This window comes from Pseudomonas sp. 24 E 13 (genome assembly GCF_900004715.1).
GTDB classification, from domain to species: domain Bacteria; phylum Pseudomonadota; class Gammaproteobacteria; order Pseudomonadales; family Pseudomonadaceae; genus Aquipseudomonas; species Aquipseudomonas orientalis_A.
This window is the reverse complement of the sequence record NZ_CVTO01000140.1, coordinates 1-57,671: the sequence shown is the minus strand read 5'-3', so window position 1 is coordinate 57,671 and position 57,671 is coordinate 1. Positions and strand designations below refer to the sequence as shown.

47 protein-coding genes are annotated in these 57,671 nt (G+C 61.3%); 18 read left to right on the top strand and 29 right to left on the bottom strand.

Annotated features, from left to right (window positions below; all coding sequences use genetic code 11):
• Positions 1-69 precede the first annotated feature (69 nt).
• Genes BFP90_RS18895 through BFP90_RS18885 form a run of 3 tightly spaced genes read right to left on the bottom strand, consistent with a single transcriptional unit; the run spans position 70 to position 1,833 of the window.
• A complete protein-coding gene (locus BFP90_RS18895; protein WP_065897696.1) occupies positions 70-741 on the bottom strand; it encodes a GNAT family N-acetyltransferase in 672 nt (223 codons plus the stop codon).
• A gap of 10 nt (positions 742-751) precedes the next feature.
• Entirely contained in the window at positions 752-1,198 is a 447-nt protein-coding gene (locus tag BFP90_RS18890) for a GNAT family N-acetyltransferase (RefSeq protein ID WP_065883826.1), read from the bottom strand.
• Positions 1,195-1,833 carry an FMN-binding negative transcriptional regulator gene (locus tag BFP90_RS18885; RefSeq protein WP_065897695.1) on the bottom strand — a complete coding sequence of 213 codons (639 nt, stop codon included), beginning with the start codon at positions 1,831-1,833 and terminating at the stop codon, positions 1,195-1,197. Before BFP90_RS18885 ends, BFP90_RS18890 begins: the two co-directional genes overlap by 4 nt.
• 88 nt (positions 1,834-1,921) lie before the next feature.
• Between BFP90_RS18885 and BFP90_RS18880 the strand changes: the two genes are divergently transcribed.
• Positions 1,922-3,460: a MocR-like pyridoxine biosynthesis transcription factor PdxR gene (locus tag BFP90_RS18880; protein ID WP_065897694.1), complete on the top strand. Its 1,539-nt coding sequence runs from the start codon at positions 1,922-1,924 to the stop codon at positions 3,458-3,460.
• A gap of 7 nt (positions 3,461-3,467) precedes the next feature.
• On the opposite strand, the gene BFP90_RS18875 is transcribed toward BFP90_RS18880, so the two are convergent.
• The 7 genes from BFP90_RS18875 to aspA all read right to left on the bottom strand — a co-directional run bounded on the left by BFP90_RS18875 (position 3,468) and on the right by aspA (position 15,832).
• Positions 3,468-8,093: a dermonecrotic toxin domain-containing protein gene (locus BFP90_RS18875; protein WP_065897693.1), complete on the bottom strand. Its 4,626-nt coding sequence runs from the start codon at positions 8,091-8,093 to the stop codon at positions 3,468-3,470.
• A 126-nt stretch (positions 8,094-8,219) separates the two neighbouring features.
• Positions 8,220-9,311: a polyamine ABC transporter substrate-binding protein gene (locus BFP90_RS18870; RefSeq protein ID WP_065897692.1), complete on the bottom strand. Its 1,092-nt coding sequence runs from the start codon at positions 9,309-9,311 to the stop codon at positions 8,220-8,222.
• Complete coding sequence (locus BFP90_RS18865) at positions 9,308-10,342, bottom strand: histone deacetylase family protein (RefSeq protein WP_065897691.1); 1,035 nt, start codon at positions 10,340-10,342, stop codon at positions 9,308-9,310. The genes BFP90_RS18870 and BFP90_RS18865 overlap by 4 nt, the downstream gene beginning before the upstream one ends.
• 132 nt (positions 10,343-10,474) lie before the next feature.
• The gene (locus BFP90_RS18860; RefSeq protein WP_065897690.1) at positions 10,475-11,467 is read right to left on the bottom strand and encodes an AraC family transcriptional regulator; all 993 of its coding nucleotides are present in this window, start codon (positions 11,465-11,467) and stop codon (positions 10,475-10,477) included.
• A 50-nt stretch (positions 11,468-11,517) separates the two neighbouring features.
• A complete protein-coding gene (locus tag BFP90_RS18855) occupies positions 11,518-12,495 on the bottom strand; it encodes an asparaginase (protein ID WP_065897689.1) in 978 nt (325 codons plus the stop codon).
• A 76-nt stretch (positions 12,496-12,571) separates the two neighbouring features.
• Positions 12,572-14,017, bottom strand: coding sequence for an alanine/glycine:cation symporter family protein (locus tag BFP90_RS18850; protein ID WP_065897688.1), 1,446 nt, complete (start codon positions 14,015-14,017; stop codon positions 12,572-12,574).
• Between the two features lie 390 nt (positions 14,018-14,407).
• Positions 14,408-15,832, bottom strand: a complete 1,425-nt coding sequence (gene aspA, locus BFP90_RS18845) for an aspartate ammonia-lyase (RefSeq protein ID WP_065883807.1) — start codon at positions 15,830-15,832, stop codon at positions 14,408-14,410.
• Between the two features lie 183 nt (positions 15,833-16,015).
• Here aspA and BFP90_RS18840 point away from each other — a divergent pair, with 183 nt between their 5' ends.
• From BFP90_RS18840 to BFP90_RS18820, 5 genes are all read left to right on the top strand, one after another.
• On the top strand, positions 16,016-16,924 hold the full coding sequence (locus BFP90_RS18840; protein ID WP_065883805.1) for a LysR substrate-binding domain-containing protein: 909 nt from the start codon (positions 16,016-16,018) through the stop codon (positions 16,922-16,924).
• 369 nt (positions 16,925-17,293) lie between these two features.
• A complete protein-coding gene (gene purE / locus BFP90_RS18835) occupies positions 17,294-17,785 on the top strand; it encodes a 5-(carboxyamino)imidazole ribonucleotide mutase (protein ID WP_003195648.1) in 492 nt (163 codons plus the stop codon).
• 12 nt (positions 17,786-17,797) lie between these two features.
• Positions 17,798-18,883, top strand: coding sequence for a 5-(carboxyamino)imidazole ribonucleotide synthase (locus BFP90_RS18830; protein WP_065897687.1), 1,086 nt, complete (start codon positions 17,798-17,800; stop codon positions 18,881-18,883).
• 105 nt (positions 18,884-18,988) lie between these two features.
• A complete protein-coding gene (locus BFP90_RS18825; RefSeq protein ID WP_065883801.1) occupies positions 18,989-19,234 on the top strand; it encodes a GlsB/YeaQ/YmgE family stress response membrane protein in 246 nt (81 codons plus the stop codon).
• Between the two features lie 77 nt (positions 19,235-19,311).
• Entirely contained in the window at positions 19,312-19,848 is a 537-nt protein-coding gene (locus tag BFP90_RS18820; RefSeq protein WP_065893023.1) for a DUF3299 domain-containing protein, read from the top strand.
• Positions 19,849-19,906: 58 nt separating this feature from the next.
• On the opposite strand, the gene BFP90_RS18815 is transcribed toward BFP90_RS18820, so the two are convergent.
• On the bottom strand, positions 19,907-20,806 hold the full coding sequence (locus BFP90_RS18815) for a D-hexose-6-phosphate mutarotase (RefSeq protein WP_065893024.1): 900 nt from the start codon (positions 20,804-20,806) through the stop codon (positions 19,907-19,909).
• A gap of 65 nt (positions 20,807-20,871) precedes the next feature.
• Entirely contained in the window at positions 20,872-21,276 is a 405-nt protein-coding gene (locus tag BFP90_RS18810; protein ID WP_003176975.1) for an acyl-CoA thioesterase, read from the bottom strand.
• A 403-nt stretch (positions 21,277-21,679) separates the two neighbouring features.
• Here BFP90_RS18810 and BFP90_RS18805 point away from each other — a divergent pair, with 403 nt between their 5' ends.
• The 7 genes from BFP90_RS18805 to BFP90_RS18775 all read left to right on the top strand — a co-directional run bounded on the left by BFP90_RS18805 (position 21,680) and on the right by BFP90_RS18775 (position 31,328).
• Positions 21,680-22,969, top strand: coding sequence for an MFS transporter (locus BFP90_RS18805; protein WP_065893025.1), 1,290 nt, complete (start codon positions 21,680-21,682; stop codon positions 22,967-22,969).
• A 258-nt stretch (positions 22,970-23,227) separates the two neighbouring features.
• On the top strand, positions 23,228-24,214 hold the full coding sequence (locus tag BFP90_RS18800) for a phosphate ABC transporter substrate-binding protein PstS (protein ID WP_065883793.1): 987 nt from the start codon (positions 23,228-23,230) through the stop codon (positions 24,212-24,214).
• A 484-nt stretch (positions 24,215-24,698) separates the two neighbouring features.
• Entirely contained in the window at positions 24,699-26,732 is a 2,034-nt protein-coding gene (locus BFP90_RS18795) for an ABC transporter permease subunit (RefSeq protein WP_176718054.1), read from the top strand.
• A gap of 15 nt (positions 26,733-26,747) precedes the next feature.
• Positions 26,748-28,418: a phosphate ABC transporter permease PstA gene (gene pstA / locus BFP90_RS18790; protein WP_065893027.1), complete on the top strand. Its 1,671-nt coding sequence runs from the start codon at positions 26,748-26,750 to the stop codon at positions 28,416-28,418.
• Positions 28,419-28,594: 176 nt separating this feature from the next.
• Positions 28,595-29,428, top strand: coding sequence for a phosphate ABC transporter ATP-binding protein PstB (gene pstB / locus BFP90_RS18785; protein ID WP_065883786.1), 834 nt, complete (start codon positions 28,595-28,597; stop codon positions 29,426-29,428).
• A gap of 70 nt (positions 29,429-29,498) precedes the next feature.
• Positions 29,499-30,260 (top strand): phosphate signaling complex protein PhoU, encoded by a 762-nt coding sequence (phoU, locus tag BFP90_RS18780; RefSeq protein ID WP_057726096.1) that lies wholly within the window; start codon positions 29,499-29,501, stop codon positions 30,258-30,260.
• Positions 30,261-30,425: 165 nt separating this feature from the next.
• Positions 30,426-31,328: a response regulator gene (locus BFP90_RS18775; RefSeq protein ID WP_065893028.1), complete on the top strand. Its 903-nt coding sequence runs from the start codon at positions 30,426-30,428 to the stop codon at positions 31,326-31,328.
• A 58-nt stretch (positions 31,329-31,386) separates the two neighbouring features.
• Here BFP90_RS18775 and BFP90_RS18770 read toward each other — a convergent pair whose 3' ends face one another.
• From BFP90_RS18770 to phoB, 3 genes are all read right to left on the bottom strand, one after another.
• Positions 31,387-32,727, bottom strand: coding sequence for a hemolysin family protein (locus tag BFP90_RS18770; RefSeq protein WP_065893029.1), 1,341 nt, complete (start codon positions 32,725-32,727; stop codon positions 31,387-31,389).
• Between the two features lie 267 nt (positions 32,728-32,994).
• A complete protein-coding gene (gene phoR / locus BFP90_RS18765; protein ID WP_237140443.1) occupies positions 32,995-34,281 on the bottom strand; it encodes a phosphate regulon sensor histidine kinase PhoR in 1,287 nt (428 codons plus the stop codon).
• A gap of 94 nt (positions 34,282-34,375) precedes the next feature.
• Positions 34,376-35,065, bottom strand: a complete 690-nt coding sequence (phoB, locus tag BFP90_RS18760; protein ID WP_003195617.1) for a phosphate regulon transcriptional regulator PhoB — start codon at positions 35,063-35,065, stop codon at positions 34,376-34,378.
• Between the two features lie 156 nt (positions 35,066-35,221).
• Between phoB and BFP90_RS18755 the strand changes: the two genes are divergently transcribed.
• Positions 35,222-35,599, top strand: a complete 378-nt coding sequence (locus BFP90_RS18755; RefSeq protein ID WP_065883778.1) for a COG4315 family predicted lipoprotein — start codon at positions 35,222-35,224, stop codon at positions 35,597-35,599.
• Between the two features lie 119 nt (positions 35,600-35,718).
• Here the strand turns inward: BFP90_RS18755 and ubiA are convergent, their stop codons facing one another.
• Both ubiA and BFP90_RS18745 read right to left on the bottom strand, forming a co-directional pair.
• Positions 35,719-36,609, bottom strand: a complete 891-nt coding sequence (gene ubiA, locus BFP90_RS18750) for a 4-hydroxybenzoate octaprenyltransferase (protein ID WP_065883776.1) — start codon at positions 36,607-36,609, stop codon at positions 35,719-35,721.
• Positions 36,609-37,172: a chorismate--pyruvate lyase family protein gene (locus BFP90_RS18745; RefSeq protein ID WP_065892302.1), complete on the bottom strand. Its 564-nt coding sequence runs from the start codon at positions 37,170-37,172 to the stop codon at positions 36,609-36,611. Before BFP90_RS18745 ends, ubiA begins: the two co-directional genes overlap by 1 nt.
• 194 nt (positions 37,173-37,366) lie before the next feature.
• Here BFP90_RS18745 and BFP90_RS18740 point away from each other — a divergent pair, with 194 nt between their 5' ends.
• The 3 genes from BFP90_RS18740 (at position 37,367) to BFP90_RS18730 (ending at position 39,185) form a co-directional block, all read left to right on the top strand.
• Positions 37,367-37,534: a rubredoxin gene (locus BFP90_RS18740; protein WP_017476746.1), complete on the top strand. Its 168-nt coding sequence runs from the start codon at positions 37,367-37,369 to the stop codon at positions 37,532-37,534.
• Positions 37,535-37,570: 36 nt separating this feature from the next.
• A complete protein-coding gene (locus tag BFP90_RS18735) occupies positions 37,571-38,719 on the top strand; it encodes an NAD(P)/FAD-dependent oxidoreductase (protein WP_065897685.1) in 1,149 nt (382 codons plus the stop codon).
• A 190-nt stretch (positions 38,720-38,909) separates the two neighbouring features.
• Complete coding sequence (locus BFP90_RS18730) at positions 38,910-39,185, top strand: HU family DNA-binding protein (protein WP_003213368.1); 276 nt, start codon at positions 38,910-38,912, stop codon at positions 39,183-39,185.
• Between the two features lie 90 nt (positions 39,186-39,275).
• Here the strand turns inward: BFP90_RS18730 and BFP90_RS18725 are convergent, their stop codons facing one another.
• The 12 genes from BFP90_RS18725 to tssA form a co-directional block, all read right to left on the bottom strand.
• Positions 39,276-39,938: a hypothetical protein gene (locus tag BFP90_RS18725; RefSeq protein ID WP_065897684.1), complete on the bottom strand. Its 663-nt coding sequence runs from the start codon at positions 39,936-39,938 to the stop codon at positions 39,276-39,278.
• Positions 39,939-39,946: 8 nt separating this feature from the next.
• Positions 39,947-44,389, bottom strand: a complete 4,443-nt coding sequence (locus tag BFP90_RS18720) for an RHS repeat-associated core domain-containing protein (RefSeq protein WP_083203274.1) — start codon at positions 44,387-44,389, stop codon at positions 39,947-39,949.
• 12 nt (positions 44,390-44,401) lie between these two features.
• Positions 44,402-44,836: a DcrB-related protein gene (locus BFP90_RS18715; protein ID WP_065892305.1), complete on the bottom strand. Its 435-nt coding sequence runs from the start codon at positions 44,834-44,836 to the stop codon at positions 44,402-44,404.
• A 15-nt stretch (positions 44,837-44,851) separates the two neighbouring features.
• Entirely contained in the window at positions 44,852-46,792 is a 1,941-nt protein-coding gene (locus BFP90_RS18710; RefSeq protein WP_065892306.1) for a type VI secretion system Vgr family protein, read from the bottom strand.
• Positions 46,793-46,944: 152 nt separating this feature from the next.
• Positions 46,945-49,596: a type VI secretion system ATPase TssH gene (tssH, locus tag BFP90_RS18705; protein WP_065897683.1), complete on the bottom strand. Its 2,652-nt coding sequence runs from the start codon at positions 49,594-49,596 to the stop codon at positions 46,945-46,947.
• Positions 49,589-50,632: a type VI secretion system baseplate subunit TssG gene (gene tssG / locus BFP90_RS18700; protein ID WP_065892308.1), complete on the bottom strand. Its 1,044-nt coding sequence runs from the start codon at positions 50,630-50,632 to the stop codon at positions 49,589-49,591. Before tssG ends, tssH begins: the two co-directional genes overlap by 8 nt.
• Positions 50,596-52,455 (bottom strand): type VI secretion system baseplate subunit TssF, encoded by a 1,860-nt coding sequence (gene tssF / locus BFP90_RS18695; protein ID WP_065897682.1) that lies wholly within the window; start codon positions 52,453-52,455, stop codon positions 50,596-50,598. The genes tssG and tssF overlap by 37 nt, the downstream gene beginning before the upstream one ends.
• Positions 52,452-52,967, bottom strand: a complete 516-nt coding sequence (gene tssE, locus BFP90_RS18690; protein ID WP_042945974.1) for a type VI secretion system baseplate subunit TssE — start codon at positions 52,965-52,967, stop codon at positions 52,452-52,454. The genes tssF and tssE overlap by 4 nt, the downstream gene beginning before the upstream one ends.
• 78 nt (positions 52,968-53,045) lie before the next feature.
• Positions 53,046-53,534: an Hcp family type VI secretion system effector gene (locus BFP90_RS18685; RefSeq protein WP_017735732.1), complete on the bottom strand. Its 489-nt coding sequence runs from the start codon at positions 53,532-53,534 to the stop codon at positions 53,046-53,048.
• 157 nt (positions 53,535-53,691) lie between these two features.
• Entirely contained in the window at positions 53,692-55,188 is a 1,497-nt protein-coding gene (gene tssC / locus BFP90_RS18680) for a type VI secretion system contractile sheath large subunit (RefSeq protein WP_065883759.1), read from the bottom strand.
• Positions 55,189-55,190: 2 nt separating this feature from the next.
• Entirely contained in the window at positions 55,191-55,697 is a 507-nt protein-coding gene (gene tssB / locus BFP90_RS18675; RefSeq protein WP_003195557.1) for a type VI secretion system contractile sheath small subunit, read from the bottom strand.
• A gap of 54 nt (positions 55,698-55,751) precedes the next feature.
• Entirely contained in the window at positions 55,752-56,771 is a 1,020-nt protein-coding gene (tssA, locus tag BFP90_RS18670) for a type VI secretion system protein TssA (RefSeq protein WP_065897681.1), read from the bottom strand.
• A gap of 392 nt (positions 56,772-57,163) precedes the next feature.
• Here tssA and tagH point away from each other — a divergent pair.
• Positions 57,164-57,671 (top strand): type VI secretion system-associated FHA domain protein TagH (gene tagH / locus BFP90_RS18665; protein ID WP_141688986.1); only part of this gene is annotated, 508 nt, incomplete at its 3' end.

Genomic DNA, 57,671 nt, shown 5'->3' with positions numbered 1-57,671 from the left:
ATCCTGGTCGGCCAGAGGCCGCCATCGGGGGCAAGCCCCCTCCCACATGTTTTGTGTTGCGAGTGAGGTTCAGGTTCGGCATTCGGCCAGTGTTCTGATCTGACCGGAACCGGCCTGGTTCTCCTCCGACAACCACGCCTCAAACCCCGCGCCAATCTTCGGCCATTCCGAATCCAGCATCGAATACCACGCCGTATCCCGGTTCTGCCCCTTGACCACCATATGCTGGCGGAACACGCCTTCAAAACTGAACCCCAGGCGCTCGGCTGCATACCTGGAGCGCGCATTGCCGTTGTTGCACTTCCATTCCAGGCGGCGGTAGCCCTGCTCGAACGCGTACTTGGCCAGCAGGTACACCGCTTCGGTACTTTTTGGCGAGCGCTGCATCGGTGCGCCAAAGGTGACGTGGCCGATTTCAATACGCCCGTGAGCGGGGACGATGGACATCAGGCTGAGGATGCCCTGGACCTGGCCGCTTGCGCGGTCGACCACGCTGAAGAAATACGGGTCGCTGCTGGCGGCATGGTTGTTCAGCCAGGCATCGAAGGCGCTGCGCTCGGGAAAAGGGCCGTAGGGCAAAAAGTCCCACAACGTCGGGTCGGCACCGGGGCCCTCGAGGGCTTGCCACAGTTGTTCGGCGTGACGCGCCGGGTCGAGCTTTTCCAGGCGAATGAAGCGCCCTTCAAGCAGTTGCGCGGCAGGCGCGGGGGCGCCTTTCCAGTCGGCGGGGGAAGTGACCATGCTGCGCTCCTTAAAGACCTTTGCGAAATTGGATGAAACCTGGGCGTTCAGCGATGCGTTCGTACAGTTGAATCGCGGTGGCGTTGGTCTCGTGGGTCAACCAGTGCACCTTGCAGCAGCCATCGGCCTTGGCGGTGGCGTAGACGAATTCGATCAGCTTGCGGCCCACGCCAGTGCCACGTTGGGCTGGGTCCACCAGCAAGTCCTGCAGGTAGCAGGAGTTCTCGATGCTCCAGTTGGAACGATGGTAGATGAAGTTGACCATGCCCACTGCCTTGCCGTCCTGCCAGGCGAGTGCCGAATGAGTCGGCTCGCGGGCGTCGATCAGGCGTTGCCAGGTGCTTTGGCTGACGGCGTCCGGCAGTTCGGTGTTGTAGAACTTCAAATACGCCTGCCACAACGGGAGCCAGGCGGTGTGGTCGGCGGCGGTGACTTGGCGAATGTCGATCTGGCTCATTGTGCAACTCCTTGGGGAATAAAGCGGGCGAGGGCCTGGTCACGCACATCGGTACTGGCGGCCAGGCCTTCGCGCACGCCGGCCACGTCGGCCGCGCTGCGGTTCTGGCTGAGCTTGCGCTTGCCGATCACGCGTTCGATGGGCAGGGCGAAGCCGACGATGGCCTTGAGCATGCCGTCAATGTAGTCCGCCGGTGCGTCACTGACCGCCCAGGGTTGGGCGCGGCCACTTTCATGGCGCTCGGTGAGGGCGCTGACCACCTTGAGCAATCGCTCGGCGTCGTTGAACACCTGCGCCTTGCCATAGGCGTGCACGGCCATGTAGTTCCAGGTCGGCACCACTTTGCCGTGTTCGGCTTTGGCCGGGTAAAACGCCGGACTGACATAGGCGTCGGCCCCCGCGAAGATCACCAGCGCCTCATGGCCATTTTGCAGCTCGCGCCATTGCGGGTTGGCCTTGGCCAAGTGCCCGTAAAGCGTGCCGTTGGGACCTTCATCGGGGTTGAGCAGCAGTGGCAGGTGGCTGGCTTGCAGGCCGTTTTCTCCCACGGTCACCAACTGCGCCAGACGGGTGTGCTGGATCAGTTGCTGGAGTTGGGGCAAATCATCGATGGCAAAGGCGCGGGGGGTGTACATGGGAAATTTTCCTTGGCGAATGCCTGCATCCTAGGCAGGCTATTGGTTCGTTGTAAGAGCCATCTAGCGCTATTTTCATAGGTCCAATATGCCGTCCATCGCGCCGCCTTTATCCTTCAACCCTGCCGGTATTGAACTGGACCGCCGCCAGGGCCTGACGCGCCAACTCTATGAGGCCCTGCGCCAGCGCGTGCTGGATGGACGCTTGGTCAGTGGTACACGTTTACCCGCTACCCGAGATTTGGCGACAGCATTGTCGATTTCCCGAAACAGCGTCGTGCGCGCCTACGATCAGCTGTACGCGGAAGGGTTTATCGAAAGTCGGGTGGGAGATGGCACCTATGTCGCCCAATTGCCGATGCCGAAAAAACTATCCACACAAGTATCCACAGGGTTTTCAACAGGCTTATCCCCAGGGTTATCCACAAAATGGGCGGATTTACCGGAACATCTTGACGATGAAGTTATCCACAGCACGGGCTTGGTGCGGGTAAAAAATCATCACTTGCCTCAACCGCCTTCAGGTCCACCTCGTGCTTTTCGCGTGGGCGTGCCGGCCTTCGACCTGTTCCCGTTTGAAGTGTGGGCCAAGCTCAACGGGGCGTTCTGGCGCAAACCCGACCTGGAACAGCTGTGTTATGGCGACCCGGCAGGTGACAGCCGCCTGCGTGGCTTGATTGCCGCGTACCTGCGCAGCTCACGGGGTATGCAGTGCACGGCTGAACAAATTGTGATCACCAGTGGTGCACAGCAGGCAATCAGCCTTTGTGCACAGCTGCTGGTTGAGCCGGGTGATGGGGTGGCGGTGGAAAATCCGGGTTACCGTGCGGCCGGCCATGCATTCGCCCTGGCCGGTGGGCAATTGCAGGGCGTGCCGGTAGACAGCGAGGGCCTGGATTGCCAGGTGCTCAACGCTCTGCATGACTGCCGTGTGGCCTATGTCACACCTTCCCATCAATATCCGTTGGGGGTGGTGATGAGCCTGGCCCGGCGTCTGGAGTTGCTGGCCTGGGCCGAGCGTACGGGTGGCTGGATCGTCGAGGATGACTACGACGGAGAGTACCGCTACAGCGGTGCGCCGCTGTCGCCCCTGGCGGCGCTGGATCGCAGTGGCCGCGTGTTATACGTCGGCACGTTCGGCAAAGTGGCGTTCCCCGCGTTGCGCCTGGGCTATCTGGTGTTGCCTGCGGCCCTTGTGCAAGCGTTTACCCGGCGGCGCGCCGTGGACATGCGCCATTCCGAAGTCAGCACCCAGGCGGTGATGGCAGAGTTCATGGCGGCGGGACACTTCCAACGCCACATTCGCCGAATGCGTCGCGCTGCATTGAACCGACGCAACGCCTTGCTGGCCGGTTGGCCCGATGGGTTGCCCGGCGTCGGCGCCTTGCCCAGCGTTGCTGCCGGGCTGCACTTGACCGTGCGAGTGGACAGCCTGGCCCGCGAGCAGGCGTTGCTCGCGCAGGCTCGTGCGGTAGAGGTTGAGATCACCGGTTTAAGTAGCTATTGGCTGGCTGGCACAAGCCCACCAGCGGACCAGCACGCAGGCCTGTTGATGGGGTTTGCCGCCGTGCCCGAGGCGGCCATCGCGCAGGCGCTGGCACGTTTGCGCGAGGTTTGGCAGGCATAAAAGGCGATCAGCTGTCGAAGAACAGCGACTTGGCCAGTTGATCACCGATGCTGCTGCGGTGGATTTCTATCATTTCCCAGTCACTGGGGCCGGTGCGTTGACGAGCGCCACCGAGCCGCTGTTGTTCGCGCGTCTTGAGGTGGGCCTTGTCGAATCTCTCAAGAGCGGCGCCTTTCGTTGCGTAGTGAAAGTGCGCGTACCACAGCACGGCGTTGGTCTCTTTATCACGGACTTCGTACTCGTCCAGATAGCCCTTTGGGGGCCCTTTGACGGCACGACGGCTGAAGGTTCTGGTGATCCTGGTCAGCCCTTGGTTATGCAGCCATTCCACCCGCGCCGCAGTGGGCGGCTGGTGTTTGATCATCTCGATGTAGGTTTTTCTACCCAGGTGATAAAGCCGCTGTGCTGCGTCGTTGAGGTTGCGTTTGGTCGAAGCGGCGGAAGTATGGTCGCTTTCGGTGAGATTGCGCCGGGTCAGCGCTTGCTCGATGTCGTTTGACGCACCCTCCAGTTGTTTGGCGTAGGCCTCGTACATATCCTGGATATCCTGCGGCGCGTGCCAGGGTTTACGCGAGAAGCCCTGGTATTTACGGGTTTCAGCCTGCTCGGCATTCAACAGCGTTTGTCCGGTGTTGATGCTGGTATCCAGGTCCAGCGTGGCAGGCACTGGCGATGCAGAGGTGACCTTTTGCCGCTTGACCCAGACGCCTGGGGTTTTTTCATGAAACGTAGCAAGCACCTTGCCTGTCACGGACGTCCTCACATCGACCAGGGTACTGTCGGACTCACGGGGTTGAGCTATTAACACGCCGTCGTAGCGTGTCTTGATTATCTTGCGTCGTGGCGTGTGCGAGGTCTTTGAGCTGCCGGGCTTGGGTTCCAGGGCTTTTTTCTCGCGCAGCAGTTGCGCCAGGTCGTGAATGGCGCGCTGGCTGAATCCGCCGATCTGCTGGCGAAAACCCTGCAGGCGGGTTTTCAGCAGATACTGCGGATGGTCGGCGTGTAGCTCCAGCAGACGTTGATCTGCACTGGAAAATTGCTCAACCAGGCTGTTGAGCACATCAATGCGCTCATCCAGCGACGTGTCGCTGCCCCGTCTCACAACTTCAGTGAAACTCTCGACGTTAAGTTCGGTTGTGTCGACGCACTGGTTCATCTGCTCTCGCAGCGTGGCGGGGATCTGGCTTTGCTCTTCATCGATACACAGGTAGCGACCCAAGCCGATCTCCAGGGATTTGAGCTCGGCGAGGGTGAGCGGTGGCAATTCGCTCAGGGCTTTTTGAATGACCGCTGCACCTTCATCCCCCAGCACTTTGAGATCGCTGAAACGGTCGTTGATGAACTCCAGGCGCTTGATGATTGCCAGGTTCAACGTGGACAGGGTTTGCGCGCTTTGCGCCTGGTTTTTATAGTCAATGTCCACCTCGGCATCGAGGATTGGGAACGACGATTCCAGGGCCTGCTTATAGCTCACCAGTTGTTGTTCCATGACTACCTGAGTCAGTTGTATTTGCTGCTTCAGGTATTCACTCATGTTGCCCTGATAGGCGGGCACGGCATCGATGATGCTCAAGGATTTCAGCTGACTGATCGCCTCATCGTACGCCGTCAGCCGGTTGTCGACTTTACCTATGAACGCTGTACGCAGCAGGTCCGTGGAAGGGCCAGGGGCGGCGTCCAGTTCGGGTTTTGACTCAAGCGCGTCCAGCTGTTGCCTGGCGGCGACCGCATCAAAGGCGTTGAGCTGGGTCATGAGTGCCGTAATGCGCTCAGGCTGATTGACCTTGACCGCACGCTGACGGTTGCGAAGGCCGCCGCCGCGCAGTCGCAAGCGGATGTCGACAAACCACTGGCCCGCCAGATTGCCGATCAGCGGCGGGCCCGTACGCAAGGGTGCCTGCGGGTCAATGATGATGACACTGTCGTTGTCATCCACCCTGACTTCGAACCAGCGCGCACCAACCGGTGCATACCATTTGTCGGCAAGTGGATACAGATTCAAGTGGCGCCCGCGCGTTTTGTTTTGCGCGCCAAGCTTGTCGGGTTTGGCGACGTTGAAACTGTCGAGTGTCCTGGCCAGGCCCAAGCGGCTATGACCCAGGGCCCCCAGGATGTGTACGGCGCCTTGATGCTTGGCGGGCAGTTGGTTGTCGGGAATATCTGCTTGTTGCACGGCGGTGTATGTTTTTTCGGCAACAGGTGGTTTACCGGCGGTGTCGATCATTGTCGACTCGGATTCAGTTTCGATCTTCGGCGCACCGAACTGTCCCGGCGGGCGGGGATGGCGTAGGGCGATGTGCAGGGTCAGAGCCATGCCCAGGTTGAGGAATACATCCACTAATGCGGTCCATGAGGCGTGTTGATCCTCCTTGTTTACCGCTTCCTCGGTGGCTTGCAGGTCGTCCATGATTTGCCAGATCCAGGCGGCAATTCCGACGGTGCGGCCTATGAATGGCAGGGCCGCGTTGAATATTTGCCAGCCGGTGTGGCGAAACGTCGCCCAGCGTTTCTGTACATTGGACACCGACTGACGGGCCGCCAGTTCGATCATGGCGGTGGCATTGGCCTTGAACAGCGTTGCAAGGGCGTCATTGCCCACTTCTTCATCGGCCAGGGTCACGGGGCCGCTCATGTAGAGCAGGGTGAGGGGCTCGACGAGGGCGCGCACCACCGTCCAGGGCGAGGGCAACGTGTCGGGAAACACGTATTGGGCGTAGTTGAAGCTCTGCGCCTGCGGCAGCCAGGCCAGCACCGATTCGCGCAAGGGGCGCTCATGTTTGATCGCGTACAACAGGTTTTGCCGTGCCGGGTATTGCATCAGCACCGGTTCCAGCAACGGGCGATAAAGCAGGCACGGGCCGGCGCTGGCGTCCCTTGGACCGATCACGAACATATTGGCGACCACGTCGCGCTCATGGCCGGGGCGCAAGGTGGGCACGAAGGCCAGGGCGCGGATAACAATGGGCTGCCCGTCTACGTGGCGGTCGTGTTCACCGGTGTGCATCACGGCGGCAACGTAGCGGTAGCCGAGCTCATCAATTGCGCCCTGCCTGCGGATTTTCATTTGCAGGGCCAGCAGCGGCAGTTGCAGGCGTAGATGGCTGGTATAGAGCTGTTGGCGGTGACTGGATTGCACCGGTTCATCGAGCAGTTTCTGTTTGATCAGCGCGGGGTAGTGTTCGCCGATATCAATGTCTTCGATCAGGTCTTTCAGATAGCTGAAGGTCAGCCAGTTGGGGACACCATCGTCATTGTCGCCGTAGCGCACCGTGATATTGCCGGTGGGCAGGCCGGTGAGGTTGTCCAGCGCCAGATCGATCAGGCCGCGACGGGTGATGTCCACGCTGCCCGGCACGATGAACGTGCCCCATACCACCGGGCTTTCGATCACCACCTCGATTTTGTCCAGGTTCAGGCGCGCACCGTCTTTATGCGACTGGATGCGGCTTTGCAGCTGTGTGCGGGCATAGTCCCGAATGGGCGCAATGCCGTCCTGGAATGTTTCGCCCTGGTAGTGGGCATGCAGTTGGGCCAGGTCGATCATATAGCGGCTGTAGGCGGCGGTGTCCGAGTCCGACGCCGAAGCCAGCCAGTCGGGCAGTTGTTGATGAATCTCTCGGATACTCGAGAGTTGGTGATCGCTCATCTCTTCGATGCTGGGCACAATGCGGGCGACGGTGACAGGGCTTGGCTGCTCCTGTGCCGGCTCATCGACAGCGGCTTGGCTGTAACTGCCGATGGTGCGGATTTGCAGGTCAATCAGGGTGCAGGCCAGCGCGTCGAAAAAATTGCCATCGGGCTCATAGAGACGCCACTGCAACGTGGTATCGCGCTCCGGCGCACTCAACCGGGCCGGCAGTGAGGCGCCGAATGCTTCGACTGACGCGAAGCTTTCGTACCCGCTTACCAGCGAGTGCGTCAGGACCATTTGGCGCTTGTCGTGCTCGCCAACCAGTACGGCGATGTCCGTAAAACTGATGTGGGTGGACTCGCCGTCCCGAAGCAGGTCGATATCGACCAGGTAGGCACGACTCTGGTAGCGATCATTCAACGAGCGCCTCGCCCGGTCGGGCTCTTGGAAAAATCCACGGGCCATGGCCGCTTCGTGCTCTGCCAAGCCCTGCTCTTCGTTGACGTTCCACACTTTTCTCAGTGAGTTGGAAAATGTCCGCCAGCGTGGCCCGGTGCTGCCGTTGGAGGCGTTCCAGAAATTAAGCTGCTGTTCCTGAAAAGCGGTGAACAGCAAGGCGGACAACTCGTTGATCAGGCGTGCGATGGCATCGATCTTCACCTCAAGGTGTACAGGCGTCGCCGCGTTCGGCTGTAGCGTGAGGAAGTGCTCGCCATCGATGTAAGTCACTCGTTCGCCGGACAGCGCCTGGTTGGCCAGTACCGAGGTCAGGGACTGGATTACGGCTGGCGCCGGTTCGACAGCACTGCCCACGATGTGCCAGCGAGGGCTGACCACCATTGCCAGGTCAGGGTCGATATTGAGCGCGGGGTAGAGGTCTCGGAGTGCCGAGCGCAACGTGATGGCGGCGACCTCGTGGGTGGTGGGCCCGTTGGTTAACTGGGTGAGCAGTTCATAGGTGCTGGGGGGGCGGTGATTAGTGTTATGTAGGTCGTTGGGCATGTGTTGCTCCTCTGCAATCGCTGGCCTGGACGGGCGTCGAGGAGGTGCAAGGTAGCGATGGCCATAGCCGAGAGGACGGTAGATAAATCGCGGCGCCCGCGAAGGCGCCCGTCAAAGCAAGGTGTTTCAGGTGCCGGATTTGATCTTGGTCCAGGCCCTGGTCCTGGCGCGTTCGGCTTTGCTGTCCAGGGGCTTGAGGGTATAGAGCGTCGTCATGGCCGCGTCGGTCGGGTACAGGTTGGGGTTGTTGCGTATCGCCGGGTCGACCCACTCGGTGGCGTCCTTGTTCGGGTTGGGATAACCGACGAAGTCGCTGACCGGTGCGATGACGTTGGGTTGCAACAAATAGTTGATGAAGGTGTAGGCGTCGCCCGGATTTTTAGCACCCTTGGGGATGGCGAGCATGTCGAACCAGATCGGCGCGCCTTCCCTGGGCAGGCGCATATCCACGGTCACGCCGTTCTTGGCTTCCTTGGCGCGGTTGGCGGCCTGGGAAAAACTACCGGAATAGCCCACGGCCACGCAGATGTCGCCGTTGGCGATATCGGCCATGTATTTGGAGGAGTGAAAGTAGGTGATGTATGGGCGGATTTTCATCAGCAGCGCTTCGGCCTTGATGTAGTCCTTGGGGTTGCTGCTATTGGGGTCCAGGCCCAGATGCTGCAAGGCCAGCGGCAGGATCTCCGAGGGCGAATCCAGCAGCGCGACCCCGCACTGCTTGAGCTTGCTGATGTTTTCTTCCTTGAAGATCAGGTCCCAGCTGTCCACTGGCGCGTCGTCGCCCAGGGCCGCCTTGACCTTGGCCGGGTTGAAGCCGATCAGGATGGTGCCGTACATGTAGGGCACGGCGTACTGATTGCCGGGGTCGTTGGCTTCGATCAGCTTCATCAGCTTGGGATCCAGGTGCTTCCAGTTGGGCAACTGGCTACGGTCCAGGGGCTGGAACACCCCGGCTTCGATCTGCTTGGCCAGGAACACGTTGGACGGCACCACCACGTCATAGCCGGAATTGCCGGTGAGCAGCTTGGCTTCCAGCGCCTCGTTTGTGTCGAAGATGTCGTACACCAGTTTGATCGACGGGTTCTGCGCCTTGAAGTCCTCAAGGGCCTTGGGGGTGATGTAGTCGAACCAGTTGTAGACCTTCAGGGTTTTCTCTTCGGCCTGTGCCGCGCCGCTGGCCACCGCGACGCACAGGACGAGCGATTTGAGTATGTTCATTGGGCTGCTTCCTCGAAACCTTCAAGCACGTTGACGGCGTTGATGCCGATTTCTTCCACGGCGTAGCCGCCTTCCATCACAAACAGCGTTGGCGTGCCGAGCTGCGCGATGCGTCGACCCATGGCCAGGTAGTCCGGGCTGTCGAGCTTGAATTGCGAAATGGGGTCGTCCTTGAAGGTGTCCACGCCCAGGGAGACAACGATGACATCGGCACCGTAGCGAGTGATCTCGGCACAGGCTTGTTCAAGCGCGTCGCTCCAGGTTTCCCAGGTGGCGCCGGCCGGTAACGGATAGTTGAAGTTGAACCCTTCTCCCGGGCCCTCTCCCAGCTCATCGGCATACCCGAGAAAGAATGGGAACTCCGCCTCCGGATGGCCGTGGATTGAGGTGAAGAGCACATCGCTGCGCGGGTAGAAAATCGATTGCGTGCCGTTGCCGTGGTGGTAGTCCACATCGAGGATGGCGACCTTTTTGCAGCCCTGGTCGAGAAACGCCTGGGCGGCGATGGCCGCGTTATTGAGGTAGCAATAACCGCCCATCAGGTCGCTGGCGGCGTGATGCCCGGGCGGGCGGCACAGCGCAAAGGCACTGTGGGCGCCTTGCGTGATGGCGGCCTGGGCGGTGAGGGCGACTTGCGCCGCGCTGTAGGCCGCTTGCCAGGTGCCGGCGGTGATCGGCGCGCCTCCATCGAAACTGTAATAGCCCAGCTGCCCGTGCAGGCTGGCGGGCATCACGCGGCGCAACGTGCGCGCGGGCCAGGTGTAGGGCAACAGGTCGCCATCCTGGCCGTACTCGGTCCAGCGTTGCCAGGCGCCCTTGAAGAAGTCGAGATAGTCGCGGCTGTGAATACGTTGCAGCGGTGCCAGACCGAAGTCCTGCGGCGCCTGCACCGGGCCCAGGTCACGGTCTTTGACGCGTTGCAGCACGTGGTCGGCGCGCGAGGGCATTTCAAAGCAGGGCATCAGTTGCCCGTCCATCAATTCACAGCGGCCGTGGTGCAGGTGGTGATCGTCCGAGTAGATCGTCAGCATGTGTTGTTCTCCGCAGGCTCTGTCGGTGCATGCAGTCTTGCGGCGGGTGCGATTTATGAGAACGGCAGGAGCGGCCAAAAGGGGATAAATATGGCCAGCCTGTGTGTCCGCAATGGGCCCCTGAACGGGGCGTCATGCGCGAAATTGACTCGGCGCGACGCCGCTCCAGCGTACGAACGCATGCCTGAAGCTGGCCGTTTCGCTGAACCCCAGCGTTTCGGCTATCCGGTGGATCGGCCACAGGTCGTCAGCCAATAACTGTTTGGCGCGTTCAAAGCGCAACTCATCGAGCAGTTCCTGATAGCTGCAGCCCAGGTGGTGCAAGTGTCGACGCAGGGTGCGTGCGGAACAGTTCATTTGCCGGGCCAGGCCCTCCAGCCCGGGTGCGGCGTGCAGTTGCGCGGCCAGCAACTGACGGATTCGCCCCAGCCATGCCTCGCGTCCGGTGAATTCGGTGTTCTGTTTCCGGCAGCGCTCGACCATGGCCTGGTGGGTCACGGCGTCAGCCAGCGGCAGGGGTTGGGCAAGCCAGCGTTTATCGAAGGCGAATGCATTGGCCGTGGCCTGGAACTGCAGCGGGCAATCGAAGCTCTCGACGTAACGCGCTTGATAATCCGGCGCGTCGTGCTCGAAACGAGCGCCCAACAGGGGCAGTGGATGGCCGAGCAGGTCGTCGCAGATAACTTTCAACGACCCCAGGCACAACTCGACATTGAAGGCCGTCAGTGCGGGGCTCTCGCGGTAATCGCCGGCGGTGAACCAGATACGTTCGTCGTCTTCCTCCAGGCTCAGTTCGAAGAGTGTTCCCAACAGCGCCGGATAACGCAGGGCCAGGCGCAAAGCGTCACCGAAAGTGGCACTGGTGAGCAGGGCATAGCCGAGCATGCCGTAGGAGGAAACATGCATGCGCCGCCCCACGATCAAGCCGATATCGCGCTGCAGGGCCACGGCGTTGGCGCACACCTGCATCTCCTGGTGCGTGGCGATACGTGTGTCGGCGCGGCGCAAGTCCGCTGCGCAGATGCCGCTGCCGGCCAGTAGCGCGGCATGGGGCAAGCCTTCGGCCTCGAAGGTACTGAGCACCAGGGACACGGCATTGAGGGTGGTGAGATGGGAGTGCAGCATGGGGACTTCCAGCCATGGGGTGGCTGGAAGTGGAGCAAGTTACATGCCGCTCAGTTCAGTTCGCCGCACAGGTCCAGTTCCACCAGGCGACGGATTTCGCGGGTCGGCAACCCGGCCCCGAGCAGTGCGTTGAGCTTGCCGAAGGCCGCCTCGCGGGTCATGCCGCCACCGGACAGCACGCCCACACCGCGCAGGCGGCTGCCGGCTTCGTAGACGTCCAGCTCCACGCCGCCTTCATGGCATTGGGTGATCGCAACCACCACTACACCCTGATCCTGCGCACGTTGCAGGCTGGCCAGGAAGGCCGGGTTGTCACTTGGGCCGGTGCCGCTGCCGAAGCATTCGAGCACCAGCGCCTGGAGGCCGCTGTCGACCAGCGCATCCAACAGGTCGGCGGCGATACCCGGCACCAACGGCAGGACGCCGACCCTGGCTTCAGACTTGGGCTGGCGGTAATGCAGGGCCGCGGGGATCATGTCGGCTTGGGAGACTCCGCCGTTACGTTGCAAGGCGGCAAACGGATGGCGACCAAAGCTGCGGATCTTCGCGCACCGGGTGGGCGCCATGAGCGCGCCGTGGAAATACAATTGCACGCCGGGTGCCAGGCCTTCCCCGAGTGCCGTCAGCGCACCGCTGACGTTTTCCCAGGCATCACTGTCGGGCACGCCTGCCGGCAACATCGAGCCGGTGAACAGTACGGGTGCCGGCAGACCGAGGAGTTGAAAACTCATGGCCGCCGCGCTGTACGCCAGGGTGTCGGTGCCGTGCAGGATCAGCACGGCGTCGCAGCCGTCGTCCACGGCCTCGACAACGGCGCTGCGCAGGCGCTGCCAGTAGGCAGGGGTCATATTGGCGCTGTCGATCAGCGGCGACATCTCCCGAAAGCGCCACGTGGGCACGGGTGCGTCGGCCAGTTGCTCGCGCATACGCGCCTCAAAACCGGAAGCGGGTGCCAGGCCGTTGGCACTGGCCTGCATGCCGATGGTGCCGCCGGTGTAGAGCACCATGACGTTGTTGGCTGCTTGCATGAACAATCTCCTGAACGAAAAACGCCGCCGGGCCCAGAGCATGCCCAAGGCCGGGCGGCGTGTCATCTGGCGGTGATTAACGTTGCGCCTGGGCGCTCAGTTCAGCCGACGCTGCCGCTTCGGATTTTACCGGGTTGGCCGGCCAGGCCTTGCGGTCCAGGTCCAGGTCGGGGAACTGGCTGGAATCGAACACCGGGGTCTTGATGCCCGCTGCGCGCTGGCCGTCGTAGTCGTTGAGGATGCGCATGGCGATCTTGAACAGGAACGCCAGGGCGAACAGGTTGACGAACGCGAGCATGGTCATGGTGATGTCGGCGAAGGCGAACACGGTGCTCAGGTTCTCGATCGAACCCCAGAAAATCAGCACCAGCACCAAGGCGCGATAGCCCATCAGTACCTTGCGGTTGTTGCCGACCAGAAAGCGCAGGTTGCTCTCGCCCAGGTAGTAGTTGTACATGATCGAGGTGAACACGAACAACGCCAGGGCGACCGAGATGAACATGCGGCCCCAGTCACCGACCACGGCGGCCAGGGAGTTCTGGGTCAGGGCAATGCCGTCGCCTTCAAAGCCCGGGGTGTAGAAGCCGGACAGCAGGATCAGCAACGCGGTGCAGGTGCAGATCACGAAGGTGTCGAGGAACACGCTGAACGCTTGCACCACACCTTGGGCAATCGGGTGTTCCACGGAGGCCACCGCCGCCACGTTGGGCGCACTGCCTAAACCGGCTTCGTTGGCGAACACGCCGCGTTTGACGCCCATGATGATCGCGCTGCCCACCAGGCCACCGAAGGCCTGGTCGAGGCCGAAGGCGCTCTTGACGATGGTCGCGAGCATGGCCGGCACGTGGTCGAACTGCAGCACGATCACGTACAGGGTCACGGCGATGTAGACCAGCGTCTTGACCGGTACCAGCAGGTCGGCGATCGAGGCAATACGCTTGATCCCGCCAATGAACACCAGGCCCAGCAACACCGCCAGCGCGAGGCCGGTGTAAGTGGTGTCGAGACCGAAGGCATTATTCAGCGAGTGGGTAACCGCGTGGGCTTGCAGGCCGTTGAAGGCAAAGCCGAAAGTCACCAGCAGCAGGAACGCCATGACCATCCCCAGCCAGCGTTTGTGCAGGCCGTGCTGGATGTAATAGGCCGGGCCGCCACGGTAGGCACCTTCTGCATCGGTGCGCTTGTACAGCTGACCCAGGGAGCACTCGATAAAGCTCGAGGACATGCCCACCAACGCGGTGACCCACATCCAGAACACGGCGCCCGGGCCACCCAGGGTCACGGCAATGCCGACGCCTGCGATGTTACCGGCGCCCACACGGCCGGCCAGGCTGAGCATCAGCGCCTGGAACGAGCTGAGTTGGCCGGAGCTGCTTTTCAGGCTGTCTTTAAACACCGAGAACATGTGGAAAAAGTGACGCAATTGAACGAAACGCGAGCGGATCGTGAAATAACCGCCGAGCCCGACAATGAGCACGATCAGTACTTTCCCTGAGAGGAAGTCGTTGATGACTTCGAGCATGGAGTGTTCCTCGCTGATTTTTCTAATGGCAAACGCAGGACGGTGCGACGCATCGCTCGGCACCAGGCAGTGCGCGACGTTCGACCCCAATCCTTTTGCGGGTGTTGTTATTCATGCGGTTTCGCGCTGTACAGGACCTCGTTACCGACGATCTCTGACACGAAGAGGGGCGGCACTATACCTAGGCGAACGTGATCCGTCTGCTCGGCCTGATTAAAGGTTTCAGCGAAGCGGTGAGAGGGGAGGTGGGTAAGCGGTGCGATATTGGATTTTTTATAGGCGTCATAAGCAACCTCAAGGCAAAAAAAAGGGCCTGAAGAACGAGCCTTCAGGCCCTCAAAAGGTGAGAGGTGTCTAGTCTCTCAGCCTGGTGAGCGGTGCAACAAACACTTAGGCCTTCAGCGGGACCAAGCGTGGAGCGATCATGTTTTCGGGGCGCAGGATGTCGTCGAGCATGGCGTCGTCGAGCAAGCCTTCTTCACGCACCAGTTCCAGCACACCGCGACCGCTTTCAAGGGCGATTCGCGCAATGCGGGTGGCGTTTTCATAGCCGATGTAGGGGTTCAGCGCGGTGACCAGGCCGATGGAGTGCTCCACCAGTTCGCGGCAGCGCGCTTCGTTGGCGGTGATGCCGACGATGCAGTGCTCGCGCAGCATGTCCATGGCGCGTTGCAGCAGGCGGATCGAGTCGAAGATCTTGTAGGCGATCAGCGGCTCCATCACGTTCAGTTGCAGCTGGCCGCCTTCGGCCGCGATGGTCAGGGCCAAATCGTTACCGATGATTTGGAACGCCACCTGGTTCACGGCTTCCGGGATCACCGGGTTGACCTTGCCGGGCATGATCGAGCTGCCTGGCTGGCGCGCCGGCAGGTTGATTTCGTTGATGCCGGTGCGTGGGCCGCTGGACAGCAGGCGCAGGTCGTTGCAGATCTTCGACAGCTTCACCGCGGTACGCTTGAGCATGCCGGAGAACAGCACGAAGGCGCCCATGTCGGAGGTGGCTTCGATCAGGTCGGCCGCCGGTACCAGCGGCTGGCCGCTGATGGTGGCCAGGCGTTGTACGGCCAGGGCCTGGTAGCGTGGGTCGGCGTTGATGCCGGTGCCGATGGCGGTGCCGCCCAGGTTCACTTCGGTGAGCAGCTCCGGCGCCAGGGTTTTCAGGCGGGCCAGGTCTTCGCTCAGGGTGGTGGCGAAGGCGCGGAATTCCTGGCCGAGGGTCATCGGCACGGCGTCTTGCAGTTGGGTGCGGCCCATTTTCAATACATGCCCGAACTCGACACCTTTGGCGGCGAAGGCCTGGATCAGGCTGTCGAGGCTGGCCAGCAGCGCGTCATGGCCCAGCAGCAGACCCAGACGGATCGCGGTCGGGTAGGCGTCGTTGGTCGACTGCGCCATGTTCACATCGTTGTTGGGGTGCAGGTACTGGTACTCACCCTTCTGATGGCCCATGGCCTCCAGCGCGATGTTGGCGATCACTTCGTTGGCATTCATGTTGGTGGAAGTGCCGGCGCCGCCTTGAATCATGTCCACCACGAACTCTTCGTGGAAATCGCCACGAATCAGGCGGGCGCACGCTTCGCTGATGGCCGCGTGCTTGGCTTCGCTGAGCTGGCCCAGTTCGCGGTTGGCGTCCGCTGCTGCTTGCTTGACCATTGCCAGACCGACCACCAATTTCGGGTAATGCGAAATCGGAACGCCCGAGAGGCGGAAGTTGTTCACCGCTCGCAGGGTCTGGATGCCGTAATACGCTTGGGCAGGTACTTCGAGTACGCCAAGCAGGTCTTTTTCGGTACGGAAAGATGCAGCAGAGGACATGACGGAAATCATCTCGATAGGGACCCGGAACTGGCCGGAACGCTGTGAATGCTAGGCTTTTGAGAGTTTTTGGGCCAATGCTGTTAAGCACTGGCCTATGCACAAACGGCATAATGTCGATGTGACCCGGTTACCATGACGGGCGTGTGTGCCAAAATGGTGCATTCCCCGTGGGAGGCAGTGATGAACCTTGAGAGCAAATGGCTGGAAGACTTCAGCGCCCTGGCGGCGACGCGCAGCTTTTCCCAGGCGGCGGAGCGGCGCTTTGTCACCCAGCCGGCGTTCAGTCGACGTATTCGCAGCCTGGAAGCGGCGCTGGGGCTGACCCTGGTCAATCGCTCACGCACGCCGGTGGAGCTGACGGCGGCGGGGCAATTGTTCCTGGTCACCGCGCGCACGGTGGTCGAACAACTCGGTGAAGTGCTGCGCCATTTGCATCATCTGGAAGGCGGCCAGGGGGAGGTCATGCAGGTGGCGGCGGCTCACTCCCTGGCATTGGGTTTTTTCCCGCGCTGGATCGCCCAACTGCGCAACGAAGGTTTGAACATCGCCACGCGGCTGGTCGCCACCAACGTCGGTGATGCCGTGCACGCCCTGCGCGAAGGCGGCTGCGACCTGATGCTGGCGTTCTACGACCCGGATGCCGCGATGCAGATGGACGCCGAGATCTTTCCCTCGCTGCACCTGGGCAACACCGAAATGCTCCCGGTGTGCGCCGCCGATGCCGATGGCAAGCCGCTGTTCGATCTGGAAGGCGAGGGCAGCGTGCCGTTGCTGGCCTACAGTGCCGGCGCCTTTCTCGGACGCTCGGTGAACCTGCTGCTGCGCCAGCGTGCGCTGCGTTTTACCACCATTTATGAAACCGCCATGGCCGACAGCCTCAAGAGCATGGCGCTGGAAGGTCTGGGTATCGCCTGGGTACCGCAGTTGAGCGTGAGGGCGGAACTGGCCCGCGGCGAGTTGGTGGTGTGTGGCGGGGCGCAATGGCATGTGCCGCTGGAGATTCGGCTGTATCGCTGCGCGCTGGTGCGCAAGGCGAATGTGCGGTTGTTGTGGCGAAAGCTGGAAGGTGGCGCGGCGCAAAATACCTGAGCCCAGTCTCGGGCCCAGCCTCGCGCCCAATTTCAGGCCCAATGCAGGGCAAATGTGGGAGGGGGCTTGCCCCCGATTGCGGTGTGTCAGGCACTGAATATGTCACTGACAGACCGCTATCGGGAGCAAGCCCCCTCCCACAGGGTTTTGCGGTGTATTGGACTGACTCCGGAGTCAATAAAACCGCCGGTTTGGGCGGCAAGACAGATGGTCATCCCAGGGGCTGTTTATCTGGATTATTACGGTATACTGCGCGGCCTTCGGCCGGTCCAACCGGCCTTAATTCGTACACCAAGCCACGCCGGATTTCCCGCGTGGCTTGTTGTTTTTTGACGCGCCTGCGGGCGCCCAGAGAGAAGAGGCACGACGATGAGTGCATTGGTTGGCGTGATCATGGGCTCCAAGTCCGATTGGTCCACCCTTAGCCACACCGCCGATATGCTGGAAAAACTCGGCATTCCGTACGAAGTGAAGGTGGTCTCCGCCCACCGCACCCCGGACTTGCTGTTCCAGTATGCCGATGAAGCAGAATCCCGTGGCATCGAGGTGATCATTGCCGGTGCCGGCGGTGCGGCGCATTTGCCGGGCATGTGTGCAGCCAAGACTCACCTGCCCGTGCTCGGTGTACCGGTGCAGTCGTCAATGCTCTCGGGCGTGGATTCGCTGTTGTCCATCGTGCAGATGCCCGCCGGCATTCCGGTGGCAACCCTGGCGATCGGCAAGGCCGGCGCGATCAACGCCGCGTTGCTGTCCGCCAGTATCCTGGGCGCCAAGCACCCGCAGTTCCATGCGGTGCTGAAAAAATTCCGTGCTGAGCAGACAGACAGCGTGCTGGACAATCCAGACCCACGCATCGCCTGAGGGTGTTGATTGATGAAAATCGGTGTAATCGGTGGCGGCCAACTGGGCCGCATGCTGGCTCTGGCGGGAACCCCGCTGGGGATGAACTTCGCTTTCCTGGACCCGGCGCCGGACGCTTGCGCGGCAGCCCTGGGTGAACACCTGCGCGCGGACTACAGCGACCCGGATCATCTGCGTCAACTGGCCGACGAAGTTGACCTGGTGACCTTCGAGTTCGAAAGCGTCCCGGCCGAAACCGTGGCGTTCCTGTCGCAGTTCGTCCCGGTGTACCCGAGCGCCGAAGCCCTGCGCATCGCGCGCGACCGCTGGTTCGAGAAGAGCATGTTCAAGGACCTGGGCATCCCGACCCCGGCCTTCGCCGACATCCAGTCCCAGGCGGACCTGGACGCCGCCGTCGCCAGCATCGGCCTGCCGGCCGTGTTGAAAACCCGCACCCTGGGGTATGACGGCAAGGGCCAGAAAGTCCTGCGCACGGCGGCCGATGTGGTCGGCACCTTTGCCGAACTGGGCGGCGTCGCGTGCCTGCTGGAAGGCTTCGTGCCGTTCACCGGTGAAGTCTCGCTGATCGCCGTGCGTGCCCGTGACGGCGAAACCCGCTTCTATCCGTTGGTGCACAACACCCACGACAGCGGCATTCTCAAGCTGTCCGTCGCCAGCACCGACCACCCGCTGCAGGCCCTGGCCGAGGATTATTCCAGCCGCGTGCTCAAGCAGCTGGATTACGTTGGCGTGATGGCGTTCGAGTTCTTCGAAGTCGATGGCGGTCTCAAGGCCAACGAAATCGCCCCACGCGTGCACAACTCCGGGCACTGGACCACCGAAGGCGCCGAATGCAGCCAGTTCGAGAACCACCTGCGGGCGGTGGCGGGCTTGCCGTTGGGCTCCACGGCCAAGGTTGGCGAGAGCGCCATGCTCAACTTCATCGGCGTGGTGCCGTCGGTTGAGCGAGTCATGGCGATCGACGATTGCCATGTGCATCACTACGGCAAGGCCTTCAAGGCAGGGCGCAAGGTGGGTCACGCCAACCTGCGCTGCAAGGACCGCGCGACCCTGCAGGCGCAGATCCTCAAGGTCGAAGCGCTGATCGCCGAACAATAAGCTGCATCGTCGCGGGAACCATTAAGGCTCGGCGTCCCTCTGATTGCAGGATGCCAAAGTCTGACTAGGCTTTGGCATGACTCACACCAATCAGAGGGAAATGCCATGGGTATCATTGGAACCATCTTTATCGGCTTGATCGTCGGCCTGCTGGCGCGTTTCCTCAAGCCTGGCGACGACAGCATGGGCTGGATCATGACCATTCTGCTGGGTATCGCCGGCTCCCTGGCTGCAACCTACGGTGGCCAGGCGCTGGGGATCTACCAGGCCGGTCAAGGCGCAGGCTTTATCGGTGCGCTGATCGGTGCGATCGTGCTGCTGGTCATCTACGGCCTGATCAAAAGAAAGTAATCAGCCGACAAAGTCCTCTGCGCTGCGCAGGCGCAGAGGGCTAGAATGCTCGGCACTTGTACTTGCCGAGCCTCTCCATGCGCCGTTTCCTGTTGACTCTCCTCTTGCTGGGCTCAGGCCTGGCCCACGCCGGCGAACTGCCGGAAACCGACTGGCTCGAGCTGATGCCGCTGTCGGATCAGAAAGCCCTCGAAGCCATGCCCGAGATCGATCACAACTCGCCCGAAGCCCAAGGCACCTTTACCGATAAGGGTGGCCTGAAGCAGAGCAAAGGCTTGCCGGCGGTGATGTATTCCACCAAGACCGTGGCGGCCATGAACGGCAAGCACATCCGTATCGGCGGCTACCCGGTGCCGTTGGAAACCGATGCCAAGGGCCGCAGCACCCTGTTCTTTCTCGTGCCGTACCCTGGCGCGTGCATCCATGTGCCGCCACCGCCGCCCAACCAACTGGTGCTGGTGCGCTATCCCAAGGGGCTGAAGCTGGATGATATCTACACGCCGCTGTGGGTGACCGGAACCTTGAAGGTGGAGAAGGTGAATAACGACCTGGCGGACGCGGCGTATGCGCTGGATGCGGGAAAGGTGCGGGTGGTGAAGGAGTCCGATCTCTAACAGCCAACACATAACAATGTGGGAGGGGGCTTGCCCCCTCCCACATTTTTGATTGGGTTTACAAAGGAATGCTGGCGATGCTCACACCCAGGGTGTGGCTTTCGCCGGGCGCCAACGCCACCACGTCGTCCAGCACATTCGCCGTCTCGATGCACAGCATCCCCTGCCAGCCATCGTCGGCCATGTCATCGAAGGCCTTGGCGCGTTCGGTCCATGGGTTCCAGATCACGGTCGATTTCGACCCTTCGCTGGTGAGCTGGATGCGACGCTGCCAGTCCTTGTCGAGGATGCTCAGGCGGGCCGGTGTATCGAGGTAGATACGGTCAGTCTCGGCACTGAAGTGCAGCAGGCCGGACTGGGTTTTCTCGGTCCAGCCATCGGCGGTATCGATATAGGTCGCCCCCTCCACGCCTTCGACCTGCACGTTGCGCACATCGCTGACGGCGAAGTAGGTGTGCAATGCCTGGCTGAAGGTCACGGTGTCAGTGCCACGGTTATGGCTGGTGAGGTGGATATGCAACTGGTCGTCCAGCACCAGGCTCAACGTCAGGTCGACCTGATGAGGCCAGCCAGGAAAGCCGCCTGCCGGTACGGGCAGCGCAAGGTCCACCCGCAACGCCTGGCCTTCAAGCCTGGTTGCGGCTAATTCCCACAACGCCGTCCGCACAAAACCGTGGGCGCCGGCCGGCTGATCGCTTTGACGCATCGCCTTGACGCTCTGCGGGTTGCGCTCGAATACACCAAACCACGGCCAGCACACCGGGACGCCGGTACGAATGCCTTTGCCCTGCTTGAACACCGCCTCGGGGTTCGGCCAGATCAGCGGCTGCTCGCCATCGCGCTGATAACTGAAGAGATGCGCGCCCTGTTGGGCCACCATCAATTCGGCGCCGTTGTGGCGGATGCGCCAGCAGTCCAGCTCGTCGATTTTCACGGTTTCAACGTGGGGCGTCGGCATAACAAAGCTCTCTCAATGGCAGGCAATGGGCAATGGGGCAATTGACCGTGAAACCCCGATGAGGTTTAACGCGCGCGCGACGGAACCGAGCGCGTGCGGCCGCTGCCGTCGATGGCGACGAACACGAACACCGCCTCTGTCACCTTGCGCCATTCGCTGGACAGCGGGTCGTCGCTCCACACTTCGACCATCATCTGGATCGAGCTGCGGCCGATTTCCAGGGCCTGGGTATAGAAGGACAACTGCGCGCCCACCGCGACCGGGACCAGGAATGCCATGCGATCAATGGCCACGGTGGCTACACGTCCGCCGGCCACCTTGCTGGCCATTGCCGTGCCGGCCAGGTCCATCTGCGCGACCAGCCAGCCACCGAAGATATCGCCAAAACCGTTGGTTTCACGTGGAAGTGCAGTGATTTGCAGGGCGAGATCGCCTTGCGGGATAGGATCTTCTTGTTCGAGTTCGATCATGCCGAGGGCCTCTGACCCGTGACGCTTCATGGGTATTTCAAGTGGATAGCCGTCTTCTGGAAAAACGTTTCAGCACCAACATACACCGCTCGATGCGTTTCTCGTAAGGCGAACTAAAGGGAAACTCTGCCAAATCGGCTGGATGGCGCCCAACAACGTTTTGGCACAGCAGCCCGTCAAGACTGGGGTTCCTGCGCTTGCACGGGCGAGTATATCGGGACGCTGGCGCGACGACGACCACCTGAGGCTCATTTGGTCGGTAAATAGACGCTGTATCGGGGCTTTTGCGCGCAACTGTTTTCATAGCGCTGTGCTTTTTCAGGCGATTTGCTATCTTGCCAGACCCGCCGCAAGTCACGGGCGTGCAGTCCTTTACGCTGATTACTATAAGAGAAGCCTTGCCATGTCCTCCGTGCCCGCAAGCAGTGCGCAACCGTCGCGCCCGCTGACCCGCAACGACTACAAAACCCTGTCGCTGTCTGCCTTGGGCGGGGCGCTGGAATTCTACGACTTCATCATTTTCGTATTTTTCGCCACCGTGGTCGGGAAACTGTTCTTCCCCGTCGACATGCCCGAATGGCTGCGCATGATGCAGACCTTCGGCATCTTCGCCGCCGGCTACCTGGCTCGCCCGCTGGGCGGCATCATCATGGCGCACTTCGGCGACCTGCTGGGCCGCAAGAAAATGTTCACCCTGAGCATCTTCATGATGGCCGTGCCGACCTTGATCATGGGGCTGCTGCCGACCTACGCGCAGATCGGCCTGTGGGCACCGCTCCTGCTGCTGTTGATGCGCGTGATCCAGGGCGCGGCGATTGGCGGCGAGGTACCGGGCGCCTGGGTATTCGTCTCCGAACACGTCCCGCCACGTCACATCGGCTACGCCTGCGGCACACTCACCAGCGGCCTCACCGCCGGTATTTTGCTGGGCTCGCTGGTAGCCACCGCGATTAATACGGCCTATACCCCGGAGCAGGTCTCCGATTACGCCTGGCGGATCCCCTTCCTGCTCGGCGGTGTCTTCGGCCTGCTGTCGGTGTACCTGCGCCGCTGGCTGCATGAAACGCCGATCTTCGCCGAGATGCAGCAACGCAAGACCCTGGCCGCCGAACTGCCGTTGCGCGCGGTACTGCGTGACCACCGTGGCGCCATCGTGCTGTCGATGCTGCTGACCTGGCTGCTGTCGGCCGGCGTCGTGGTGGTCATCCTGATGACCCCGACCGTGCTGCAGACCGTCTACCACTTCAGCCCCACGGTTGCGTTGCAGGCCAACAGCCTGGCTATCGTGACCCTGAGCCTGGGTTGCATTGCCTCGGGTGCCCTGGCCGACCGTTTTGGTGCCGGGCGTGTGCTGGTCACCGGTTGCGCGTTGTTGCTGGCCACTTCCTGGACGCTGTACCACAGCCTCATGGCCCACCCGGACTGGCTGTTCCCGCTGTACGCCTTGACCGGCCTGTTTGTCGGCACCATCGGTGTGGTGCCCTACGTGATGGTTAAAGCCTTCCCACCGGTGGTGCGTTTCAGCGGCCTGTCGTTCTCCTACAACGTGGCCTACGCCGTGTTTGGCGGGCTGACGCCATTGGCGGTGTCACTGCTGATGAAGGAAAGCCCGATGGGCCCGTCCTACTATGTCGCCGCCCTGTGTGTGATGGGGATGGTGGTGGGCGGGTATCTGTGGAAGCGTTCCCGCTGAGCTTGATCGTTCCCACGCTCCCGCGTGGGAATGCCGCCTGGGACGCTCTGCGTCCCGCCGCCGCAAGACGCGAGCCCTGCGCTGGGTGACGCGGAGCGTCACGGGATGCATTCCCACGCAGAGCGTGGGAACGAGCGTCAAGCCTTCGCTTTCGATAGTGGCCTTTCATCTAACTGTCACATTGCAGACATAGAGTGTTCACACGGCCTCTCGATACTTGGCCCCGATCCAACTATCCCTATCTGCTAGGAGCAAGGCATGAAACTGAAACGTTTGATGGCGGCAATGACATTTGTCGCTGCTGGCGTCGCGACCGCCAACGCGGTGGCTGCTGGCGTTGACCCGGCGATCCCGGCTTACGTCAAGACCACTGGTGTGTCGGGCAACCTGTCCAGCGTCGGTTCCGATACCCTGGCAAACCTGATGACCTTGTGGGCCGAGGGTTATAAAAAGGAATACCCGAACGTCAACATCCAGATTCAAGCGGCCGGCTCTGCCACCGCGCCACCTGCGCTGACTGAAGGCACCTCCAACCTGGGCCCGATGAGCCGCAAGATGAAGGACACCGAACTGGCGGCCTTCGAGCAGAAGTACGGCTACAAGCCAACCGCAATCCCGGTAGCTGTGGATGCACTGGCGGTATTCGTGCACAAGGACAACCCGATCCAGCACCTGACCATGGAACAGGTCGACGCGATCTTCTCCTCGACGCGCTTGTGCGGCGCTAAAGCCGACGTGAAAACCTGGGGTGACCTGGGCGTGACCGGCGACCTGGCCAACAAGCCGGTTCAACTGTTCGGCCGTAACTCGGTATCCGGCACCTACGGCTACTTCAAGGAAGAAGCCCTGTGCAAAGGCGACTACAAGCCTAACGTGAACGAACAACCTGGCTCGGCCTCGGTCGTGCAGTCGATCAGCTCCTCGCTGAACGGCATCGGTTACTCGGGCATCGGCTACAAGACCGCCAGCGTGAAAACCGTGGCCCTGGCCAAGAAAGGCAGCACTGAGTTCATCGAGGACAGCGAAGAAAACGCCCTGAACGGCAAATACCCGCTGTCGCGTTTCCTCTACGTTTACGTCAACAAAGCTCCGAACAAGCCTCTGGCACCGCTGGAAGCCGAGTTCGTGAAACTGGTGCTGTCCAAACAGGGCCAGGAAGTTGTCGTGAAAGACGGTTACATCCCGCTGCCAGCAAAAGTTGCCGCCAAGGCCCTGGCTGACCTGGGTCTGAAAGAAGGCAACTAAGTAGCTGGGCTGGGTAAAACCAGCCTTTCTGTAGGAGCGAGCTTGCTCGCGAAGATCGTCAACGATAACGCGCCGTTTCTGAATCAACGCGGCGCCCTGTCGCCTTTCGCGAGCAAGCTCGCTCCTACAGAAACTCCTAATTTCAAGTCCGCTGCCAGCTATGCTTCGCGGCGGATTTCCTGCGTCACTGCATTGTCATCTTTCTGTCATACAGGATCGCTAGGGTGTGCGCATGAATGATCTGGCCAATTCCACCATGACGACAACTTCTCCCCCCAAGCGCATTGATTTCAATACGCCTGAGCTGCAACGCAAGCGCCGCATTCGCGCGCTCAAAGACCGTTTGACTCGTTGGTATGTGCTGGTCGGCGGCCTCGCCGTTCTCGGCGCAATCACCCTGATTTTCTTCTTCCTCGCCTACGTGGTTGCGCCGTTGTTCCAGGGTGCTTCGCTGACCAAGGAAGAAGCGCTCACACCGGCCTGGATCCAGGACGCCGGCAAGCCGCTGATGATTTCTCTGGAAGAACAGAACCAGGTCGCCATGCGGGTTTCCGACAAGGGCCAGGCGCTGTTCTTCGATGTCACTACCGGTGCCGAACTCAAGCGTGTCGACCTAGCGCTGCCGGCAGGCGCGAGCGTAGCGTCGATTGGTGAAGACCAGCCGGGCAGCCCGCTGGTGATCCTCGGCTTGTCCAATGGCCAGTCCCTGGTGTTCCGTCACACCTATAAGGTGTCATACCCGGACGGCAAGAAAACCATCACGCCTGCGATTGAGTACCCCTACGGTGAAACGCCTATCGTGCTCGACGATACCGGCCGCCCGTTGGAGCACGTCGCCCTCAATGCCACGGATTCGTCGCTGGTGGTTGCAGGCTCGGCCGGTTCGCACTTGAACGTGCTGACCCTGAGTCGCGAAGAAAACATGATGACCGGCGAAGTCACCAGCGAGCAGAAACGTGTCGAACTGCCGCAAATGACCGAGCCGGTGAAGGCGATCTTCATCGACCCGCGCCAGCAATGGTTGTATGTGATCAACGGTCGCGCCCTGGCCGATGTGTTCAGCCTGCGCGACAAGAGTCTCAACGGTCGCTACAAGCTGCTGGAAGACGGCAATGCCGAAGTCACCGCCAGCACCCAGCTGGTGGGCGGCATCTCGCTGATCATCGGTAACTCCAAGGGCGGATTGGCCCAGTGGTTCATGGCCCGCGATCCGGACGGCGAGCAACGCCTCAAGCAGATCCGTACCTTCCAGATGGGCACTGCGCCCATCGTGGAAATTACCGCCGAAGAGCGTCGCAAAGGCTTCACCGCCCTCGACGCTTTCGGCCAGTTCGGCGTGTTCCATAGCACCGCGCACCGTACCTTGCTGGTCGATCCAGTGGTTGACGGCCAAGGCGTGTTCGGCCTGTCGCCACGGGCCAACCGCGTCATCGTCGAAGCCGGTGGCAAGCTGCAACCGTTGCTGCTCGACAACCCGCACCCGGAAGTGTCGTGGAGCGCGCTGTGGAGCAAGGTCTGGTACGAGAACTACGACGAGCCCAAGTACGTCTGGCAATCGACCGCCGCCAACACCGACTTCGAACCCAAGATGAGCCTGGCGCCGCTGACTTTCGGTACGTTGAAAGCCGCGTTCTACGCGATGCTGCTCGCCGCACCGCTGGCTGTAGCCGCCGCGATCTACACCGCTTACTTCATGGCCCCGAGCCTGCGCCGCAAGGTCAAGCCGGTGATCGAATTGATGGAAGCGATGCCCACGGTGATCCTCGGCTTCTTCGCCGGCCTGTTCCTGGCGCCTTATGTGGAAGGGCATCTGCCGGGGATTTTCAGCCTGCTGATGCTGTTGCCGATTGGCATCCTGGTAGCCGGCTTTGTGTTCAGCCGTTTGCCTGAGTCGATCCGCCTGCGGGTGCCGGATGGCTGGGAAAGCGCGATCCTGATCCCGGTGATCCTGTTCGTGGGCTGGCTGTCGCTGTACATGAGCCCGTATCTGGAGACCTGGTTCTTCGGCGGCGACATGCGCATGTGGATTTCCCATGACCTGGGCATCACCTACGACCAGCGCAACGCCCTGGTGGTCGGCCTGGCCATGGGTTTTGCGGTCATCCCGAACATCTACTCCATCGCCGAAGACGCCGTGTTCAGTGTGCCGCGCGGCCTGACCCTGGGCTCCCTGGCCCTCGGTGCCACGCCCTGGCAGACCATGACCCGCGTAGTGATCCTGACTGCCAGCCCGGGCATCTTCTCCGCGCTGATGATCGGCATGGGCCGCGCCGTGGGCGAGACCATGATCGTGCTGATGGCCACCGGTAACACGCCGGTGATGGAGATGAACCTGTTCGAAGGCCTGCGCACCCTGGCGGCCAACGTCGCAGTGGAAATGCCCGAGTCGGAAGTGGGCGGCAGTCACTACCGCGTGCTGTTCCTCTCGGCGCTGGTGCTGCTGCTGTTCACGTTCATCATGAATACCCTCGCCGAGCTGATCCGTCAGCGTCTGCGCAAGAAATACTCGTCGCTTTAAGAAAGGTAGAAGTCTGTGAAACAGAACTCCCTGAATGGATGGTTCAAGAGCGGCGCCCCCGGCGTCTGGATCAGCGGTGGCGCAGTGTCCATCGCGGTCATCATGACCATTGGTTTGCTGGCGGTGATTGCGGTGCGCGGTCTGGGCCATTTCTGGCCGGCCGACCTGATCCAGGCCAACTACAGCGTACCGGGCCAGGCCAACCATATCGTCATCGGCGAAGTGGTGCAGAAGGAAGAAGTGCCGCGCGAGCGCCTGAAAAGCGCCGGCCTGCCGGTGCCCGACGAGGGCCCGGAGTTCATGACCCGCGAGCTGATCAAGGTCGGCAACCGCGACTTGAACGGCAATGACTTCACCTGGATCGTCGGCGAATGGTTGAAGGACCAGACCAGGCCGGTGCAGTTGATGACCATCGAGCGGCGTGAATGGGGCAACTTCTACGGCACCCTGGTCAACGTCAAGCAGGATGGCAAGATCATCGCCGAAGGCGAGGCCGCGTGGCCGGAGTTGCAAGCCCGTGTGGAGCGCGTCAACAAGCTCGCCGCCCAGCTCAAGAGCCTGGAAAAAACCGATATCGGCGCGATCAACGCCGGGCTGGAGCGCGTTCGCCTGCACGGTCGCAAGCTGGAGCTGGAAGGCAAGCTTGACGCCGCCGCCCAGGCTGACATGGACGCCGACCGCGCCGAACTGAATGCCCGCTACCAGGACATCGAAGCGCGCCTGGCCGACCTGCACGCCCAATTCAACCGCGACGCGCTGACGGCCCGGGACGGCAACGGCAAGGAAATCGAAATAGGTATCGGCAAGGTGGTGCACGCCTACCAGCCGAACGCCATGGGCACCCTGACCAAGATCGGCTTCTACTTCAGCAAGGTCTGGGAGTTCTTGAGCGACGACCCACGGGAAGCCAACACCGAAGGCGGGATCTTCCCGGCTATCTTCGGCACCGTGATGATGACCCTGATCATGGCGATGATCGTCACGCCGTTCGGCGTGCTGGCGGCGGTGTACTTGCGTGAGTACGCCAAGCAGAACACCCTGACGCGGATCATCCGCATCGCGGTCAACAACCTGGCGGGCGTGCCGGCCATCGTCTACGGCGTGTTTGGCCTGGGCTTTTTCGTGTACGTACTGGGTGGCTCGGTGGACCGGCTGTTCTTCGCCGAAGCCCTGCCGGCGCCGACCTTCGGCACGCCGGGGCTGCTCTGGGCCTCGCTGACCCTGGCATTGCTGGCGGTGCCGGTGGTGATCGTGGCCACCGAAGAAGGCCTGGCGCGGATTCCTCGCACCGTGCGCGAAGGGTCCCTGGCGCTCGGCGCGACCAAGGCGGAAACGCTGTGGAAGATCGTGCTGCCGATGGCCAGCCCGGCGATGATGACCGGCATGATCCTCGCCGTGGCCCGTGCCGCCGGTGAAGTGGCGCCGTTGATGCTGGTCGGCGTGGTGAAGCTGGCCCCGTCGCTGCCGCTGGACGGCAACTACCCGTACCTTCACCTAGACCAGAAGATCATGCACCTGGGCTTCCATATCTATGACGTCGGCTTCCAGAGCCCCAACGTCGAAGCGGCGCGACCGCTGGTCTACGCCACCGCCCTGCTGCTGGTGATGGTGATCGCCACGCTCAACCTGTCGGCGGTGTGGATTCGTAACCACCTGCGCGAGAAATACAAAGCGCTGGACAGCTGATAACCCAGTAGGAGCGAGCTTGCTCGCGAGAAACGCAAGGGCACCGCGTTCATTCAGGCGCCCCGCGTTATCGTTAACGAGCTTCGCGAGCAAGCTCGCTCCTACAGAAGAATGATGTAACCGCAGGCCTTTCGCCGCGGCTCACTGAAATGAATTGGTAGCACAGGGAGCATCCCATGCAACACGAAACCCATTCCCACGGCATCAACATGTCGGCCCTGGGACGCGACAAGCAAAGCCTGAGCCTGGCCCAGGAAACCGTGGCCATCGAAGTGCCGGGCCTGAGTCTCTACTACGGCGACAAGCAGGCGCTGTTCGACGTCAGCATGAACATCCCCAAGCAGCGCGTGACCGCCTTCATCGGCCCGTCCGGCTGCGGCAAGTCCACGTTGCTGCGCACGTTCAACCGCATGAACGACCTGGTGGACGGTTGCCGCGTGGAAGGTGCCATCAACCTCTACGGCACCAACATCTACCGCAAGGGCGAAGACGTGGCCGAGTTGCGTCGCCGCGTGGGCATGGTGTTCCAGAAGCCCAACCCGTTCCCCAAGACCATCTATGAAAACGTGGTCTACGGCCTGCGCATCCAGGGCATCAACAAAAAACGCATCCTCGACGAAGCGGTCGAGTGGGCGCTCAAGGGCGCAGCGCTGTGGGACGAGGTCAAGGATCGCCTGCACGAGTCGGCCCTTGGTTTGTCCGGTGGTCAGCAACAGCGTCTGGTCATCGCCCGTACCATCGCCGTGGAGCCTGAAGTGCTGCTGCTCGACGAACCGTGCTCGGCCCTCGACCCGATCTCCACGCTCAAGGTCGAAGAGCTGATCTACGAACTCAAGTCCAAGTTCACCATCGTCATCGTGACCCACAACATGCAGCAGGCCGCGCGGGTGTCCGATTACACCGCATTCATGTACATGGGCAAGCTGGTGGAGTTCGGCGATACCGATACCCTGTTCACCAATCCGGCGAAAAAGCAGACCGAAGACTACATCACCGGTCGCTACGGCTAGGAAGCCGTGGTTCTGATTGCACTGACGCTGCGGTTCTCCGCACCTTACCGGACGCTCCAAGGACGCCAACATGATTAGCAAAGAAGGCCTTACCCACCACATCTCCGCGCAGTTCAACGCCGAGCTCGAGGAAGTGCGCAGCCACCTCCTGGCGATGGGCGGCCTGGTGGAGAAGCAAGTCAACGATGCGGTCACCGCGCTGATCGAGGCCGATTCGGGCCTGGCCCAGCAGGTGCGTGAGATCGATGACCAGATCAATCAGATGGAACGCAACATCGATGAGGAATGCCTGCGCATCCTGGCCCGCCGCCAGCCCGCGGCTTCCGACCTGCGTTTGATCATCAGCATCTCCAAGTCGGTGATCGACCTCGAGCGTATCGGCGACGAAGCCACCAAAATCGCCCGCCGCGCCATCCAGCTGTGCGAAGAAGGCGAAGCGCCGCGTGGGTACGTGGAAGTGCGCCACATCGGCGACCAGGTGCGCAACATGGTGCGCGATGCCCTCGACGCGTTTGCGCGGTTCGATGCGGACCTGGCGCTGTCGGTGGCCCAGTACGACAAAGTCATCGATCGCGAATACAAGACCGCCTTGCGTGAGCTGGCCACCTACATGATGGAAGACCCGCGCTCTATCTCGCGCGTCTTGAGCATCATCTGGGTGCTGCGCTCGCTGGAGCGCATCGGCGACCACGCGCGCAATATCTCGGAATTGGTGATTTACCTGGTACGCGGCACCGACGTTCGGCACATGGGCCTCAAGCGCATGAAAGCCGAAGTTGAAGGCAGCGCTGATCTTATCCCTAATGTTCCGGGCGAATCTGACGATAAGTAAGGTTGCCCGAGAAATTAACGCCCGGCCATTGGTCGGGCGTTTTCGTTTGTGGCGAGCGGAACTGATTGCGGACGGGGCGTAATAAGTCCTAACGTGACTGCAGAGTTTTGGCAAAATGCCATCATGGGCGTGCTGCCAGCCAAGGTTTTATAGGATGAAGGGTCGATGAGTAAAGTCAGTGTGTTGGTGGTGGATGACGCCTCGTTTATTCGCGACCTGGTGAAGAAGTGCCTGCGCAACTACTTCCCGGGGATCAAGATCGAAGATGCGGTGAACGGCAAGAAGGCGCAATCCATTCTGATGCGCGAGACCTTCGACCTGGTGCTGTGCGACTGGGAAATGCCGGAGATGTCCGGGCTTGAGCTGTTGACCTGGTGCCGCGAGCAAGCCCACCTGAAGGCCATGCCGTTCGTGATGGTGACCAGCCGGGGTGACAAGGAAAACGTGGTGCAGGCCATCCAGGCCGGCGTGTCCGGTTACGTCAGCAAGCCATTCACCAACGAACAGTTGCTGAACAAGGTCAAGCAGGCCCTGCACAAGATCGGCCGCCTCGACGCGTTGATCGCCAGCGCGCCGACCAAGATGAGCTCGGCGTTCGGCAACGACTCCCTGAGCGCACTGACCGGTGGCAAGCCCGAAGCGGTCAAGTCGGCGCCGGTGGCGGCTGCCCCGAATAAAGGCCTGCTCAACAGCGCGCCTGTTGCCGCTGTCCCGGCCGCATCGCCCGCCAGCGGCCGTGGCCAGGGCCAGTTGCGCCTGTCCAGCGGCACCCAGCAATGCGTGATCAAGGCGCTGAGCATCAAGGAGGCGTTGTTGGTGGTGCGTCGCGGTGAGGTCCTGCCCCAGGTCCTGGAAAGCGCCGTGCTCGACCTCGAACAGGGCGAGAACGCTGAAGTGGCACGCCTCAATGGCTACCTGCACGCCATCGTTGCCTACGAGCCCAGGCCCGACAGCGACTGGCTGCAACTGACCTTCCGGTTTATCGACCAGGATGCGCAGAAGCTGGACTACATCTCCCGCCTGATCGCCCGTGGCACCGCGCAGAAGCACTTTGTGCCGGGTGCGTGATCTACAGAGCACCGCCTGACCAATGTGGGAGGGGGCTTGCCCCCTCCCACATTGGTAGTCAATCCAGCATCAGCACCTTGGCCAGCACGATCTTCGGCCCTTTCATCTTCTTGATGATGATCCGCAAGCCTTCAACCTCCAGCACTTCTTCCTCTTCCGGCACCCGTTTCAAGGTGTCGTAGATCAGGCCCGCCAGGGTTTCGGCCTCGATGTGGTCCAGGTCGATGCCGAGCAGGCGTTCGACCTTGAACAGCGGCGTGTCGCCACGCACCAGCAGCTTGCCCGGCTGGTAGGCGAGGATGCCGCGTTCGGCCTTGCGGTGTTCATCCTGGATATCGCCGACCAGCACTTCCAGCACGTCTTCCATGGTCAGGTAGCCAATGATCTTGCCATCGGCTTCCTCCACCAGGGCGAAGTGCGCACCGCCTTTGCGGAACTGCTCGAGCAACTGCGACAAAGGCATGTGCCGCGAAACGCGCTCCAGCGGGCGGGTCAGTTCGGCCAGGTTGAACGACTCGGGGATATGGTCCAGGGCCGCCAGTTCCAGCAGCAGGTCCTTGATATGCAACAGGCCCACGAACTCGTTGCGCACGGCGTCATACACCGGGTAACGGCTGAATTTGTGGCGACGGAACAGCGCCAGGATTTCCTTGAGTGGGGCGTTGAAATCCAGGGTGACCAGGTCTTCCCGGGAGTTGGCCCAGTCCACCACTTCCAGTTCGCCCATTTCCACGGCGGAGGCGAGTACGCGCATGCCTTGGTCGCTCGGGTCCTGGCCACGGCTGGAGTGCAGGATCAGCTTGAGCTCTTCGCGGCTGTAATGGTGTTCGTGATGCGGGCCGGGCTCGCCTTGGCCGGCGATGCGCAGGATTGCGTTGGCGCTGGCGTTGAGCAGGTAGATCGCCGGGTACATCGCCCAGTAGAACAGGTACAGCGGCACGGCGGTCCACAGCGACAGCAATTCGGGTTTGCGGATGGCCCAGGATTTGGGGGCCAGCTCGCCGACCACAATGTGCAGGTAGGAAATCACGAAGAAGGCGGCAAAGAACGACACGCCCTTGATCACCTCCGGCGACTCGACGCCTACCGCGCCCAGCAACGGCTCGAGGATGTGCGCAAACGCCGGTTCACCGACCCAGCCCAGGCCCAGGGAGGCGAGGGTGATACCCAGCTGGCAGGCCGACAGGTAGGCGTCGAGCTGGCTGTGCACGGTGCGCAGGATCTGCCCGCGCCAGCCGTTGGTGTGGGCGATGGCCTCGACCCGGGTCGAGCGCAGTTTGACCATGGCAAATTCCGCGGCAACGAAGAAGCCGTTGAGCAGTACCAGGACCAGTGCAAAAAGAATCATGCCGAAATCGGCGAAAAGTGTCGCGAGGGTGATGCCAGGGGAAGGGTCCATGATGGGGTTTTGCAGGTTCCGTATGTTCAATAGGGGGAAAGCGGGCCTGAAAGGCAGGCGCAAGTCGGCCAATGTAGCGGCTGACGGGGCGCTTGCCTAGTGGCTGCTGCCGGGCGGGGCCTGGAATACGCCCTCCAAGACACTGCAGGTCCAAATGTGGGAGGGGGCTTGCCCCCGATAGCAGGGTGTCAGTCAACACATCTGCTACTGATACACCGCTATCGGGAGCGAGCCCCCTCCCACATTCAAATTAGTGCCGTGGCTGAGTTATTCGTCATTCCCGACGAGCTGCGACCGCGTCACCTGCGCCGGCGGAAAGTGGCAGGTAAAGGTACTGCCATGCCCCAGCACGCTGCTGATCTCCAGGCGTGCCCGATGGCGCAGCAGCACATGCTTGACGATCGCCAGGCCCAGCCCGGTGCCGCCGGTATTGGAGTTGCGGCTGGAATCGACGCGGTAGAAGCGTTCGGTCAGGCGTGGCAGATGCTTGGCGTCGATACCGATGCCGGAGTCCTGCACGCTCAGGTGTGCGCCCTGTTCGTCGGCCCACCAGCGGATGCGGATGTTGCCCTTGTCCTGGGTGTACTTCACCGCGTTGAACACCAAATTGGAGAACGCACTGCGCAGCTCGCCTTCACTGCCCTTGAGCAGCACCGTCGGGTCGGCGTCCAGCGTGATCTGCTGGCCGCGTTCGCCGGAGAGCGCCTGGGCGTCGTTCTTGATGGTTTTCAACAGGCTTTGCACCGCCACCGGGTGGTTATCGGAGGGGTAGTCTGTGGCCTCAAGCTTGGCCAGCAGCAGCAAGTCATTGAGCAGGGTTTGCATGCGCGAGCCTTGCTGCTGCATCTGCTGCAGGGCGCGGCTCCAACGCGGGTTGATCTCGTCGACATTGTCCAGCAGCGTCTCCAGGTAGCCGCAGATCACCGTCAACGGCGTGCGCAGCTCGTGGGAGACGTTGGCGACGAAGTCCTTGCGCATCTGTTCCAGCTGATGGATGCGGGTCACGTCGCGCACCAGCATCAAGTGCTCATTGTTGCCGTAGCGCGTCAGGTACAGCTGGATGCGCACGCGATCGTTGGTGGGCGAGGGGATTTCCAGGGCCTCTTCGTAGTTGTCCTGCTCGAAGTATTCCTTGAAGCGCGGGTGGCGCACCAGGTTGGTCACCGGCTGGCCGCTGTCCTGGGGCGTCTTGAGGCCCAGCAGGGTCTCGGCGGCGCGGTTCCACCATTCCAGGTTGCCGTCGCTGTCGAGCATGATCACCGCGTCCTTGAGCGCGGCGGTGGACTCCTGTACCCGGTCGATCACCGCCTGCAGGCGCCCGCGCACCCGTTGGTCGCGGCGCTGCAAGTGGTAAATGCTGTCGAACACTTCGCCCCACAGGCCGTAGCCGTCGGGCGGTGCTTCGTCGGGTTTGTGCTGGCGCAGCCATTCATGCAGGCGCAGCAGTTGCTTGAGGGTCCAGCCCAGGTACAGCGCGATGCCGATGGCCAGGCTCCAGCCGTAATAACCACTGATCAACCCGACCAGCAGGCAACCGGTGACGAGCAGGAGCATGTGGCGAATCAGGGTGCCATGCCAGTTTTGGTTCACTTGAACATGCGTCCTTGTCAGCTGTTAAGTCAGGCTCTTGAGTCTACAACCAGCTGGCTCAGCCCTTGGTAGAAAACCGGTAGCCCGTGCCGCGCACGGTTTGTACCAGATTCTCATAGGCATCGCCCAAGGCTTTGCGCAGACGGCGGATATGCACGTCCACGGTGCGCTCCTCCACGTACACATTGCCGCCCCACACCTGGTCCAGCAGTTGGCCGCGGGTGTAGGCGCGTTCCTGGTGGGTCATGAAAAACTGCAACAGACGGTATTCGGTCGGGCCCATCTCAGCCGGCTTGCCGTCGATGGTCACGCGGTGGCTGATCGGGTCCAGGATCAGGCCGTCGACTTCGATGGGGGCTTCGCCGTCGGTCGGGCCGGCTCGGCGCAGCACGGCCTTGAGGCGCGCTACCAGCTCTCGCGGGGAGAAAGGCTTGGTGATGTAGTCATCGGCGCCGACTTCCAGGCCCTGGATCTTGTTGTCCTCTTCGCCCTTGGCGGTGAGCATGATGATCGGGATATCCCCGGTCAGCTCGTCACGCTTGAGGCGCCGGGCCAGCTCGATACCGGAAGTGCCGGGCAGCATCCAGTCGAGCAGGATCAGATCCGGCTTGCGGTCGACGATAATGGCATGGGCCTGCTGGGAGTTCTCCGCCTCCAGGCAGTCGTAGCCGGCCATTTCCAACGCAACGGCGATCATCTCGCGAATGGGCGCTTCGTCGTCAACAATCAGAATGCTCCTGCCAACCATGCTCAAAAATCCTCTTTGTCATTTAACTGTCTTGCGCCGCATTAGATAACGGAATTATTGCAGTCGTGTGACAGTAATTTAGTCCCTTGGGCAATTCACGGCACTCTGGACTACCCTTTGGGTCCGAATCCTGACAACCACAAAAGGAAGGTTCCGATGACTTACAGCACGATTTCCTGGAAAGCCCTGCTGGTAACGGCCGCGTTGACGCTGCCGGGCCTGGCGTTTGCCGCAGAACCTGCGATGACGAAAGACGGGATGCTGGTGGATCACAAAGGCCTGACGCTCTACACCTTCGACAAGGACGCCGACGGCAAGTCTGCGTGCAAGGACCAGTGCGCGACCAACTGGCCGCCGCTGAAGGCGGAGTCTACGGATACCAAGGCTGGCGACTGGACAGTGATTACTCGCGACGATCAGACCAGTCAATGGGCCTACAAAGGCAAGCCGGTCTACACCTACAAGGATGACAAGAAAGCCGGTGACAAGACCGGGGATGGCAAGGGTGGGGCTTGGCATATCATCAAGCCTTGACTGCGCGGCGCTGCTGAAATCATCGGGGGCAAGCCCCCTCCCACAGTTGATGGGTGAACACCTTAAAATGTGGGAGGGGGCTTGCCCCCGATGGCGTCGCTACAGCCACCGCAACCCTCTCAGCGAACCGCGTAATCCACCACAATCCCCACAAAAATCGCCAACCCGGCCCAGTGGTTGTGCAAAAACGCCTTGAAGCACTTCATGCGGTCCCGGTCCCGGGTGTACCAGAACTCCCAGGCAAAACAGCCTGCCGCCGCCAGCAGCCCCAAGTGAAACCAGCCGCCCAGCTCGAACCGAGCCCCGGCGAGCAACAGGCACACCAGCGCCAGGCCCTGCAGGGTGAGAATGATCACACGGTCAGCATCACCGAACAGGATCGCGGTGGATTTCACGCCGATCCTCAAGTCGTCGTCGCGGTCGGTCATCGCGTAATAGGTGTCGTAACCCACTGTCCACAACAGGTTGGCGATGTACAGCAGCCACGCCTCGGCCGGCAGATGCCCGGTTTCGGCCGTGAACGCCATCGGCATGCCCCAGGAGAACGCCGCGCCCAGCACCACCTGCGGGTAATAGGTGTAACGCTTCATGAACGGATAGCTTGCCGCCAGCGCCAGCCCGCCAAGGGACAGCAGGATAGTGCTGGCGTTGGTCAGCAGCACCAGCAGGAAACTGATACCCATCAGCAGCGCAAAAAACACCAGCGCCTCTTTCGAACTGATCTTGCCGCTGACCAGCGGACGTTGCTCGGTGCGCTTCACATGCCCGTCGACCTTGCGGTCGGCCCAGTCGTTGATCACGCAGCCACCGGCACGGGTCAGTACCACTCCCAGCACGAAAATCACGATATTGAGCAGCGACGGCGAGCCCTTGCCGGCGATCCACAGCGCCCATAGCGTCGGCCACAGCAGCAGGTAGATACCGATGGGCTTGTCCATGCGCGTCAGTTGAATGAAATCCCAGGCCCTGGGGTTCAGGCGATTCAAGGATTTGAGCACACGTTGGTACATCAGCGGTTCTCCGGATGGTCATGCAGCACCTGCCACACACTCGGCAGGAAGACTTCCGCCACCAGCACGCTCAGCGCCCCGCGATCGAAGCGCGAGCGGCGCGCCCACAGCCCGTCGGCCTGATCCGCAGCGGGTAGCCAATGTGCCGGGTAATGGCACACCTCGATCGGCTGACGGGTAAAGGCGCGGTCGCAGAACAACAACTCGCCCAGCGACCGACTGCCCAGCTCATCCATATGCAAGCCGTCGCCCTGCAAGGCGCCGCGTGACGCGACACTGCGGGCAAACACCCAGGGTTGGCCATGCCCGCGCAAATACACCTCGCGTACCCAGCCGACAGTGGCAGGCGGCAGGGCCAGCGCCGCGCATTCATCGTCGCGCAACGGTTGCCAGCCCTCGAGCAGCGGCGTCACGCTGAAATTGCCGGCGGACAGCCCAGTCAGCCGCCGCGTCAGCGAGCCTTCATCGAACAGCCAATCGAGGGTCAAGGGCGCAGGCATCGGGCTCAGAAGGCTCTGGGGCAGCCATCGGCAAGCATCGGAAGGGGCGATTGAGTGCGGCACGGCAAGTCAATATTGGCAGCAAAAGAGGCGGCGAGCTTACCATGGCGTCCTGAACTTTTGCCGGGCTGAACCCGCCGTTTAAGCCAATCCTACTTGCATCTGCCGGCTGCGATCAGTACAAACGCCCTGAGCCGAGCGGCAGCGCTGGTCTATCGACCGTCGGCCAAGATGCCTGGACCCTGAGGAAGTACGTAATGAAAAAGTGGCAATGTATCGTCTGTGGCCTGATCTATGACGAAAAAGATGGCTGGCCGGATGACGGAATCGCTCCGGGCACCCTGTGGCAGGACGTCCCGGAAGACTGGCTGTGCCCGGACTGCGGCGTAGGCAAAATGGATTTCGAAATGATCGAAATCGGCTAATTTGAAGTTTACGAAACTTACTACAAGGAGAAAGGAATGAACTCACCTGTCGTGATCATCGGCACAGGATTGGCCGGTTACAACGTGGCCCGGGAGTTTCGCAAGCTCGACAGCGACACCCCATTGCTGCTGATCACCGCGGATGACGGGCGCTCCTACTCCAAGCCCATGCTCTCCACCGGTTTTGGCAAGAACAAGGAAGCCGATGGCCTGAGCATGGCCGAACCTGGCGCCATGGCCGAGCAACTCAAGGCCCAGGTACGCACCCACACCCGTATCAGCGGCATTGACCCGGGCCACAAGCGCTTGTGGATCGGCGAGGAGTCGGTGACCTACCGCGACCTGATCCTCGCCTGGGGCGCCGAGACCGTGCGTGTTCCGGTCGAGGGTGACGCCGCCGAGCTGATTTTCCCGATCAACGATCTTGAAGACTATGCGCGCTTTCGCGCCGCCGCTGCCGGCAAACGCCGCGTGCTGTTGCTCGGCGCCGGCCTGATCGGCTGCGAATTTGCCAACGACCTGATCCTTGGCGGCTATGAAGTCGACCTGGTCGCGCCGTGCGAGCAAGTCATGCCGACCCTGCTGCATCCGGCGGCCGCGGCTGCGGTGCAGGCCGGGCTGGAAGGCATTGGCGCGCGCTTCCACCTGGGGCCGGTACTCAATCGTCTGCAACGCAACGCCGATGGACTCGAAGCCCATCTGTCGGACGGCGAAGTGATCCAGTGCGACCTGGTGGTCTCCGCCATCGGCCTGCGCCCGCGCACAGACCTGGCGGCGGCGGCCGGCCTGCAGATCAACCGTGGCATCCTGGTGGACCGCCACCTCAAGACCTCCCACGCCAATATCTACGCCCTGGGCGACTGTGCCGAGGTCGATGGCTTGAACCTGCTGTACGTCATGCCCCTGATGACCTGCGCCCGCGCCCTGGCCCAGACCCTGGCCGGCAACGCGACCGCCGTGAGCTACGGGCCGATGCCGATCACCGTGAAGACCCCGGTCTGCCCGCTGGTGGTTTCACCGCCTCCACGTGGTAGCGAAGGCGTATGGAGCGTCGAAGGCGAGGGCGCCGACATCAAGGCCCTGTGCCGCGACGCCAGCGGTCGCCTGCTGGGCTACGCGCTGACCGGCACCGCCGTCATGGAAAAACTGGCATTGAATAAGGAACTTCCGCCGCTGCTGGCGTAAATGTCGGTCGTTCTGTCGGAATCAGCCTCTTCTTACCCATAGAAAGGTCGCGGCGAGGCTGGCGGAGCGTGCGAGGGCATGCCATCCTCACTCCCGTCTGCCGCAGAGTAGAGCCTGCGGCGCCTTGGCGCTGCTCCACCAGAGAGCAGCACGGACATAACAACAAAAAACCGTCAAAGAGGCTTCACATATGCGTAAACCAGAACTCGCCGCCGCCATCGCTGAAAAGGCCGATCTCACCAAGGAACAGGCCAACCGCGTCCTCAACGCCGTTCTCGAAGAAATCACCGGCGCCCTGCACCGCAAGGACAGCGTCACCCTGGTCGGCTTCGGCACTTTCCTGCAACGCCACCGCGGCGCCCGCACCGGCAAAAACCCGCAGACCGGTGAGCCGGTGAAGATCAAGGCCAGTAATACCGTGGCGTTCAAGCCGGGTAAATCGCTTAAAGACAGCGTCAATCCGTGATGGCGGTACCGTCTCGAAAGGAGGCGGGGCGGTAAGAGGAATGGGCACGCCAACTGGATTGGGTGCCCATTTTTTGTGGGGGCTCGCTGATTAATCACACACAAGCGAGTGATCCGGGAAATGACTCAGTTTGAACTTCTTTAATTCTTGTGCAACGGAGTTTTCAAGATTTTCCGGGGCCATCAGCGTTTTGACTTCACGCTCCCATCCTGCTGCTCCGCCTACGCGTTGAGTCACACCTTCCGGCCATCCTTGAAGGATTGACTTGTAATGCTCGATGCGTTCGTGGGCCATTGCACTCTTCTCGCACCAAGCCAATAACAATATGTTGTCGGTCATGGCCTGTACTGGAAAATTATCTCTACCGGCTACAGTAGTTTGATAAATAGAGTCCAGCGTAGTGCATGCAATTGTATCGAGGAACGCAGTAGGACATTGCGATCGAAAACACTCAACAAGTGCTTCGAACTTGTTTGAGTGGCGCAAAGGACTTATCGATTCCTCAACACCCTTACTGTTTAATAGTGATGTTGGCGCGACCAGCGAGACCACTGGGAACGACGTCATCAATGAGTGCGTGTGGAATACCGGGACATAGTGTTCCTCACCATAAACGGGCTTGAGGTAAATGCCGGTCAACAGAGGACCGTTACGCTTTAGTAAGTGAAGGGGTTTATATATTTCATAAGTCCCCATCACTTCTTTCCAGTCTTGGGTGATTGCCTTTTTTTCAGCGGTCGTCATTTTTTTCATAAGGTGTCTCAGGGGTGTATCGCTGTCTGTGAAGGTGGTTTTATCGGGAGGTTATTATTATTGTTGGTTTGTTGTCGACTGCTAATCGGCCCGTTCGGGTTTTTCGTGAACTTGTAATCCAGTACTTCCCCGGTATTTTTGTTGTAGACATCTGGCCGCGCGCTGCCGGCGGTTCCTTTCGGGACCTCGACGCCTTTCAAGTAGGATTTCTCCACCGCCAAGTGAGTCTTTTGACCGGTCATACGCTGATAGCGGTTTAGCAATTTGTCGGCGTAGGTGTGCTTTTTACTGCCTTGGACCGGACCAGTACCTGCAGCACCATGTTTGTTTTTAACGCCCCATTTTTCCGCCTTGCTGGCAATTTTTTTGACGAAATCCTTATCCGACAGACTGGCTGCTGTAGGTTTTTTGCTTGTGCAGGACAATCCTAGTGGATCTATCCAGTTGATCGGGTTGGGACCGTAGGCGTACAAATTGAGCCCACCCAGTAGCCCGATAGGATCCGGTGTCGTGAAGCGGCCGATATCCGGGTCATAAAACCGGAAGGTATTGAAATGAAGCCCGGTTTCTCTATCCAGGTACTGGCCTTGGAATCTAAGGTTTTGCTCCTCAATGTAAGACGGTTCACGGGTTTCCCGTATGGTGTTTCCCCATACTCGATAGGAAGCCTGCCACAGTGTTTGGCCGTCGGCTTCAGTGAGCTCAAGAGGGAGGCCATTGAAATCGTTATGGTAGTACCGGATTTTTTGCTGAGCGCCTATGCCGTCTACCTTGGCTAATGGCTCATAACCGTCCTCTTCATACAGATAGAGGCTGGTCTGGTTGTTTCGGTGTTCTTGCAGGAGCCGTAAGCCATCCCAACTGAAGTGTGTTGACCCGAGTAAGTAACCGCCGCTGCTCGTCTCGTTTTTCTCAATGCGTCGACCCAGTGGGTCGTAGGTCATGCGGACCACATTGCCGTTCTGGTTCCGTACTTCGATCAGACGATGCTCAGCGTCATAACGCATGTGCTGTACACCACGATGACCGCTTCGCTTTTCGACCATTCGGCCAAAGCCGTCATAGCGATAACGTTTGTCTTGGTAAGTCAGCAGACGGTTATGCACAATCCGTCCGCTACCGGCTGGAGGCCCATCCAATAAATTGGCGGCGGCGTCATAGGAAAAGGTTTCGTTCTGCCCCATTCCGCTGTCTTGGCTGGCAATAATCCGGGCGGTGGCATCGTAGTGCAGCAACTGGCGAGCTTGGTTCGAAGGGTGCCGGTCTAACTTAGTGATCAGATTATCTGCCGCGTCGTATTCGAACTGCTTTTGTAACGATGTCGCTCCCATCGCACCCGGGCTGGACTTTCGGCGTTGCCGTGCACGCAGGCGTCCTGAGCGATCGTAGTTGCTCTGGGTACTGATCTGACCCTGTGTGCGCAGTACTTCGCGGTGCAGCCGGTCGCGCTCGAAATCGCAGATGACCTGGCCATTGAGGTTAATTTGATGCAGATGGCCGCTGCCATAATAAAGACGATTGATCCAGCGCCCGTCGGGCAGTTTGCTTTGGATCAGGTTCCCCAATTCATCGTAGTGATGTTGCAACAAACCCGCTTGGTTCTGTTCTTCCAGCATCTGCCCGAGAGCGTCGTACGAGAATGCTAGTGTCTGTGACTGGCCGCTCGTGTCCATAAAGTGGACGCCAGTCAGTTGGTCCAACATGTCGTACGTGTATTGGGTGTGGCCATCATCGGTTGTCTTGGCGCTCAACCGCCCCATTGCATCGCGTTTGAGGCGATGAACAATGGGTTTGGCAGCTATTTCCGGTACTAGCCCGATCCCGCTGCCGTAAGGTGAAGGAACGCTTTCAAACTGGATGACATTATCCAGGCAATCGTGTTCATAGCGTTTGGCACTGCCATCCAGATCCTGTTGCTCGGTCAGGCGATCGCCTGCATCCCATGAAAATCGATAGCTTTCGCCATTCTCGTTGGTCAGAGACAGAAGACGGCCATAAGCGTCGTATCCAAACTGCACGTTACGACCGTGGGCATCAGTGCGTTGCCGTACCTGACCGCGTCGTGTGTATTGGTAAAAGGTGCTGTGGCCGGCGGGATCCGTGTATCCGACCAGTTGTCCGCTGGCATCGCGCTGATAGTGTTCTTCGCGACCGTCAGGCAGTTGGACCCCAATCAGTCTGCCCTGTGTGTCGTGCTTGAATTCAGTTCGCTCTCCCAGTGCGTCAGACATAGCCTGCAAATGTCCGCGTGCATCATAAATGAACCGTGTGGGCGAGCCTGAGCAATCGACGTGCTCAATCAGTTGCCCTGCCTGGTTCCAGCGGAGTTTTTTACGTTTGCCGGTGGCATCGATGATTTCAATAGGCTGACCGTGAGTGTCGTACTGATAGCGTGTGATGTTGCCGAGAGGGTCGGTCTCACGGATACAGTTGCCTCGCGGGTCATACAGGAATTTCCAGCTGTTGCCGGCGGCGTCGGTCTCGACTAACGGCAATGCCCAATGATCAAGCCAAAGGGTTGTGTCGCGCCGACCCAGAGGGTCCATTTCGCTGATTAAATTGCCAGATTCGTCATAGCAGTATTCATAGCGTCCGCCTTGCGGGTCTGTTGCGCTGAGCAGTTGGCGTTCGTCGTTCCATTCAAAGAGCCAGGCTTGCCCCAGATTATCGGTGTACTGGGTAACCTGATACTGGGTATTCCAAACGCGTGTGCTTACCCGCTGTAAGCCGTCGGTGATACGTGTCGTTCCTACGTTCAGGTCATAGTCGAAATGATAGCGATCGCCTTCATTGGTCCAGTGACCCGTCACACGCCACTCGACGCCTTCAATCAAGCCCCATTCATAGAAGCAGCGCAGCCCGGTAGGCAGTTGATGCTCCACCATGCGACGTCCGGCGTCGTATGCGAAGCGCCGTTGGACCTGATCCGTAGCGTCACGTACTTCTGCCAGGTCGCCGGCTTCGTCGTAGCCATAGCTGACCAAGACTTCCCGACGATGATCGGGATACAGCCGCTCAATCCGATCCACACGGCCTTGCTCGCGAATCAACTCGACTCGGACCAGATCAAATGTGTCGCGCAGCGCCACCAGTTGACCCGCTGCGTCATAGTCCAGATAGATTCGATTGTCGTTGCGGTCACCCAATTGGCTCAGGCGCAGCGACGAAGCGTCGCCGGGGGATATGTCAAATAGCCGATACAGGCCGTTGTCGCTTTCAATCAATAGCTGCCCGTTACGGTGACGCCGAATGCTCAAACCTTCGCCCGGGCTGAACATCGCACTACCCAGCGCCACTGAGCCCAGGTTGATACGACGGCCCTGCTCATCGGTATAGATCAGCTCTTCCCCGCCATCCGGGTGAGACAGTATCTGCACGGCGACTTCATAAGGCACGCTCCAGCCTGCACCGAACAGCCCATCGCGGCGAACGTCGCGGCTGTTGTAGAAGCGCTGCCAGTCAATCGGTAACAATCCAGGCAAGGAAAAGTCCAAGTCGAAATCGCTGCCCAGAACTTTAGCGCCTGTTGCCGCATGCACGGGGTTGGGCGACCCCATCGCAGCGTTTGCCATCGCGCCCATGGCTTGGCTCACCGCGTAAGACCCCACGCCACTGAGCAACATGCACGGCAAATTACTCAGCGTTTTCCCCTTCGCGCCCTTGAGCATCATTAGAGCTTCAATCGCCAGTCCCACACCGGGCGTCTTCCCGCTGCGAATCTCCTGCACCACTACCGTACCGCCACCAATTGTGACGTTTGATGAAATCAGGCCTGAAGAAACCACCGTCGCATCGCACATGCTGCGGTCGCCGCTGCGTACGGCGGGTTGGCCGTTGATGGTGACTTTATCGGAGCCCTCGGCAAGGAGCTGCGGGGGCATTGGCGGGTGGCGGGCGCATAGGACCAGGTCGGTGGGCAGCGGCACGACACCGGGTGCTGGCGACGCAACGGTAGGGCGCCACAGTTGAGAGAAAAATCCCTCGGCCATGTCGAGGAAGCCAGGCTCTGGCGCAGTTTCGACATCAGGTTCGGGTTCGTCGGGTTCCAGCTCGGTCCCGGCGGGCGCGACATGGGAGGGAATTGCACCCGCGGCCCGCGCAGCCGGAATGCTGTTGACGAAGGTGTCGGTCGAACCGACTGCAATGGTGGCTTCCACTACTGGCGGAAACAGCGCATTGGCGAAACTCTCGCACATCTTACTGAGGCCCTTGTCGGCCCCCGTCTTGCTCATGGCCATGCCGACGACGATGCCCACCACAGCGCCGAGGATGCAGCCGCCGATACCGGCAGTAGCAATCGTCACCCCCACAGCCGCTGCGACAGCGGCGGTCGCCAGCGCAGTAATCGCCACGTTGGCCGCCACCTCCAGCACACCGCCGAGGATATCGGCCATCATGGAGGTGTGGGTCAGCGCATCGCCCATCCGGGCTGCCCATAACGCGTCAGACATACAGGCCGCTCATCAAGAAATAGCGTCGAACGACAGTGAGTTTTTGATCAATGCCCAGTGCGCGGCCTCGGCCTCCCCAAGCTTGTCCGCCTTCACGTAACTCAAGGCGAGCATCTTGCGCGTTCCCGGCAGCACCAGCGCCAACTGGTACTGGAACACCTTGTCGTTGCCCTTGTTGAACTGGCTGCGCAGCTCAATGCCTTCCACCTCTTGGGAGGTGCCCAAACGCACGTCCACACCGGGTTGATAGCGCAAATCCTGCACCTGTTTTTCCAGGCGCCGGAGTTGGTCATTGAAGTTGCTGTGCAGGGTTTCGCCTTCGGCCAGCAGGCTGCGGCTGACGATCAATGAAGTCCCCAATTCAGGAAACTTGAGGATATTGATCGTCGCGTCCTGCAGCTCGCCCGCCGGCAATTGAAACTGAAATTCGTTGATCCGGTACGTCATGGCAAACAGGTCTCGTCAGGAGCTTTTAGGCGCGGGGAACGCGGCTTTAATGTTGGCGTCGATAGCGCTTTTCTGGCCCTGGCCATCGGGCGTGGCACCGGGGCCGCCGCCGTTGTTCAGGTGCAGCACGCCGCCGGTGTTGAACTCGGCGTCGCCGCTGGCATAGAAGCTGATTTGCACGCCGGTGAGGTTGATTTGCCCGCTCGCATTCAACTCCAGGATGCTTTCACCGCAGACCAGGCGCAGGTTCTCGCCCACTTCGATGACGTAGCTCTGGCTGACGCTGTCGGTCTTCCTCTGGCCCACCGAGAGGATGTCTTCCTGCTTGACGACGCGCAGGCGGTTATTGCCGACGGTTACCGTCTCGTTGTGGCCGATACTCTTATTCCGGTCATGCCCCACGGAATGGCTCTCGTCGACTTCGACGACAATGTCCTGATTCCGCTCAGCATGGATATACAACTGCTCCAACCCTTTCTTGTCCTCCATGCGGATTTCATTGAAGTTGGCCGGCGTGCCGCCTTTGCTGGATCGACTTTTCATGCCGCTCTGGGTGGCGTTTTCCGGCAGGTCGTAAGGCACGGTCTGCTCGGCGTTGTACACCCGCCCGGTGATGATCGGGCGGTCGGGGTCGCCCTCGAGGAAGCTGACGATCACTTCCTGGCCAATCCTTGGAATTTGCATCGAGCCCCAGTTCTTGCCGGCCCAGGACTGCGACACGCGAATCCAGCATGAGCTGTTTTCGTTGGATTGATCGTGACGGTCCCAGTAGAAGTGCACCTTCACGCGGCCGTATTGGTCGGTCCAGATCTCCTCGCCCTTGGGGCCGACCACCAGCGCCGTTTGCGGGCCTTTGACCACGGGCCGATGGGTGGCGGGCAGGGTGCGGTAGCTCTGTTGCGCGGGGATGCAGGTCAGGCTGCTTTCGAACTGCGCCGAGCCCGAACCGCTGCCAGTTTCCAGGCTTTCCTGAACGATGTCGTAGCGACAGCCGACGATCAGGTATTCGCGGTTCTGGTCCTGGCGGCTGAAGCCGGTAAGGCTGAACAAGTGGCCCGAACCCAGGCCACGGGCATTGCCGGCGAACTCGATCTGTTCATGCAGGGTTTGCAGGGCTTCGATGCGGGTGCGCGCGTAGTGTTCGCCGTCGGCGCTCTGCACGTAGGTGCCGGGATAGTCGTACAGCGGGTAGTCGCCGGCGGTGTGCGGGCGCGGCATGGCCGAGCGCACGTCGATGCTCGCGCTGGGGCGCTGGAAGTCATAGTCGTTGAGCTCCAGCGAGCCGGGCTGCACCTCCTGCGCCAGGTGCCAGTTATGCATATGGTCGCGTTCGCGCTGCTGCTCGTCCCTGGGGTAATACGGAATCGAGGCGTAGCCCGGCACGGTGGTGTGGGCGCCATAGGCGTCGGCCAGCACCAGGACATGGCGGTCCTGCTCGTGACGGAAGAAGTAGTAGATGCCTTCCTGTTCCATCAAGCGGCTGACGAAATCCAGGCTGGTCTCGCGGTACTGCACGCAGTATTCCCACTCGCGGTACGGCCGGCTCAAGGCGTCTTCGAAGTCGGAAAAGCCCAGGTCGCGAAACACCTGCTTGATGATCTGCGGGATGCTCAGGTTCTGGAAAATCCGGCAATCGGAGGTGCGACTGAGCAGCCACAGCCATGGGCGCAGCGTCACCTGGTAGCTGGCGAACTGGCCTTTGTCGATGTTCTGGCTGCAGCGCGCGACGATGCCGTGGAAGTGCCGTTCGCCACCGTCGGCCAGTTGCAGGCCCACACTCATCGGCTTGCCCAGCAACTGGTTGAGGTCGATGTTGGCGTCCAGGGACGTCAGTTGCAGCTCGTAGTTGAACAGCCGTCCCAACTCTTCGCCGCCGCCCATTTCATTGAGCAACAGCACATCCGGCCCGAGGGGGCTGGTGATCTGGGCCAGGCGTGAGGCTTGGTTGAATAGCATCGGGCGTCTCTTAATGACTAAATAACTGAAGAAACCGCATTCAAATGTGGGAGGGGGCTTGCCCCCGATAGCGGTGTGTCAGTTGATGCATCAGGTGACTGATTCACCGCCATCGGGGGCAAGCCCCCTCCCACAGTTTTAACCGCATTCCGTCAGCCAAACTGGTAGTGCAGCTCATTATCCCGGCTGCTGATCCGCACCCCCGCCAGCGCCTTGCCTTCGAGCATGCGCGTGAGGAATTCACGGCTCATGTCCGGCAGCAGGCTGTTGGTGAGGAGGGTGTCGATCATGCGTCCGCCGCTTTCGGTTTCGGTGCAGCGCGAGACGATCAGGTCGACCACCGCGTCGTCGTAGTCGAAGGCGACCTTGTGGGTGTTTTCCACGCGCTTTTTGATGCGGTTCAGTTGCAGGCGAGTGATGGCCTTGAGCATCTCGTCGCTCAGCGGGTAATACGGAATCGTCACCAGGCGACCGAGCAATGCCGGCGGGAAAATCTCCAGCAGCGGCTGGCGCAGGGCCTTGGCGATTTCCTCGGGCGCGGGGATGTTTGCCGGGTCCTTGCAGACACGGGAAATCAGCTCGGTACCGGCGTTGGTGGTCAGCAGGATCAACGTGTTCTTGAAGTCGATCACGCGGCCTTCGCCGTCTTCCATCACGCCCTTGTCGAACACCTGGAAGAAGATTTCATGCACGTCCGGGTGGGCTTTTTCCACCTCGTCCAGCAGCACCACGCTGTACGGTTTGCGCCGCACCGCTTCGGTCAGCACACCGCCTTCGCCGTAGCCGATATAACCCGGCGGCGCGCCCTTGAGGGTCGACACCGTGTGAGCTTCCTGGAACTCGCTCATGTTGATGGTAATCACGTTCTGCTCGCCGCCGTACATGGCTTCGGCCAGGGCCAGGGCGGTTTCGGTCTTGCCCACGCCCGAAGTACCGGCGAGCATGAACACACCAATCGGCTTGCTCGGGTTATCGAGGCCGGCGCGGGAGGTCTGGATGCGCTTGGCGATCATCTGCAAAGCGTGGTCCTGGCCGATGATGCGTTTCTTCAGGTGCTGGTCGAGGTTGAGCACCGTCTCCAGTTCATTGCGTGCCATGCGGCCCACCGGGATGCCGGTCCAGTCGGCGACCACCGAGGCCACGGCCTGGTAATCCACGGTCGGCAGGATCAGCGGGGTTTCGCCTTGCAGTGCGCTGAGGCGCTGCTGCAGGTCGACCAGTTGCTCGCGCAAGGCGTCGTCGCCACTGTCTACGGCGCCGGCTTTCTCGCGCAACGTCGCGCGGGTAGCGAGCAGTTCGTCCACCAGGGTTTTCTCTTCCGCCCAGCGGCTTTCCAGCGTGGCGAGGCGCTCACGTTCAGCGCTCAGCAGCGCTTCGCTGTTGGTCTGGCGCGCACCAATCGCAATACCGATGGCATGCTCGCGGGCGATGATTTTCAGCTCGGTTTCCAGTGCTTCGATACGGCGGCGGCTGTCGTCCACTTCAGCCGGCACGGCATGCAGGCTGATGGCGACGCGGGCGCAGGCGGTGTCCAGCAGACTCACGGATTTGTCCGGCAACTGGCGCGCCGGAATATAGCGGTGGGACAGCTTGACCGAGGCTTCCAGGGCTTCATCGAGGATCTGCACCTGGTGGTGCTTTTCCATGGTCGAGGCCACGCCGCGCATCATCAGCAGTGCCTTGTCCTCCGACGGCTCGGCAACCTGTACTACCTGGAAGCGGCGGGTCAGCGCCGGGTCTTTTTCGATGTGCTTCTTGTACTCGGCCCAGGTGGTGGCGGCCACGGTACGCAAGGTGCCCCGGGCCAGCGCAGGTTTGAGCAGGTTGGCCGCGTCGCCCGTGCCGGCGGCGCCACCGGCACCGACCAGGGTGTGGGCTTCGTCGATAAACAGGATGATTGGCTTGGGCGAGGCCTGCACATCTTCGATGACCTGGCGCAGACGCTGTTCGAACTCGCCTTTCATGCTGGCGCCGGCTTGCAGCAGGCCCACGTCGAGGCTGCGCAGTTCCACGTCCTTGAGCGCAGGCGGTACGTCGCCGGCGACGATGCGCAGGGCGAAACCTTCGACCACAGCGGTCTTGCCCACCCCGGCTTCACCGGTGAGGATCGGGTTGTTCTGGCGGCGCCGCATGAGGATGTCCACCAGTTGGCGGATCTCTTCATCGCGACCCACGATAGGGTCGAGTTTGCCGCTGCGGGCCTGTTCGGTCAGGTCGACGGTAAAGCGCTTGAGCGCCTCCTGCTTGCCCATCGCGCTGGGGGCCATGGCGCCGCTGGCTTCGCCTGGCACACCGGCATTGAAACCGTCGCTGGCGCTCAGGGCATTTTCCGGCGAGTCGCCGACGTACTCGTCAAAGCGCTCGCTCAGGGCTTCGGGCTTGATCTTGTCGAACTCGGCAGACAAGCCCAGCAGCGCATGGCGCAGGCTCGGCGTTTTCAGAATGCCCAGCACCAGGTAACCGGTGCGCACCTGGCTTTCGCCAAACATCAGGCTGCCATACACCCAACCGCGTTCCACCGCTTCCTCCACATGGGACGACAGGTCGGTGATCGAGGTCGAGCCGCGCGGCAGGCGGTCCAGGGCCTCGGTGAGGTCGCGGGCCACGCGTGCCGGTTCCAGGTTGAACTGGCGGATGATGCGGTGCAGGTCCGAGTCCTGCAGTTGCAGCAACTGATGAAACCAGTGGGCCAGTTCCACATACGGGTTGCCCCGCAGTTTGCAGAACACGGTGGCGGCTTCGATGGCCTTGTAGGCCACGCTGTTGAGTTTGCCGAACAGTGCGGCGCGACTGATTTCACCCATGCTCTGGATTCCTTGAGGTGGTGGCGTGGTCGGCGTAATGCCGGGCCAGGATTAGGTCGTTGGCGTCATGCGCAGGTTGGCCGAGCCAGGTATTGAAACCCAGGCGAAACTGGCCGTTGAGCTGCAGCGCCGGGACTTCAGGTTGTTGCAAAACCAGGTTCAAGTCCCAGTCCAGTTCATGGCCCAGGTACTCGGCCACCCAGGCCACCAGTTCGTTGAACGGCGGATGACCGGGCAGCATGCCCATGTAGTCGTCGAGCTTGAGCGGGCCGAGGCGAATACGGAATTTGTGCTGGCGGTCCCACACGTGGCTGCCGAGGCAAAAATCCACGCCCAGCCGGTTGGCGCTCACGCCGACGCGGCTGCGTTCGGGCAGTTCCAGCCATTGGCCGACGTATTCCTCGATCGCGACCGGCAGGCCGAAGTACTCGCTGAGGATGGCCTTCAAGCCATCCGGGTAGCGGGTTTGCGCCGACAAGTGGCCGCTGTAATGCAGCTTGGCCGTGTCGGGGATCAAGCCCTGGTTGAGCAAGCTCGGCATGCCGCGGCCACTCAAGGCGGCGAGGCGTGCGGACCAGTAGTCGTCGTCCGGCCGGTCGTGGCTGACTGTTGGCCGCGCCTCGGCCCAGGCGCGGTAGAACAACGTCAGCAGGCGATGGTGGAACACATCCAGGAACTGCTTGCTGGTGCTGTCGGCGTTGTTGCGCTGGCGCTCGCGCACGTACTCGGTGATATGCAGCGGCAGCGGGCCGTTGGGGCCGCCAAGGCCGAAAAAGAATTGCTCCAGCCGCGCCGGTTTGCCGTCGCCGCCAGGGTCGACCGACGCCAGGGTGGCCGGGGCGAAGGTGCAATCGGCCTGTTGCCCCAGGCGCAGCGGGTCATCGGCCAGGCGCAGGGAATGGCCCAGGCGCGGCAACTCCGGCGATTCGCACTCGATACGCCGCAGCGCCTGGAAGAAGTCATATTCCCAGGGCTCCTGGTGCATCGCGTCCAGGGTACTCACAGGGTCGGACGCCGTCCGGGCTTGGCTTTCCATCGCATGATCTCGCCGCGTTCGGTGGTACGGATCACCGTCTCGGTAAAACTGTTGATCGACACGTAGCGTGCCAGGAAGCGTTCCAGCACCGCACCGAGCAGAAATACCCCGGTGCCGCGAAACGCGTTTTCATCGAATTCCAGGGTGATTTCCAGGCCACGGCCAAACACGATCGGGCCGGGCATCGGCAGGCGTCGGGTCACGGCTTTGCTGCTGACTTCGCGCAAGCCTTCAATCTGCAATTGCAGCGCGGCGTCGTTGCTGTCGCCGTACAGGCGCAGCAGTTCGCGCAAGGCGCCGGCCCCCTGGCCCTGTTCGCTCAAAGAGAGGTAATTGAGCGATAGCTGGCTGATCAGGCGCCACGCCTTGGCGTCGTGGGCATGGCTGGCGCGTGGGCGGCTGGGGCCTGCGACGCAACGCACAGAGAGCACCGGCGCGCTGTCGGCCAGGGTGAAATCGGTCTTGCCGTTGCCCACGCTCATGAACAACGGCAAGTCCCGGTTGGTGCACAGCGCCGTCACGCCGAGCTGGCGCAGGTCATGCCCATACGGCGCCTGGCGGCTGTCCACCAGGCTGACGAAGGTTTCGCTGCCCACATAGGTGGAACGCGGGCCGTTGCGCCGCTGGTCGCTGGACAGCACGCGCGGTTCGCGGCGTACCGTGTAATAGGCCTGGTCGCGCCCATAGCGGGAGGGATCGCGCACGGCGTAAAACGGCAAGAACGGCTGCTCCGGCCCGGTGCCGTGTCCGGTGATGCCGCTCAGCGAGTGAATTTCGAAATCCATCGGCCGTGTACGGTCGGCGATCACATGGTGTTCGTTGACCCGATCCGACAAGTGAATCCGGTCCACGCGCTTGGGGAACAGGTTGATCGCCGGCGTGCAGAACGGCAGGAACTGCGCCGCGCCGACGCTGCCTTCCAGACTGGGTTCGTGACGGTCGAACAGCACGATCAGTTCCAGCTCCTGGCCGTCGCAACGCTTGACCGCACGGCTCAGTTCGGCGAATTCGACGAACAGGAATCGATGGGGCAGGGCGAAGTATTCCTGCAATAACCGATAGCCCTGGAACGCCCGCGCCACCACCGGCATGGCCGCGTCGGCATCGTCGAAACCGCGTGAACGCAAGGCATCCTGAGGCAGGCGCTCAACCCAATCGCCACCGGGCTTGCGCGCGAACACCGCGCAGGCGTTGCCCAGCAGTTGTTCGTAGAGGCGAAACGGCTGCTCATCGGCGCCGCTGAGGTACAGCGGCAGGTTATCCAGATCGAGGCTGTTGAACGGCAATTCGGCGCCGGTGCGCAGGGTCAGGCGCAGGCCGGCCTTGGCTTTCGGTTCGCTGGCGGCCAGGCGGCCGAGCACCGCGGACGGGTTGCCGAAGTACTCGGCATTGCTGACCTGCAGCGGCCACAGCGTCACCGGGTGCGCGGTGCGGTACTCGCAGCAGGTCTGGGTTTCGCGGCCCAGGGCGGCGCGCAGTACGGTGTCGCGGGGCAGCGGGAAGCCGCCGGCGAGGGAGCCTTCGTCGGGGTCGGTCTGCAATTGCACCACGGTCATCGACGGCGTCGGTGCCAGGTAGTGCGGGTAGGCGATTTCCAGCAGGTTGTGGGTGAAGGTCGGGTACTCGGCGTCGAGCTTGAGCTGCACGCGGGCCGTGAGGTAGGCAAAGCCTTCGAGCAAGCGTTCGACGTACGGGTCGGCGCAGTCCATGCCGGACAGGGTCAGCCGACTGGCGATCTTCGGGTATTCCTTGGCGAACTCGGCGGCGCTTTCGCGCACGTGGTGCAGTTCCTGGTTGTACAGCTCCAGCAGGCGCGGGTTCATGGGCGTCTCCGCTGGTCGGCATTGACCACGCGCACATGCCCGGATTCCAGGTCCAGGTCGGTTTGCAGCAACAGGCGCAACGGCACCGGCTGGGCCCACAGGTCGCCTTCGATTTCGAAACTCAGGGCGTTGTGGTTCATTTCGCCCTGGCCGACACGGGCTTTGACTCGCAGCGTGTGGCGCAGGATGCGCGGCTCGAAGGTCGCAATAGCCTGGTAGATCAGGGCTTCCAGGGCCTTGATATCGACACTGGAAACGCTGTTGCCCGCCAGTGCCGGCAGGCCGTAATTGACCACCGAGGTACCTGCCGGGGTGTGCAGCGTGGCATCGGCATCGAGCAACGACGTGGTGTTGAGCAGCCACGCCAGGTCGCGCAGTACCGAGGCTTTCAATTGGGTCAGGGACAGCACGCGTTTGTCGGCGCTTTCCTTGGGATTGGTTGGGTCGTCGTCGGTCAGCCGGTCCAGCAGGGACGGTTGCAGACGGTCGCGGGAAGCGATTTCAGTTACCACCAAAGCAGCTCCACGGACGGGTTGCGGGAGGGACAAAATGTCTGCAGCCGTGGCGCAAAGCCACGGCTGCAGGGGCTATCAGCGCTTGGTGTTGGAACGGATGTTCCAGCCGAACTTGATCGCGCCGCCATCTTTGGTGCCGTCGGCTTTCTGCGGCTGGTAGTCGACCATCACCTGGGCGAAGTTCAGGGTGACGTTTTCGGTCAGGCGGTCATCGGAGCCCGAACCGCCGGTGCTCAGCGAGGTGACCAGCACTTCTTCCAGGTTGATCACCATGTACTCGACCTGGCTTTCGCCACCGGCCTTGCGCACGGTCAGCTTGACCTTGTCGATGTGCTTGCCGCTGGCGCAGTGCATCATCAGGTTCGGCGACGCCTTGTCGACGTATTTGGTCAGCGACAGGTCCTGGATATTCACCTTGCCCGCGCCACCGCCACCGCCCACATGCATGTTGCCGGACTGGGCCATGCCCCAGCTCCAGTTCAGCACGTCGATTTCGTCCTTGTGGGCCTTGTCCATGGACTCGCCCTTGATGTCGCCGATCTTGATGAAAATATCAACAGCCATGTTTTCTCCCTGTGTGGTCTCAGCCACTGTATTTGGTGATCGTTCCCACGCTCTGCGTGGTAACGCATCCTGTGACACTCTGCGTCACTGGGACGCGGAGCGTCCCGGGCGGCATTCCCACGCGGAGCGTGGGAACGAGCGAGCCAGTCCCGATTTTTTAGGCGCTCTTGGCCGAAGGCAGCTTCGATACCAAACGCAACGACACCGTCAGCCCTTCAAGCTGGTAGTGCGGGCGCAGGTAGAACTTGGAGTTGTAATACCCCGGGTTGCCTTCGACTTCTTCCACGATCACTTCGGCAGCCGCCAACGGGTGCTGGGCCTTGGTGGTCTCGGTGGAGTGAGCAGGATCGCCATCGACGTAGTTGAGGATCCAGTCCTGCAACCAGCGCTGCATCTCGTCCTTCTCTTTGAAGGAGCCGACCTTGTCGCGCACGATGCACTTGAGGTAGTGGGCGAAACGGCAGGTGGCGAACAGGTACGGCAGGCGCGCGGCCAGGTTGGCGTTGGCGGTGGCGTCCGGGTCGTCGTATTCGGCCGGTTTCTGCAGCGACTGGGCGCCGATGAACGCGGCGAAGTCGGTGTTTTTCTTGTGCAGCAGCGGCATGAAACCGTTCTTCGCCAGCTCCGCTTCACGGCGGTCGCTGATGGCGATTTCGGTCGGGCACTTCATGTCCACGCCACCGTCATCGGTAGGGAAGGTGTGGGCCGGCAGGTTTTCCACTTCGCCGCCGGACTCGATGCCACGGATGCGCGAGCACCAGCCGTAGTGCTTGAACGAACGGTTGATGTTCACCGCCATCGCGTACGCGGCGTTGGCCCAGGTGTACTTGGAGCTGTCGGCGCCGTCGGTGTTTTCTTCGAAGGCGAAGGCTTCCACCGGGTCGGTCTTGGCGCCATACGGCAGGCGCGCGAGGAAGCGCGGCATGGTCAGGCCGATGTAGCGGGAGTCTTCCGATTCACGCAGCGAACGCCAGCCGGCGTATTCCGGGGTGGTGAAGATTTTGGTCAGGTCGCGCGGGTTCGACAGTTCCTGCCACGAGCCCATGCCCATCACGGTTGGCGACGCGGCAGCGATGAACGGGGAGTGCATGGCGGCGCAGACTTTCGACAGCTCGCCCAGCAATTCCACATCGGGCGGCGACTGGTCGAAGTAATAGTCACCCACCAGGCAGCCGTAAGGTTCACCGCCGAACTGACCGTATTCTTCTTCGTACATTTTCTTGAAGATCGGGCTCTGGTCCCACGCGGTACCCTTGAATTTCTTCAGGGTCTTGTGCAGTTCGGGCTTGGAGATGTTGAGCACACGGATCTTGAGCTGCTCATCGCTCTCGGTGTTGTTGACCAGGTAGTGCAGGCCACGCCAGGCGCTTTCCAACTGCTGGAAATCCTGATGGTGGATGATCTGGTTGACCTGGGCGGTGAGCTTTGCGTCGATGGCGGCGATGATCGATTCGATCGACTTGATCGCGTCATTGGACACCAGGTCGGTTTGCGCCAGGGCCTGTTCGGCCAGGGTGCGCACGGCGGTCTCCACGGCTTCGCGGGCGCGCTCGGTCTTGGGCTTGAATTCCTGCATCAACAGCGAGGCGAACTCGCTGGTTTCTTCGGTGGCGCCCAGGTTGGATGCGCCTTCGCGAACGGTATTGTCAGTCATGCTTACTGCTCCCCTGCAGGCTTGGGCGCACTGGCAAGAGCCTGGAGCAGTGCCGGGTCCTTGATCGCCTTCATGATGATTTCTTCAGCGCCGGTCTTGCCGTCCATGTAGGTCAGCAGGTTGGCCAGCTGGGTGCGGGCTTCGAGCAGCTGGTTCAACGAGTCGACCTTGCGCGCCACGGCGGCAGGGCTGAAGTCGTCCATGCTTTCGAAGGTGATGTCCAGGCTCAGGTTGCCTTCGCCGGTCAACTCATTGGGCACGTGGAACGCCACGCGTGGCTGCATGGCCTTGAGGCGCGAGTCGAAGTTGTCGACATCCACTTCAAGGAACTTGCGGTCGGCCACGGGTGCCAGCGGCTCGGCTGGTTTGCCGGCGAGGTCGGCCATCACGCCCATGACGAAGGGCAGCTGGACCTTTTTCTCGGCGCCGTAAAGCTCGACGTCGTACTCGATCTGCACTCGAGGCGCACGGTTGCGCGCGATGAATTTCTGAGAACTTTGCTTCGCCACGTTGCTGCTCCTGGTCGCTTGAGCGACGGTGTTGTTACTGCACGGTCCGGCGGCCTACTCGCTGTCAGGGCCGCGCAGGTTTTCAAATTGGGACATGCCGTCGGGAATCAGATTGCGCACGATCGCCGCGAAATCGGCATGCACCAGATTCTTCGCTCGGTTCAACAGCACCGGCAGCGGGCTTGAAGGCTCGTGCCGGGTGTAATACGCAAGGATTTTGTCGAGGCTGCGCAGCACATCGTCGCGGCTGGCGATGTCGCCGACCGGACGCGGGGCTGCGGGGGCAGCGGCGTAGTCCACCGAGGGGGCGTTGTCTTCACTGACGGCCTCGGGTTCGCTGCTGCTGTCGGCGCCGGGCACCGCTTGATTGAGCAATTGCAGGGCCTGCTTGAGCGGTTGCTTCAAGGCGCTGAGGTCCACGCCCTGGGCGGAACCGACCTGCTCGTTGACCTGTTGTTCGATGGCTTCGCAGGCGGCGCGCGCGGCAATCAGCGCATCGCGGGTGGCCTGCAGTTGCTCCGGGTCGCTGTCGAGGAACGCGGCGTTGAGTTGCTGGGCGCCGAGTTGTTCATCGGGGAAGCTCAACAGGCCGCTGGCGTTGAGCGCTGCGCGCAGCGTCACGGGGCCGAAGGTGCGTGAGCGGGTGAGGATGCTTTCGCGCAGCAGGCGGATATTGGTGTCGCAGGTCAGGCCGGTGAGGGCGTTGATGCGCACGGTGGGATCGTTATCGTCGTCGGCATCCAGGCGCGGGTGCAGGTCGGCCCAGTAATCGCGCAGCAACGCATCGATCAGCGTCAGTGCTTCGGCCAGGCCGGCCACGCCCTGGAGGGCGAGGGTGCTTTGCAGCAGAAAGTGGGTGATGCGCAGGTCTTTGCTGCGCTGCAACAGGTCGAGGCTCTGTTGCTGGATGCTGCGCCACTCCGGCGGCTCGGCGGGCAGGATGGAGTCGCCCATGCTGCGCTCGGGCTGGCCCTTGGCATCACGTTCCAATTGCAGAAATTGCGCGTCATATTCCATGTCTTCGCCACACGGCGAAGTCGCGGAAACGGCGGTGAGCAGCAACGGCACATCCACTGAATTCGATCTCCCTATCAGCCCGTTAGATGCCGGGCAACGCATGCATTAGTTACGCAGTGAACTTTGCATGTTTTCTTGATCATAGTCTCAGAGTGCCACTATCAGTGCCATCACTGATGTTCAAGAAGTTGTGCATTTTTGGTGTAGTACTTATGCGTTGTCAAGGTAAGCTATTCGCCCTCTGTGACAGATGTGCGGTGTTTAACACCCTGCGCGACTGACGGGTCGAACGGTGCGCCCGTAGAGGATTTTTGTCATGCAAGCCGGATAAGATCAGCGATCATGCTGGCAAATGCGGATTTGGACGCTGGGTCCGACGACCTGGCGGCGATATTCAGGCAAGCGTAGCCTGATCTCGACCGCGCGCGATGTATCAGCAAGGAGGCAAGATGTCGCTGTGTTTGACTATCACTAGTTATCACAAGATTACCCCAGGGCAGTGCGCCGAAAAGTCCATGAACCAGGGCTCGATGGCGATCGGCCGCAGTTCGGAAAATGACTGGGTATTGCCCGATCCCGAACGACTTGTCTCCTCGCAACATTGCGTTATTCAGTACAAAGACGGTCGTTACTATTTAACCGACAACAGTACCAACGGTGTGGAGTTGGTCAACGCTGGCATCCGGATGCGCCGTGGTAACAGCGAGCCGCTGCAGGATGGCGAGTTGATTCGCATCGGCGATTACGAAATCCAGGCGCGCATCGACTTCAATGTGCAGGCCGTCGACAGCCAGCCGTTCGCCGGTGATTCGCCGAACAGCTTTGAGGCGTTGATGGGCGCGGTGGCGAGCCCGCCCGCGCCGACTCCGATGATCGCACCGCAGTTTCATGGCGCTTCGTCGATGGAGACCTTGCCGGACCTGTTCGATTTCCTCAGTCCCACTGCCGTGCCACCGC

Coding starts and splice junctions, on each gene's coding strand:
- BFP90_RS18850 (WP_065897688.1), bottom strand. CDS start 14,017: ATGCTCGAAGTCATCAACGACTTCCTCTCAGGGAAAGTACTGATCGTG.
- BFP90_RS18860 (WP_065897690.1), bottom strand. CDS start 11,467: ATGCTGCACTCCCATCTCACCACCCTCAATGCCGTGTCCCTGGTGCTC.
- BFP90_RS18715 (WP_065892305.1), bottom strand. CDS start 44,836: ATGACGTACCGGATCAACGAATTTCAGTTTCAATTGCCGGCGGGCGAG.
- BFP90_RS18865 (WP_065897691.1), bottom strand. CDS start 10,342: ATGCTGACGATCTACTCGGACGATCACCACCTGCACCACGGCCGCTGT.
- BFP90_RS18735 (WP_065897685.1), top strand. CDS start 37,571: ATGAACTCACCTGTCGTGATCATCGGCACAGGATTGGCCGGTTACAAC.
- BFP90_RS18730 (WP_003213368.1), top strand. CDS start 38,910: ATGCGTAAACCAGAACTCGCCGCCGCCATCGCTGAAAAGGCCGATCTC.
- aspA (WP_065883807.1), bottom strand. CDS start 15,832: ATGTCCTCTGCTGCATCTTTCCGTACCGAAAAAGACCTGCTTGGCGTA.
- BFP90_RS18710 (WP_065892306.1), bottom strand. CDS start 46,792: ATGCTATTCAACCAAGCCTCACGCCTGGCCCAGATCACCAGCCCCCTC.
- tssC (WP_065883759.1), bottom strand. CDS start 55,188: ATGACTGACAATACCGTTCGCGAAGGCGCATCCAACCTGGGCGCCACC.
- BFP90_RS18775 (WP_065893028.1), top strand. CDS start 30,426: ATGAGTAAAGTCAGTGTGTTGGTGGTGGATGACGCCTCGTTTATTCGC.
- BFP90_RS18870 (WP_065897692.1), bottom strand. CDS start 9,311: ATGAACATACTCAAATCGCTCGTCCTGTGCGTCGCGGTGGCCAGCGGC.
- BFP90_RS18855 (WP_065897689.1), bottom strand. CDS start 12,495: ATGCAAGCAGCCAACAACGTCATGGTGCTCTACACCGGCGGCACCATC.
- phoU (WP_057726096.1), top strand. CDS start 29,499: ATGATTAGCAAAGAAGGCCTTACCCACCACATCTCCGCGCAGTTCAAC.
- BFP90_RS18810 (WP_003176975.1), bottom strand. CDS start 21,276: ATGATCGAACTCGAACAAGAAGATCCTATCCCGCAAGGCGATCTCGCC.
- BFP90_RS18685 (WP_017735732.1), bottom strand. CDS start 53,534: ATGGCTGTTGATATTTTCATCAAGATCGGCGACATCAAGGGCGAGTCC.
- BFP90_RS18725 (WP_065897684.1), bottom strand. CDS start 39,938: ATGAAAAAAATGACGACCGCTGAAAAAAAGGCAATCACCCAAGACTGG.
- purE (WP_003195648.1), top strand. CDS start 17,294: ATGAGTGCATTGGTTGGCGTGATCATGGGCTCCAAGTCCGATTGGTCC.
- BFP90_RS18895 (WP_065897696.1), bottom strand. CDS start 741: ATGGTCACTTCCCCCGCCGACTGGAAAGGCGCCCCCGCGCCTGCCGCG.
- tssG (WP_065892308.1), bottom strand. CDS start 50,632: ATGGAAAGCCAAGCCCGGACGGCGTCCGACCCTGTGAGTACCCTGGAC.
- phoR (WP_237140443.1), bottom strand. CDS start 34,281: ATGCTCCTGCTCGTCACCGGTTGCCTGCTGGTCGGGTTGATCAGTGGT.
- pstB (WP_065883786.1), top strand. CDS start 28,595: ATGCAACACGAAACCCATTCCCACGGCATCAACATGTCGGCCCTGGGA.
- BFP90_RS18885 (WP_065897695.1), bottom strand. CDS start 1,833: ATGTACACCCCCCGCGCCTTTGCCATCGATGATTTGCCCCAACTCCAG.
- BFP90_RS18830 (WP_065897687.1), top strand. CDS start 17,798: ATGAAAATCGGTGTAATCGGTGGCGGCCAACTGGGCCGCATGCTGGCT.
- BFP90_RS18840 (WP_065883805.1), top strand. CDS start 16,016: ATGAACCTTGAGAGCAAATGGCTGGAAGACTTCAGCGCCCTGGCGGCG.
- BFP90_RS18720 (WP_083203274.1), bottom strand. CDS start 44,389: ATGTCTGACGCGTTATGGGCAGCCCGGATGGGCGATGCGCTGACCCAC.
- BFP90_RS18815 (WP_065893024.1), bottom strand. CDS start 20,806: ATGCCGACGCCCCACGTTGAAACCGTGAAAATCGACGAGCTGGACTGC.
- BFP90_RS18740 (WP_017476746.1), top strand. CDS start 37,367: ATGAAAAAGTGGCAATGTATCGTCTGTGGCCTGATCTATGACGAAAAA.
- BFP90_RS18820 (WP_065893023.1), top strand. CDS start 19,312: ATGCGCCGTTTCCTGTTGACTCTCCTCTTGCTGGGCTCAGGCCTGGCC.
- BFP90_RS18890 (WP_065883826.1), bottom strand. CDS start 1,198: ATGAGCCAGATCGACATTCGCCAAGTCACCGCCGCCGACCACACCGCC.
- BFP90_RS18800 (WP_065883793.1), top strand. CDS start 23,228: ATGAAACTGAAACGTTTGATGGCGGCAATGACATTTGTCGCTGCTGGC.
- BFP90_RS18755 (WP_065883778.1), top strand. CDS start 35,222: ATGACTTACAGCACGATTTCCTGGAAAGCCCTGCTGGTAACGGCCGCG.
- phoB (WP_003195617.1), bottom strand. CDS start 35,065: ATGGTTGGCAGGAGCATTCTGATTGTTGACGACGAAGCGCCCATTCGC.
- BFP90_RS18875 (WP_065897693.1), bottom strand. CDS start 8,093: ATGCCCAACGACCTACATAACACTAATCACCGCCCCCCCAGCACCTAT.
- tssH (WP_065897683.1), bottom strand. CDS start 49,596: ATGGGTGAAATCAGTCGCGCCGCACTGTTCGGCAAACTCAACAGCGTG.
- ubiA (WP_065883776.1), bottom strand. CDS start 36,609: ATGTACCAACGTGTGCTCAAATCCTTGAATCGCCTGAACCCCAGGGCC.
- BFP90_RS18825 (WP_065883801.1), top strand. CDS start 18,989: ATGGGTATCATTGGAACCATCTTTATCGGCTTGATCGTCGGCCTGCTG.
- BFP90_RS18880 (WP_065897694.1), top strand. CDS start 1,922: ATGCCGTCCATCGCGCCGCCTTTATCCTTCAACCCTGCCGGTATTGAA.
- BFP90_RS18770 (WP_065893029.1), bottom strand. CDS start 32,727: ATGGACCCTTCCCCTGGCATCACCCTCGCGACACTTTTCGCCGATTTC.
- BFP90_RS18805 (WP_065893025.1), top strand. CDS start 21,680: ATGTCCTCCGTGCCCGCAAGCAGTGCGCAACCGTCGCGCCCGCTGACC.
- tssF (WP_065897682.1), bottom strand. CDS start 52,455: ATGAACCCGCGCCTGCTGGAGCTGTACAACCAGGAACTGCACCACGTG.